Genomic DNA, 57,671 nt, shown 5'->3' with positions numbered 1-57,671 from the left:
GAAAGGATTGCTGCAATGAATCCCATTCCAATCGTTCCAGCAAACATCCCTTTATCAGCAAATATTTGGATAAGATCTGCCAGGACAGTTGTTAAACCTGCATTCTTTAGTCCATATACAACGACATACATTCCTATCGAGAAAAAGACAATTGACCATGGGGCGCCTTTTAATACTTCCTTTGTAGCAACAACCGGGCTTCTTTTTGCCATTAATAAAAAGAAGATGGCAATAATTCCTGCAATGATGGAAACTGGAATGCTAAAGAGTTCGCTAATGAAGTAACCTAAAAGCAGGACAGCAAGGACGATCCATGAAAGGTGAAACATTTTTTGATCACGGATAGCAGTGCCCGGCTCTTTAATATTGGAAATATCATAATGCTTAGGAATACTTTTTCTAAAAAACAGATATAACACCAAAATGCTCGCGGCCAGCGAGAAAAAATTCGGCACGATCATTTTAACGGCATATTCAATAAATCCTATTTTAAAGAAGTCAGCTGATACAATATTTACTAGATTGCTGACAACAAGAGGCAGAGAAGTTGTGTCAGCAATAAACCCGCTGGCAATAATAAATGGAAACACCCATTTTTCATCAAACTTTAGATTTCTGACCATCGCAAGGACAATAGGAGTCAAAATCAATGCTGCTCCGTCATTTGCAAAAAAGGCTGAAACAACAGCTCCCAGAATACTGACGTAAACAAACATCCTGACGCCGTTTCCTTTTGCGGATCTCGCCATATGCAGAGCAGACCATTCAAAGAATCCAATTTCATCCAAAATTAAAGAAATAATAATAATAGCTATAAATGTTAATGTGGCATTCCAAACAATGCCTGTTACTTCTAATACATCCTGAAATTTAACTACCCCAGCAATCAGAGCAAAGATTGCCCCCCCGCATGCTGACCAGCCGATCGATAGATTTCTCGGCTGCCAAATAATAAGGACGAGAGTGAGGATAAAAATAATGGATGCTAAAATGACTGAAATCAAAGCAGTTCCTCCATTATTCACAAATTATTCTGAGACCCTGATTTTCAAGGTCTTTGATCTTCTGATCCTGCTCTGGGATATAGGCAAGCAGGCTTTGAATAAACTCATAAGCTTCACTTTCCTCATTTAATGAATAAAAAATCCACTGCCCTTTCCGGTTTTCCTTCACAAGGCCAGCATCTTTCAGTTTTCTGACATGCTGGCTGATTGCAGGCTGGCTAGCCTGAAACACGGCGGTAAATTCGCAAACACAGCATTCATTTTTTTGAAGCATTTTTATCATCGTAAGCCGGGTTTTATCACCCAGCAATTTCATAATACTGCTTGCTTTATCGAGATTACTAGTCGAATTCTTGTTTGTCATATGTAATGGGCACCTCCGTTTCTATCATATAACGATTTACTTATATAAGCAATTACTTATATTTCGAACAAAAAATTTCCTGGCCAAAAGCCAGGGTTTCCAGTTTAGATATACTTCCGATGTACAGCCTTCCCATCATAGGTAAACAGCACTTCTTTCCCGTCAAGCACAGATTCCATGTGAACAGGTCTGCCCCAAAGCTGATATATATATGGAAGAACCTTTTCCAAGTACTTCATATCAAGCTCAATATCTTCATACCAGTGCTTCAAATAAAGCTCATTGTTCTTTTGATAGTCTCCATCATTGACCGTTAGATAAGGAAATCCTCCGTTTACCCTGCTGCTGACAAGCTGGTCGCGAACGGTTTCCCATTCCTTATCTATAATTTTATATTCACGGCCCTGTTTTTGAAAAAGATACATATCTTCCTGGAAAACGAGATCCTTTGTTAAATAGTTTCGGATAAAGGAAATATCCGATTCGATTTCACGCACTTCAAACATTTTTTCACGGCCTGAACCTGGCTGCACACCTAATTCCTTCATTTCTTTTGTCGGGTCATCATAGCGCTTTTCAATGTCTTCAAAAATTTTCAATCCCAGATAATAAGGGTTGATGCTCGTTTTGGACGGCTGTACGACTCCTGCATTGAGCTTCGCATATTCTACTGCCTCATTTGAGTCAAGCGAAAGCTCCCTCATAATCCGCTGATGCCAGTAGGAGGCCCAGCCTTCGTTCATGATCTTCGTCTCCATCTGCGGCCAGAAGTAAAGCATCTCTTCCCGCATCATCGTCAGGATATCACGCTGCCATTCCTCAAGCTCTCTGCTGTATTGTTCAATAAAGAGGAGAATGTCCTTTTCCGGAGCAGGCGGCAGCTTCTTTTTCTTCTTTTTCGCTGGCTGTGCTTCTTTCTTATTCTCAAGATTCCAAAGATCGTCATAGGGAGTTTGTTTTTTTATTTCTTCTTCTTCCTCATCCTCCATTGTCCAGGAAAGCTTCGGACGGACAAGCGAGGGATCAATGTGCTCCTGAATGGACAGGACTGCATCAAGAAATGTCTCTACTTCCTCTCTGCCATGGAGAACCTCATAATGCTTCACCCGCTCGGCTGTTGCAGCCATGCTCTCAACCATATCCCGCTTCGTATTTTGGAATCGGGAATTATTTTTAAAAAAATCGCAGTGGGCCAGAACGTGGGCAACAATCAGCTTGTTTTGAACAAGGGAATTGGAATCAAGCAAGAAGGCGTAGCAAGGATCCGAGTTAATCACGAGCTCATAAATTTTGCTGAGTCCAAGATCATAATGCAGCTTCATTTTATGAAATTGCTTCCCGAAGCTCCAATGGGAAAAACGAGTCGGCATCCCGTATGCGCCGAAGGTATAAATAATATCTGCCGGACAAATCTCATATCTCATCGGATAGTAATCGAGGCCGAAACCGTCGGCCACCTCCGTAATTTCCTCAATGGCATATTGCAGTGTTTTATGGTTTTTTTCGTTCAATGGTTCTCCCCCCCATGTCGGTCTTATGACAATGTATGAAGGAAATTATTAAAAGATGAAGAGGAATGGCTTGTGAAAGATTTAATTTGAAACCTAACCAGGTTTCAGCTTAACATACATAATTTAACTTTTATCTGCGTCAGAATAAAGAATGAAATGGAATAAAAATGGGACTATATGCAACACTAGGAGTCCTTGCAGGGTACATTTTATTATCATTGATTTTTCTTCCTTTTCAATATTCTTATATCAAACAATTAAAAGAAATGGAGAAGAAGTGCAGGGAACAAGGTTTATCCCAGGATGAAATGTACGATAAAATGAGCTTTGAATATCAGGAGCTTCATATTAATGCACAAGGAAATTTCCTTTTAATTGGAGAAAACCTCATGCCTTCCCTTTTTATAGGCTGAATTACAACAAGGCTTAATAAAAAATAAAGTTGTCAGAAAAATCTTTTTACTATATAATATTATTAATTATTGAAAGGAGGTGGAGAAGAGATGAAACATTCTGCGATTGCATTGGCTGAAAGACTGACGTTTCTTTATTTATGCCGTGCAATTTTTCATCCTGCAGCTGCCAACGGGACACGTCTGTCCTTTTTCGCAACTGCATAGTGAACGTAGAATGTTAAGAAGAATCTCTTATCTGCCTTTATAAGGTTTGCGATCTGGGAGAGCTTGTTAGCTCTCCCTTTTTGTGTCCTTTCTTAGGCCGGGATGGGCGAAGTCTGCTTATCCCGGCTTTTTTGTGTGTGCGATAGGAGTTCCTTGAAAAAAACACTTTCTATATAAAAGGAGCCATTTATATGATGATCTGTTCTGCACAAAATTTATCGAAGACCTACGGCGGTCACACCCTTTTTAAAGATTTATCATTTGAGGTATATGAGGATGACCGTATCGGTCTGGTTGGAAGAAATGGAACAGGAAAGACCACTATTTTCAAATTGCTGACAGGGCTGGAATCTCCTGACGAAGGAGTGATTTCCATTCAAAGGAATGCGGCGACCGGATATTTGGATCAGATTCCAGCGTCTCAAGATGGCGAAACGGCGGAAGATGTTCTCCAAAAAGCTTTTTCAGAATTACGTTCTATTCAAAGACGGATGACTTCTTTGGAAGCTGAAATGGCCTCTTATGATCAGGCTGTCCTTGAAAGAACCCTTGTCCAGTACGGAAGTTTACAGGAGCAGTTCGAGCGGCTTGGCGGATATGAAATGGAAGCGAAGCTGAACAAAGTAGCTCACGGACTACATATAACAAATCTTCTAAATCAGCCGTTTAGCTCTTTAAGCGGCGGAGAAAAAACCAAAGTTGGACTAGGACTTATTCTGCTGCAGGAGCCTGATCTCTTGCTTTTAGATGAACCCACAAACCATTTGGATATTCATGCGGTGGAATGGCTGGAGGAATTTTTAAAGGAATACAAAGGCACCGTCGTCCTTATATCACATGATCGCCATTTCCTGGATCAGGTGACAACAAAAATATTGGATCTCGATGATGGCGAGATTTCAGTATACAAAGGGAATTACACAAGCTTTACACAAGAAAAACAAAACCGGCTGCTGCTTGAATTTCAGGCATACCAGGAGCAGCAGAAGAAAATCAAAAAAATGAAGGAAGCCATTAAACGGCTAAGAGAGTGGGCCAATCAAGCCAATCCGCCCAATGAAGGCCTTCACAAACGGGCGCGCAATATGGAGAGGGCTCTAGAGCGTATAGAAAAGCTCAAACGTCCAATTCTTGAACACCGTAAAATGGATTTACAGTTTGAAGGCACTGACCGGAGCGGCAAACGAGCGATCATTGTGGATAGCTTAACAAAAAAGTTCGGAGAGAAATTTCTTTTTTCAAATATCTGCCTGGAGCTGTTTTACAGGGAACGGCTTGCCATTGTCGGAGAGAACGGCTCAGGCAAATCGACACTTATACGGATGATTTTAGGAGAAGAAATCCCTGATCATGGTTCTGCGAGACTAGGCAGCAGTGTCAAAATCGGCTATCTTGCCCAGCAGCCTATATCTTCTGATGATGAAAAGATCACCATCATACAATACTTTAGGCAGGATATTAGCATGACAGAAGAAAATGCAAGGCATGTTTTGGCCAAATTCCTCTTTTACGGGGCCTCCGTTTTTAAAAAGATGGGCAGCACAAGCGGAGGTGAAAGAATGAGGATTCAGCTCGCGAAGCTTATGCAGCAGGATATCAATCTTTTAATCCTGGATGAACCGACTAATCATCTCGATATTGACTCACGAGAGGTGCTGGAAGACGCCATTGATCAATTTGACGGCACGGTGCTTGCTGTCTCCCATGACCGTTATTTCTTAGAAAAACTGTTTTCAAAAACCGCGTGGATCTATAATCGCAGCCTGCACATTTTTGGCGGCAGCTACCTCTATGCCAGAGAGAAAATGGACAGTGTCATTACAGAAACTGATATGAAAACGAAAGAAAAGCCGGCTGCTCCCGTAAAAATGAAAAGTGCAGACGATATCGAAGAAGAACTCATTTTGCTTGAGGAAAAGCTGTCCCGCCTGCAGCAGGACGGGGTGCAATCAAAAGAATATGAAAGGCTGGAGCAAAAAAGAGAAGAATTATATCAGCAGCTTTCTTTATTGCTGTAAGCCTATTGCAAGAACCCGATATTGGGTTCTTTTTTTAGCTGCAAAGAATTTTCTAATCAATTCAGCAGCTTTTTAAAGGAATTCCAATCTGCTTCTCCCCCTCTTTTCATTATGAAGCCTCCAGCAGGACAAATTTAGGAAGGTTTTATTTAAACGTAGTGTTCATTTAATCTTGGCATGGGTTCTTTTAATCTTTTGGTGATACGATAGGAATGCTATTTTCAGGGACATTGTCCGTTTTGTCTTGAAATAGTGCTGTCCATTGCAAAGCGTCATCCAGAGGAGGAATATGATTTGTGCGGTTTTGTCGGTTTTGCAAGCAATCAAATCATTAAAGGAACAGAAGAGGAAATCAATCAATTTAACAAGATGACAAGCATTATCTCTCACCGCGGGCCAGATGATGCAGGTTACTATCTTGATGATTCTGTCTATTTGGGGTTTAGAAGATTAAGCATCATTGACCTTGAAGGTGGAAAACAGCCATTAAGCTATGAATATGACCGATACTGGATTACCTTTAACGGTGAAATATATAACTACCTCGAACTTAAAGAAAGACTTGAAGCGAGAGGTTTTACTTTTAAGACAAGCTCAGACACAGAAGTAATCCTGGCTCTATTCAGTCTTAAACGCGAAAAGGCGGTTGAAGAGCTTCGAGGGATGTTTAGTTTTCTCATTTGGGATAAATACAAACAGGAATTGTTTGGTGCAAGAGATCCCTTTGGCATAAAACCTTTTTTTTACTGTGAAACAGAAGAAGGGTTATATTGTGCTTCTGAGATGAAGAGCATCCTGTATGCTTTACATGAAGAAAGCTTGAATGAAGAAACTCTTCACCATTATTTGACTTATCAGTATGGCCCTGAACCCGATACCTTTTTCTCGCGAATCAAGAAGCTTGAACCAGGGCATTTCTTTATTAGAAAACAAGGAAAACCTCTAATGATTAAATCCTATTTCAAGCCAGCCTTTCATCCTGTAAATAGACCAATACAGGACGGTGTTGAAGCCATTCAAAACTGCTTGAGAGATACTGTAAAAATGCATTTAAGAAGTGATGTCCCAGTGGGGGCCTTTTTATCAGGTGGAATTGACTCTTCCTGTATTGCCGCTTTAGCGAAAGAAATTCATCCAGACGTTAAAACGTTTACGGTTGGTTTTGAACGGGATGGATACAGTGAGATCGACCTTGCCAAGGAGATGGCTGAAGAAATCGGGGCTGAAAACATCCATTACATTGTCAAGCCTAAAGAGTTTATTGAACAATTGCCAAGGATAGTGTGGCATTTGGATGAGCCTGTGGCAGATCCTGCCCTCATTCCTCTTTATTTTCTGGCTAGAGAAGCAAGAAAGCATGTGAAGGTGGTTCTTTCTGGTGAAGGAGCAGATGAGCTTTTCGGAGGATACAATATCTACCGTGAACCGAATTCCTTGAAGCCTTTTCTTTTTATGCCTGAAATGGTAAAAGAGGGTTTAAAAGCTGCAGTAAGGCTCCTCCCAGACGGAACACAGGGTAAGAGCTATATCGAAAGAGGTACAACAAGTATTGAAGAACGGTATGTCGGAAATGCAAAGATTTTTTTCGAAGAGGAAAAAGCAAAGGTTTTAAAGCATTACCATGGTGAATGGGGCTATCAAAAGGTAACGAAGAAATTGTATCAAAAAGTTCAGCATCTGCATGATGTTCAGAAAATGCAATATATTGACTTGCATACATGGCTGCGAGGGGATATTTTGGTAAAAGCAGACAAGATGACCATGGCCAATTCTTTAGAGCTCCGTGTTCCATTTTTGGATAAAGAAGTGTTCAAAGTCGCTTCTAGGATTGACCCTTCTCAGACAATTTCAGGTAAAACAACAAAATATATTTTTAGAAAAGCAATGGAAGGTATTGTCCCTGAAGCTGTCCAGCATAGGAAAAAACTAGGGTTCCCTGTTCCCATCCGGCATTGGCTGAAAAACGAATTAGTTGATTGGGCATACCAATTAATCAAGGAAAGCCAAACAGAAGATCTTTTCCGTAAGCCTTATTTGCTGGCTCTACTTGATGAGCATCAAAAAGGTAAAAAAGACAATAGCCGCAAGCTTTGGACTGTGTTGATCTTTATGGTCTGGCATCAGGTTTATATTGAAAAGAAATATTCATTTTAAAAGGATACTGAAAAAGCAGGAAGGGTATTAGAGGCAGGTTTATTCAGCCATTCCTTCTAACACTTTCTCCTGCTCTTCTATTAAACCAGAAGTTTTATTCCAAAATACTTCCTTAATTCTCAAAAAATCCTTTAACTCCTTTTTGATTGTAGATACTCTTCAGCTCTTTCTCACCTGATATTTTCCCTAAAGGTTTGCCATACCATTTCTCCAATTTTTCTTTGGTAATAGTATATTTTTGAATTTCAAAATCAAACGTTATCCAATTTGCGTTTTTAATTAAGGCAAATATAAATGCAGCATTATATAAGGCCGTTTCCTCCATATTCTTTTCTGACATACTTCTTGACTCTTTGTAATCAACGACCATACCATATGGTTTATTCTTCGTTTCTAATGAGAGCTTCTCGAATTGCTCATTGCTTCGTAATTGCTTAATAATCCCTGCCACTGCAGAGGTATCTCCAATATAGGAATCCTTATATTGAAAAATAGTTTCGCTTGCGTTCCCCTTTAAACTGCAGCCGCTCATAAACAGCATAGCCCCTATCATAACCATTCAACATATATTCTGTATTTCTGCATGGTGCCCCCTTTTTTGACAGTAACGTCATTTCACATTTACCTTAAATGATCCTCACTCAACTTCTTTTAATAAGATTTCGATATTCGTAAGTCTTCTGTTTAATTCCTGAATGGCTTCCGTCTGCTGTTTTTGGAAAGCTGAGTTTTCCTTTTCGATCAACAAGCGCTGTTCAGCACGGTTTTCCATGCGTCTTGTGAGGCGCGTGGCAAATAGGACGACAAAAACGAGGACAGCAATAAAAAGCAAAATCGGTGCAATCGTAGTTAAAAAAGCAAAAATAAACATTGGATTTACCATTTCCTTTCCCCCATATTCCTTAAATAGTTCTTTCATTCCTTTCGTTTTTTTGTAGTAATCGTGTCTGCTGTTTCTGCAATAAGTTTTTCACTTAAGTGGATAGTAAATGGAATCAGTTCATAGTATTTCATCGCTTTTCCATCCACAGAAATTTCGTGGCTTCCTATAATCAGATTCGCTTCCTCAAGCTTCTGCAAATGCAAATACAGTAGAGGCCGGCTGATTCCAAGCTCTCTTGCCAGCTGGCTTACATATTGCTTTTCTCTGTAAAGGGCACCAATGATTTTTAAGCGGTATGGATTGGATAATGAATCTAAAACCTTAACGAGTTCATCACCTGAAAAATTATCTTTCATATGTAATAATTTTATTACAGGTCAATCTCTTTTACAACAATATTTTCCATTTATGGTAAGAATTTATTTCTTTTTTCCCTAATTAGGGGAAGAAACGGCGGCATTCGGCTTGCTAAACAGCCTGAGGACATAAAATTGGACAGGTTGTCAGGAAAACAGAAGACGATATTAATTTGGTGGAATGCTTTACCTTTTAAATAATAACTGTGTGATACTCCTGTCTGCGGATTGCGGCACATTTTAGACAAAGCCCTCCAATCCTATTTGCACGTTCTTGATCAATATTCACTGGCTGATCTTGTCAAAAATCAGGGGACATTGAGAGAAATTTTTGGCAGTGCTTAGAGGATTCTATATGAAATTGTTGAATAAAGCTTGCTGACAGCTCCTTTTTTTAGAGCTTATCTGCAAGCTTTTTTAATGTGAAAAATAAAGGAGGAAGGAACATGAATCCATTTGATTTGCTCACCCGTGAATTACGAAATACCTATGAGAATGAAGATTGGTATGCTCCCCTGAAACCTGCTCTAGAAGGGTTATCAGCTGAACAGGCGAACTGGAAACCAGACGGAGAATCATGTAATACCATCTGGGAGACAGTCAGTCACCTGCTTTATTACAAGGAAAGGCTGCTTCTTCATTTAAAGGGAGAGGATCATTCAAATCCTGTAAACTCTAATGAGGCTACGTTTTCTGTCTTTGCCGGTGATGACGAGAATGCTTGGAAAGAAACGATTTCAAGATTGGAAAAGGTGCAACAGGAGCTTATGGAATTCGTTTCATTGAAAAACGAAGAAGATTTTGACACGATAATTGCCCAGAAATACCCTGCGGGAAACTATATCTCAAGCATTATTATGCATGATGCCTACCATACAGGCCAAATTGTTCTGCTTCGAAAACTGCAAGGTTCATGGCCTTCTGCCAGATAGGAGAAAAAGGTCCTGAAAAAAATTCAGGACCTTTTCATTAATATTGTTTTGATTTATGCAGTGCCCCGCTTTTATATGACTGTCTTTGCCAGAGGATCGTAATAAATAATGTAAGGACGAGCAAAACAAAGCCCATCATGAAAGGAATCAGGATTTGTACATCATACAAAATGCCTGCAAGTGTCGGTCCAAGGATGTTTCCAATGCTCATATACGAATTGTTCAAGCCCATGGCAAAACCTTGTTCGTTTCCAGCAAGCTTTGAAATCAATGTATTCAACACAGGCCGGAGAATAGAAGAGGCTAGAAAAATCAGCAGGGTAATGCCAAAGAAAAGAACGTAATCTTTTGCAAAAACAGATAACAGAAATCCGATTGCCGCGACGAAAAGGAAAACGTTTAAAACGGCTTTTTCTCCGAATTTATGAACTATCCGATCGACGATAAACAACTGGACAATAACACTGATAATCCCTGTGGAAGTGATCATTAATGCGATCTGCTGGGTGTTGGCTCCAAACTGATTCGCTATAAACAAACCGAGAACCGATTCATAAGCCATCAAACCGAAGCTCATGACAAGTGTGATGATTAGCGGTATAAAATAAGGCATGTTTACAGACAGAGTCAGTTTTTTCAGCATTGACTCTGCTTTCCCCTGGCTTTGGGCTGCTTGTGACGCTTCTTTTGATTGGCTTTCTTTTAAAACAGCGACTGAGAATATAACCGAAACCAATGAAACAAGCGCAGAAACGAGGAAAGGCATTTTCAGCCCGTAATCAGCCAGAAAGCCTCCCACTCCAGGACCAACAACAATGCCGAGTGACATGGCAGCTGAGATATAGCTGTTTCCTTTCGCACGCTGGTCCAGAGTGGTGATATCTGCTATATAAGCAAAAATGGCTGGTACGAGAAGGGCTGCTCCAATACCTCCGATAACGCGGGATGCATACAGCCACCAGATCGAATCAAAGGCGTAGAAGATAAACATGGAAAGGGTTAATCCGGCAAGCCCGTATACGATCATTTTTTTCCTTCCATATTGATCAGCCCATCGTCCGGCTACAGGTGAGAATATGAGCTGAAAACCAGCGAAAATGGCAATCATCAATCCTGCTGCTACTCCTCCCTGGTGAATGGACTTTAAATAAGCTGGCAGGATCGGAATGATAATACCGAAGCTTCCAATGGCAATAAACATATTAATCATTAAAATAATCATTTGCTTTTGCTGATTTGCTGTCATACCGTTACCTCCTTTTTTCATTTTAAAAAACAAAAAACTGCTACCTTTATTCTGGATAGCAGCTGCACATAGACAAAAAGACCGTATTTCCCCGATCGGGATGACCTTTTGTTTATCGTAATGCGCGCACTAATTCTATCCAGAAAAAATTCGTTTTCTATACGAATGTTTTTTAAGATAGAATTAGTTCATCATGACGATGCGGTCACCCTTCCATTTTTTGTAGCTTTAATGTTACCTTATCATTCAATTATATTCAATAAAAAAATAGGCTACCCTGAAAATAACTTCTTGAAAAAGATCCAGCACGCTAATTATATAATAAATTGGTATTTTTTTCTTTTTTAAAAGGATAAAAAGCTGTCTTATCGAATGTTTGAAATGTGCTTTCTTCTGTTTTGCATCAATTAATAAAGGGAAGAGAGTATTTAGCAAATTTACTTAATTATAATTATTTTAAAAAGATATTGACTATCAAGAGAACACATTTATAATTATCTGTGAATGGAAAGGAAAAAGGGAGGAATGGAAGTGACTGAAGAAAACCGCAATAAATTAACTACGAATCAAGGCACCCCTGCAGGAGATAACCAAAATTCAAGAACAGCAGGCCAAAGAGGGCCTACCCTTTTAGAGGATTATCATCTCCTTGAAAAGCTTGCGAACTTTGACCGCGAGCGTATACCTGAACGTGTTGTTCACGCCAGAGGAGCCGGTGCATACGGTACCTTCAAAGTAGAAAACAGCATGAAGCCTTTTACAAAAGCAGCATTTTTACAAGAAGAAGGCAAAGAGACCTCTGTTTTTGTCCGTTTCTCAACGGTTATTCATCCGAAGGGATCACCAGAAACATTACGGGATCCGCGCGGTTTTTCCGTCAAATTCTATACGGAAGAAGGAAACTATGATCTTGTAGGAAACAATCTTCCTGTCTTTTTTATTCGTGATGCAATGAAATTCCCGGATTTAGTGCATTCCTTTAAGCCGGCACCTGATACAAATGTTCAGGATCCTGACCGCCTATGGGATTTCGTATCCTTATCACCCGAAGCAACCCATATGGTTACCTGGCTGTTCTCTGACTGGGGAACTCCAGCAAGCTACCGTCAAATGGAAGGATCAAGTGTTCACGCATTTAAATGGGTCAACGATCAAGGAAAAGTGGTCTACGTTAAATATCACTGGAAGCCGCAAATGGGCATGCGCAATCTAACAGAGGAAGAAGCAGCTGAAATTCAAAAAGAAGATTTCAACCATGCGACTTCTGATTTGTTTAACGCCATCAAAGAAGGCAATTTCCCTAAATGGGATCTTCATGTGCAAATCATGCCGATTGAAGAGTATGACACCTTGGACTTCGATCCTTGCGATCCAACGAAAAGATGGCCGGAAGATGATTACCCTCTTCAAAAAGTCGGAACAATGACATTGAATAAAAATCCTGAGAACTTCTTCTCAGATGTGGAACAGGCTGCTTTCTCACCAAGTGCTCTTGTGCCTGGTATTGAAGCTTCTGAAGATAAACTTCTTCAAGGGCGTTTGTTCTCATACCCTGACACGCAGCGCCACCGCCTTGGAGGCAACTACCTTCAAATTCCGGTTAACTGTCCTTTTGCTAAAGTGAATAACTATCAGCAGGACGGATTTATGCAAATGAACAAACAAAGCTCAACAATTAACTATGAACCAAATCGTCACATGGAAACACCTGTGGAATCACCTGAATACAAAGACAGTGTTCAGCCTCTTCCTCAAGGCTACATTTCTCGTGAAAAAATTGAAAAACCAAACGATTTCAAACAGGCAGGCGAACGGTACCGCTCCTTCTCCAAAGAAGAGCAGGATAGCCTAATCAAAAACCTGAAAGGAAATCTTGCTGAAGTGAATGAAAGAACAAAGATGCTTGCGATCTGCAATTTCTATCGTGCAGACGCTGAGTACGGACAGCGTGTAGCTGATGCCCTTGGTGTAGATATCAGCCCGTACGTAGGCCAGTTAAATAATATGTAATTGTTAAAAAGACCAGGTATCCCCTGGTCTTTTTTGTATTACGATAGAAAAAAAGGGAAAACAGATGACCTTTATTAGAGGTTGCTGATTTTTCCATCGTTCAAAAAGAGACCTGGCCAACGGCCAGATCTCCTATCCAAAATACCGCTGATACGTACTTTTTGCTTCGGCCGGATTTTTTGTTCCATGAACAAGAACCCTTCCATCTTTAAAGGCCACAAGCCTCAGATGACCGACATGAAAAGAAAGCAAAAATGGATTATGAAACAGTTCCTGTACTTTTCCATTGAGCTGGGATGCTTTCTCAGGAACATTTAATGGCCTGTCCTCAGGCGGCCTGATTTGCACCGTATCTCTTCCGCAGAGGACGGCCGTTCTTGAGGTTTTTTCAGCCTGCAAGTACGGGTACACACGATGAGTACCGCATGTCGGACAGCTTTCTTTTTTCATTTTTGAAACTTTTATGCTTGTGTACTGATTGTTCCATAAGTCAAAAGAGACTAATTCTCTTTTCAGTTTATCTGCGTTTCCTGATAAAATCTTCAGAGCATCTGTCACTTGATAAGATACAACCATCATAACGGCCGGTGAAATGATACCTGCTGTATCACATGTGTCTCCACCCATCGGCATGGTTTTCATTAAACATGTCAGACATGGGGTTTCATCCGGCATAATCGTATAACTAATGCCATAGCTTCCTACACATGCTCCGTAAATCCATGGAATACCATGTTTCACAGCGAGATCGTTCATCATATATCTCGTTTCGAAATTATCCGTCCCATCCATGATCAAATCAGTATCTTGAAGCAGCGGCTCCAAAAAGCCAGGATCCGCATCTCTTGCAAAAGCGTCAATCCTTACCTCTTTGTTAATCAGCTGAAGCCGACGTTTTGCAGCTTCTGCTTTTGGCATCTGATCCTTAACATCTTCTTCATTATAAAGCTGCTGGCGCTGCAGATTGGTTTCGTCAACATAATCCCTGTCAATAATTGTCAATGAACCAACTCCTGCTCTCACAAGAGATTCTGCTATCCCGCTGCCAAGCGCTCCCGCTCCGATTAAGAGGACTTTTTTTGAAGCAATATGATTCTGTCCCTTTTCTCCTATAGGAGAAAAAAGAATTTGTCTTGAATATCGATTAGTCGACAACATTCATTCCTTCTTTCAGGCTGCTTGCAGAGGCTGAATTTTTCCGAGGAATTCTTCCAGCTTTGTAACCAATTCGCCCTGCTTGAATCGCAAGCTTCATTGCCTCTGCCATTAAAACAGGATTTTCTGCTCCTGAAACAGCTGTATTCAGTAATACGCCACTACACATCTCCATGGCAAGAGCGGCATCTGACGGACTGCCAATTCCAGCATATACAATAACTGGTACCGATGCCTGCTTGATGATATAGCTCAAATTCAATGGATTAATGATGCCCTGACCTGAGCCAATTGGCGATGCACCTGGCATAATGGCATGGAGATTATGCAGCCATTTCGCGAGCACCTCATCATCTGAAGTATAAGGCAAAACAATAAAACCTTCATCTAAATCTGTTCACTCGCTTTTAACGTTTCAATAGAATCTGGAAGCAGTGTCTCATCATCACCGATGACTTCTACTTTAATCATTGTACAAAGCCCTGAAGCCTTTGCCAACTGTGCAATCCTGACGGCTTCCTCCGCGGCTTCCGCTGTGTTTTGGAAGAAGAGAAAATCTTGCTGTCTCCCCTAGCAAATATTGGATATGAAGGTAACTTTTTCATCAGTATATTACTGTTACTTGAATTTTCAATCTTTTCTCACAAAACGGCAAGTATTCAGTTTTACCTTCAAATACAGTCATCCTTATTCACCACATAAACTTCCAGCCAGCAAAAGCCTTCCGTCCAAGTTTTGCAAAGTAACTCCGCAGCTTTTAACGCACAAAATATAGATGACTCCTGGGGGAGGAATGAAAAATGGAAACAGTTGATTACGACAAGGCCCTTTATTATACGCACCGTTCCCAATGGGATAACCTGCTGATCTTAATGGTCCGAACAAAAGACGATTTATTATCAAAACGCATTGAGCAATTTCTTCACGCTTATAACTTCGAACACGATTATATGACGATTGAGCAAAGCCTATATACACTGCTCCGCTACATTGATCACGCCATCGTCACAACCCATGAACAAGAAGCGGAACCTGTTTATACTTGAATAGCCTGCTTCTTTTTATATAAATAATGCCTGACCTTTGTCAGGCATTATTGGTTTTATTTTCTAAATATAGGTGAATGGATTTGTTACTTAGGAACTGATTTTTGAGCGGCTTTTCTCCATTTATGCGCAGCTCTCCCACCTTCCACTCTGGTTCATCCATGTATGTACGTCACTTCCCCAACTTACGCCCAGGTTCCCGCACTTCTCCCGACATTTAGTTCCTTCTCATGAGAAATATTCATTATCTTTTCTTAATTCCTATTTTGTTTGATTCTTTTTTCCTTTCGGCTATTTAAGTAAACTTCAGCCAGCAGCAGCAAAATCAAAAAAATCAAGAAACCTACCTCTGAAATATCCATGGAAATAAAAGGCTGAGATGCATTAATTAGGATTTCCCTATAATCGTCAAACCCATTTAAGAGGTCAATGCCTATAGAAAAAAGGATTAAACTCATCAAGACCAATAATCCAACCAGTAAAATTTTCATTTCCTTATCGCCCCGACTTTCTATAATGCTGTTTTTGCAAAAATTGTTGTTTTTCGTACAAGCTTGGATCTCACTAATAAACTGTGTTCAAGGCATCTTTCTTGTTATTAGCAACAAATTCTAAGAAAAGAGCCTTCTCTAGAGAATTGGGGATTGCGAAACAGCTGCTCGAATAATTTTCCCCTTTTTTGGGAGAATATGAAAAAATCGAGAAAGGTATTTGCCATATGCCGTCATTCTTCAAGCAAAAAAACGCCAGCCATTCCAATGAGAAGCCAAACGATCAACAACAATGTGAATTAACTTCAACCTTGTTATCCAACTTAAAATGCATCCAGGAAAAGACGGGTAACAGTTCTGACATCGTTACCCAAAGGTTTGAGTTTGGTCCAGTCAAAAGAGAGGCTGCCCTTGTATATGTCGAGGGTATTGTAAAAAGCCAATCTATTCATCAATTTTTCAGTGATCTTCTCAAACGGGAACACAGTGAAAGGGAAAAAGAGCAAAGCGACCTGGAATTTATCAGAGAATTTGCAGCAGTTCTTGGAAGAGTGACAACAGTATATACATGGAAAGATGCATTTCGAGCTCTAATGTCAGGTTCAGCACTTTTCTTAGTTGACGGATTTTCTGAAATCATCACAGCAAGTGCGAAGGGCGGAGAAAAGAGGGCTATTGAGGAACCAACCACCCAGCAATCGGTTCGGGGACAAAGATCCGGTTTTACTGAGTCCATCCGAACGAATACTGCCCTTGTCAGAAGACTGATCAAAAATCCGGACTTGTGGGTTGAATCACTTCAAATCGGAAATGTAACAAAAACAGATGTCTCCATTATGTATATTAATGGATTAGCCAAAGAAAAAATTGTTGAGGAGGTAAGAAAAAGACTCAAAAAAATAGATATCGACAGTATATTAGAGTCAGGCTATATTGAACAGCTTATTGAGGATGAAACCATTACTACTTTTCCTACCATTTATCATACGGAAAGACCCGATATTGTAGCAGGAAACCTGCTTGAAGGAAGAATTGCCATTTTTGTAGATGGTACACCGTTTGTCCTTCTTGCTCCTGCTGTCTTTATACAATTTTTCCAGGCTGTCGAGGACTATTATTCGAGGTTTGATATTGCGACCGCTTTGCGGTTTTTACGTGTGTTAATTTTCTTGATTTCCCTCGTTGCACCGGCTATATTTATCGCTGGGGTGACCTTTCATCAGGAAATGATTCCTACGAGTTTATTGATTACGATTGCAGCCCAGCGAGAGGCCGTTCCTTTTCCCGCATTTGTTGAAGCCCTAATAATGGAGATTGCTTTTGAAATTCTCCGGGAGGCTGGAATACGGCTGCCAAGAACAATTGGTTCAGCTGTTTCAATCGTAGGAGCGGTTGTTATTGGCCAGGCAGCTGTCCAGGCAGGGATTGTGTCTCCTGCAATGGTTATTATTGTTGCCTTTACAGCTATCGCCAGCTTTGCCACACCTTCATTTGCAATCGCTATTTCAGTGCGCCTTCTTCGGTTTATCTTAATGGTTTTGTCAGCGATGTTTGGTATGTATGGAATAATACTTGGACTAATTGTTATCATCGTCCATTTATGCAGCCTCCGCAGCTTTGGGGTTCCTTACATGTCACCGCTTGCTCCGCTGGTTCCGGGAAATGCCGGCGATACAATTGTCAGAATGCCTTGGTGGTCCCTCCGCCAGCGCCCAAGACTTATGGGAAGCAGAAACACCACCCGTCAGGGCAGCAGGAAGAGACCTCTGCCCCCTGCTAGCCGAAACATGACTTCAGATCAAGGAAAAAATGGTGATCAAAATGAAGGCTAAATTTCCAATATATGGAATAATCCTTCTTCTATTACCCCTATTGCTGTCAGGCTGCTGGGGCAAGAAGGAACTGACTGATTTGGCATTTGTATCTGCATTAGGTTTTGACGTGAATGAAAACGGCGGATATACAGGCACTTTTCAAATATTTAACCCAGGGAATGTTTCCATGAGTTCGGGCGGAGGGGAGAAAGGCCCTGCTGTCTCTGTTTATACGGCAGAGGGCAAGAATATTGTTGAATTAAGCAGGCGTGCATCAAGCAAAGTTTCGAGAAAGCTTTACTATGCCCATGCAAATCTCGTGGTTATTAGTGAAGAACTCGCCAAAAAAAAGGGTATAATTCAACTTTTTGATGCTCTCGACCGTGATCCTGAGTTCCGTATTACGGCGTCTGTTGTGATTGCTCAGGGATCATCTGCTGCTGACATAGTAAAAACATTAACGCCAATCGATAAAAATCCCGCTGAAAAAGTCATTAATAATCTTAAATACACTTCCGAGAGATGGGGTGAAGATATTAAAGTGAACATAAAAGAAGTGATTCATTCGCTTATTTCCACTGGAAAAGATCCTGCAATCGGTGGGTTTAAGATAAACGGAGATAGCACAATAGGGAAAAAAGCAGATAATATCCAGGCTTCAGAGCCTGCCACAACCCTTTCAGCTGATGGAATTGCTGTTTTTAAACAAGGAAAGCTTATTGACTGGTTTCATGACAAGACAGCACGAGGAGCCGTATGGGGATTGAACCTTTTAAAAGCGACTGATATCAATATAGACTGGGATGGACAAAAAGAATCGATTGCTTATGAGGTAATGCGCCAGAAAACAAAAATATCTGCAGATACTAAGGACAAGCTGCCTTCTATATCAATCGATGTTTCTGCTGAAGGAGATATTGGAGAAGCAACAGTTCCTGTTAATCTGCAGGACAGGAAAGTCCTCTCAAAGCTTCAGCATGCCTTCAGCAAAGAAATAAAAGAAGAAATAGAAACTGCCATAGAAAGAGCAAAGGAAAACAAGTCAGATATATTCGGCTTCGGTGAAGCTATTCACCGCAAAGATCCAAAGCTTTGGAAAGAAATAAGCAAAGATTGGAAAGAGAGCTGGCTGCCTAAGCTAAAGGTGAAAGTGAGAGTTGAATCTTTTATTCGGAGGACGGGACTCCGTAATAAGCCTTATATAAATAATGAGTAAATGATCATTCGAGAAGGGAGAATTTTCTATGGAGAAGGCCAAAATCAGCAAATACCAATTCTTTGTCCTAATGATGCTGTTTGAGCTTGGCAGTTCTTTATTAGTGCCTCTTGCCATTCAGGCCCATCAGGATGCATGGTTTCCAATACTTTTAGGAACAGGAGGGGGGATCCTCCTCTTTCTCGTTTTTTATAAGCTCTACCGGTATTATCCGGATCTCCTCCTAACTTCCTATATTCCAAAAATCATCGGCAGCATTCCTGGCAATATTCTCTCCTATATTTATATTCTGTATTTTGCCTATTTAGCTGCAAGGGTGCTAAGGGACTTCGGTGAAATGCTGCTGACCTTCGCCTATCCAGAAACCCCCATATTCATTGCCAATGCCCTGCTAATGCTTTCTATCATTTACACAGTACGGAAAGGAATAGAGGTGGTTGCCAGGACCGGAGAACTGCTGCTGGCCTTAATGTACTTTCTTGCAATTATCGGCTTTATCTTAATTGTCTTTTCCGGCTTAATTGATGTGAATAATTTAAAACCTGTTATGGAAAATGGGTTCAGCAAAGTTTTTGAAGTATTTTTAAAAGAAACGCTTTATATTCCATTCGGAGAGGCTATTGCTTTTACGATGATCCTTCCATATATCAATGAGCCAAAACACGCTAAGTGGGCCGGCATTATTGGAATAGGCCTAAGTGGTTTCAACCTGGCTATTGTTATGGCAGTCAACGTAGCAGTACTGGGGGCAAACCTCACAGAGCGATCCATGTTTCCTCTGCTCAGTACCATTCAAATGATCCAAGTTGCAGAATTTCTGGAACGTTTGGATATTTTCTTTATGATTGCCTTAATCATTGGCGGATTCTTTAAAATAGGCATCTATTTATACGCCGCAGTTATAGGAACATCAAGTCTATTTAAAATAAAGACGCCCTCAAGTATGGCATTTCCGGTCGGATTAGCTGCATTGATCCTTTCTATTTCTATTGCAAGCAGTTTCCCCGAACACCTTGAAGAAGGATTGAAAATTGTTCCGATCTACCTTCACCTCCCTTTGCAGGTCTTCATACCTGTTTTGCTTTTAATTATTGCCTTTTTTAAAAATCGAAAGAAAACTAAGGCGAGTTAGAACCAGTTTGCCCGTTCAAAAAGAATAGACACTGTTTAACGGTGCCACATTTCCCTATGCTGCTCATTTACCGGTAAGGCACTCGGCGAACGTCATGGCAGCCTTCACAAACAAATAGCTTGAACCCATTTGCAGGATTTCCGCAGCCACGGAATTTTTCGACTTTCTTTAAAACAATGGGATGAATTTTTCCTCGGTGTTTTTGAACGAATTGATCCCAATGACGTTGTTCATCAAAAAAGATACGTTTTAAAATATTTATCTCCATAAATTGAAAATACCACAGTACCAAGTCCTGTAGAACGACGTAAATTTTATACTTTCTTATCTTTTAAAAAAACCTGACAACCGTCAGGCATTTTCCGTTCTTATTTGATTGGTTACTTTCGTATATAGTGTCAGTTCATCCATCAGCTGTTTCACAAGAGCTGCCGGTTCATCAAATAGTTTGCCTTCTTCTTTGTTGAAGCAATGCGGATCTAGGACGAGCTGCTTTGGAATAGCGTTCGCATAGAGGGCTCTCATAATCACACGAAGCTGATTCAATGTATTAATTCCGCCTTTGCCTCCGCCTGCAACTGTTAATAGGGCAACAGATTTCTGGGCAAAATATTCACTGTTCAGGAAATCGAGTGCGTTTTTTAATGCACCACTCATCCCGCCATGATATTCGGGTGAAAGCAGGACAATCCCTTCCGCGGCTCTTACTTTTTCCTGAAGTTCTTTGACTGCTTTATTTTCATACTGGCTTTCTTCACCTGTAAACACAGGCAAGATGAGCTCGCTCAAGTCAACCAGCTCTGTGTTGAACTTTTCTGCAATATAGTTAGCTGCAATTTTCGTGCGGCCAGTTTTTCGCGGTCCTCCGCTTAGAACAGTGATCTTCATCGTCCGATTTCCTCCTTGTAACCAATGCCAGAAAAAATATCTGGCAGGTTTCCCGCATGATGATATAGAAATTTGTCTTTCAATGATTAATTTTGCACTACGCAAAAGATTCAGTCAACTAAATGAGACTCCTCCAACTTTACTTCCCCCACAAATATTCCCCTTATCATAAAGTTTTATATTTGACCTAAAAAGTTGCCTTAGGTAAAATTAAATAACAGGAAGCAAGAAACATTTTTGTTCATAGTGAATATTAAGAAATAGAGAGATACTTTAAACAGAGGAGAACGTCTATGAGTGAGTCTGAATTTACCAAAGAAAAAAAAACTTCCTCTGGCTGGAAACAAGAAAAAGGAGAACCAAGCCTCAGGGAAGTTCACAAAACAATGGCTGTTCCGAAAAACGGATCCTTCTTTCGCAAGCTCCTGGCTTTTATGGGACCAGGTTATTTAGTGGCAGTCGGATATATGGACCCTGGGAACTGGGCAACTTCGCTTGCCGGAGGTTCTGCCTATAACTATTCGCTATTGTACGTTATCTTAATTTCTAATTTTATGGCTATATTGCTTCAAGGTCTTGCCTCTAAGCTTGGTATAGTAACTGGCAGAGATTTGGCTCAGGCTTGCAGAGATTCCTTTAGCAAACCTGTCTCATTTGTTCTCTGGATCCTATGTGAGCTTGCCATTGCTGCCTGTGACCTCGCAGAAGTAATTGGAGCAGCCATTGCGCTTAATTTATTGTTCCACATTCCATTGGTATGGGGTGTATGCATTACAGCGTTTGATATTTTACTTATTTTATTCCTTCAGAGTAAAGGCTTCAGGTACATCGAAGTCATCGTCATTGTCTTAATATCTACAATCACCATCTGTTTCGGAGCCGAGCTTATTATGTCACAGCCTGATATGAAAGAGATGGTAAAAGGATTCGTACCAGACGGAGAAATTGTCAAGAATCCGCAAATGCTCTTTATCGCACTTGGTATTTTAGGTGCTACCGTAATGCCGCATAACCTGTATTTGCACTCATCCATCGTTCAAACCCGGCAATACGAAGATTCACCTGCAGGAAAAAAAGAAGCGATCCGATTTTCCTTCATCGACTCCACCATTGCTCTGATGCTTGCTTTATTCGTTAATGCAGGGATACTGATCCTCGCTGCATCAGCTTTTTACCAGCATGGTCATACACAAGTTGCTGAAATCGAGGATGCTTACAAGCTTCTGGGTCCGGTGCTTGGTACCGGAATTGCAAGCATTCTCTTTGGAGTAGCACTGCTTGCGTCAGGACAGAATTCCACCTTAACAGGAACGCTTGCAGGTCAAATTGTGATGGAAGGTTTCCTGAATCTCAGGTTAAAACCTTGGGTCAGAAGGCTTGTGACCCGGTTTATCGCGATCGTTCCCGCTGTTATTGTGACACTTCTATACGGGGAAAAGGGAACCTCTGATCTTCTGATTCTTAGTCAGGTTATTCTATCACTGCAGCTATCCTTTGCGGTCATCCCGCTCGTAATGTTTACGAGTGATAAAAGGAAAATGGGCGAATTTGCGAATTCCGCTTTTGTGAAAATTCTGGCATGGGCAGTTGCTGGTGTGATTGCTGTATTGAATGCTTATCTTCTATTTACGACACTTTTCTAAAGGCTGTTTTCTCAGAGATTGCTGCTATTCGCACTATCTTAGAACACGTTATAGAGACTTACTCGTGGCATCTTTTTTTAAAATTCGCAGCTATATATTGGTCAGCGATACTCTAATACAGATTAGAAAGCAACAATGTTTAAAATAAGCCTGTCTAAAAATGAAGCAGGGACTTCCAAAAACGAAGTCCCTGTCTTTATTCTCACTCATGTCTTCCATTTTCCAGATCAACATCCTTCAGCGGAATCCATTTCGTTTTTTTAATAAATTTGTATCCAAGCCAGATAATTACAAACGCAGGAATACTAACATAAGAAACAAGAATTTCCTGCCAGTCAATGTGTGCAGAGAAAAAGGCTTTATAATTCTGGCCAAAGATAATGAACAAACACAGACCTGCAGCTAGAAGCGGTCCTAGCGGGAACCATTTTGCTTTATAGACGAGCTTGTCCACATCTTTTCCTTGAGCCATGTAGGCTTTTCTAAAACGATAATGAGAGATCGCAATCCCAAACCAAGCGATGAAACCTGTCAGGCCTGAAATATTTAAAAGCCACAAAAAGACTTTTCCTTCACCGAAAAATGAGCTTAAAAAGGCTGCAAATCCAACCGCCATGGTTGTTAATAAGGCATATACCGGAACACCGTTTTTGCTTACTTTTGCTAAAGATTTTGGTGCTTGCTTTTCTTTTGCCATAACCCATAGCATCCTTGTTGCTGCATAAACTCCTGAATTTCCTGCCGATAAGACAGAGGTTAAAATCACGGCGTTCATTACAGAGGCTGCAACGGCGATACCTGCCCGTTCAAAAACTAAAGTAAATGGGCTCATTGCGATCTTGCCAACATCTTCATTTAACAATCTGCTATCTGTAAAGGGAATGATCATGCCGATAATCAGGATGGTCAGCAAATAAAACAAAAGGATTCTCCAGAAAACTTGTCTGATGGCCTTCGGTACATTCTTTTTCGGATTGTCGCTTTCTCCTGCAACGATTCCCACAATCTCAGTTCCCTGAAAAGAGAATCCCGCTACCATGAAAATTCCGATAACAGCAAGAAACCCGCCATGAAACGGCGCATCTTTTGTTGTAAATGTGCTAAAGCCGGCACTATGTCCGCTCATAATTCCGAAAATCATGAGAAAACCAACCACAATAAAAACTAAAATAGCAATCACTTTTACCATGGAAAACCAGTACTCGGCTTCACCATAGTTCTTAACAGACATCAAATTAAGTCCAAGAATAATAGCAAGAAACAGAGCGTTCCAAACAAATGAAGGAACATCCGGCAGCCAATATTTCATCACAAGGGCTGCAGCAGAGGTTTCAACAGCGAGTGTTACTGCCCAGCTGAACCAGTAATTCCAGCCAAGAGCAAAACCAAGAGCCGGATCGGCAAATCTGGATGCATAAGTGCTGAATGAGCCTGTTACAGGCATATAGGTAGCCATTTCTCCGAGGCTTGTCATTAAAAGGTAAACCATAAAGCCAATGATCGCGTATGCAGCTAATGCCCCTCCTGGACCAGCACCCGCAATGGAGGCCCCGCTTGCTACGAAAAGTCCTGTTCCAATGGAACCGCCAATTGCAATCATTGATATTTGTCTTGAACCAAGACCTCTTTTTAATTCACCGGTTTTGGCTTTTGTTTTTTTCGTTTTCAGGATTGTGCCATTTTTTGAGACTGCCGCTTCTTTCATGTATAGTTTCTCCCTTTTCTTTTGAGTTTTTAACTAAATGGGGTAAAAAATACACATTATTTATCTTTCTCTGATTGCATAATAAACCCTCCCAAAACGCTTACGAGGTTAGCTGTCGGATTCGGGCTAAGAGGTGCCCTATTCTTTTAAAGAAATTCACCCCAGCAGCGGCTGCTGCAAAGTGGTTCCCCCGTTCAACTTTTGATTCAGCGTTTACTATCGTCATATAATTTAGATAGTACCCAATTCAGCTATAGCTCGAAACCTGGCTTCATCAATTCCCTGACCTGATCAGCGACGACCAGTACATCAAGATGGCGTGTCATGCGGAGCAGCTTTGAAACGACAGAACCCTTTTGCCATTCGGCAAACCTTGATTTTGTGGACTGCCCAGACTGACAGTAAAGGGAGCTGAATGAGCTTGCTGGACGTTATAGCGAAGCACTCATAAAATTTCAAAGAGAATTAATCTGACGGGGACCGCAGGAAGCCAGAACCTATATCGTTGGCGATATGGTGATTACTCGTTTCAAAGGGGTTTTTACAGTTGAAGAAAAACATCTGGTCAGGAATGATAACGGCAGGAAGCTTGTGAAACGGATGCGACAGCTTCTGAGAGAAATGTACAGCACGCAATTTGAAGAGATTGTGGAAAAATATACAGAATGCAGAGTGCTTTCAAGCCATAGCGATATCAGCACAAAAACAGGAGAACGAATTGAAGTTTTTATTATGGATGGGGGATCTTGAAAAGAAGCTGGAAGGCTGCCAGAAAAATTAATTTGGTACTTAAATAGAATGAGTCAGCTGCAAATTTTAAGAGAAGGTGCCAATTGCTAATTTTCTCTCAAAACGGCTAAAATAGGAAAACAGCACGCTTTAGGGCGTGCTGTTGTTTTGCATTTCTTATTTTGTCGGCTGCTGAATGATTTCATCCACAATCGCCATTACTGCTTCATTCAAATGTTTCAAACGGAGCTCGCTGTCCTCAAGTGAAGTGCCTTTTACAGCAAAGTAGAACTTCACTTTAGGCTCTGTTCCTGAAGGACGCAGGCAGAACCATGAGCCATCCTCCAGATAGTATTTCAAAACATTGGAAGCTGGCAGGTCAATGGTTTCTTTTTCGCCTGCTTTAATAAGCATGCGTTCAGCCGTTTTGTAATCTTCAATAACAGTGACTTGTTTGCCTGCAATCTCTTTAGGCGGATTAGAGCGGAATGCGGAAAGGATTTCCTGAATCTGCTCTGCTCCTTCTTTTCCTTTAAGAGTAAGGGATTTAAGCCCTTCACGGAAGTATCCGTAGTCAGCAAAAATGTTTAGAAGACCTTCATAAACCGTCATGCCTTTTTTCTTGTAATAAGAGCATACTTCTACAGCAAGCAGAGCCGCTTGAACCGCATCTTTGTCGCGCGCAAAGTCGCCGATTAGATAGCCGTAGCTTTCCTCATATCCGAATTGGAATGTATACTCGCCTGTTTGCTCGAATTCCTTGATTTTTTCACCGATGAATTTGAAACCAGTTAATGTATCAAGCGTTGCCAAATTAAAAGAAGAGGCAATTTCTCGTCCTAGCTCGGATGTCACAATGGTTTTCAGCACAATGCCGTTTTCCGGCAGAATGCCTTTTTCTTTTTTCTCAGAAAGAAGGTAATGCAAAAGAAGGGCTCCGGTCTGATTACCAGTCAGAACAACATACTCGCCCGCTTCATTTTTCACTGCGATGCCAAGTCTGTCAGCATCGGGATCCGTTGCAATCAGAATATCAGCATCAATCTTCTTGCCTTCCTGAATCGCCAGTTCAAACGCTGCATGCTCTTCAGGATTCGGTGATTTGACTGTTGAGAAGTTCGGATCAGGCTTTTCCTGCTCTTTTACAACGGTTACATTCTGATAGCCAAATGCTTCAAGACCGCGGCGGACAGGAATGTTCGCTGTTCCGTGAAGCGGAGTGAATACGACCTTGACATCTGTATTCGGAGAAATCTCTTGATTGACAGAAATCGTCAATAGTTTTTTCGTATATTCCGCATCGATTTCGTCACCGATCATTTTGATGAGTCCTGCTTCTTTCAGTCTGCTTTCATCTTTTACCTCAATGGAAAGCTCGTCTTCAATTTCATTTACTCTTGCGATCACTTCATCTGCAGCAGCCGGAGGCAGCTGTCCGCCGTCATTACCGTAAACTTTATAGCCATTATATTCCGGCGGGTTGTGGCTCGCTGTAACGACAATTCCTGAGAAAGCATTCAAATAGCGTACAGCAAATGAAAGCTCAGGTGTCGGGCGCAGCTCATTAAATACGTATGTTTGAATGCCGTGCGTTGCAAGGGTCTTTGCTGCTTCCATGGCGAATTCAGGCGATTTGTGGCGAGAGTCATAAGCGATCGCAACTCCGCGTTTTTTCGCCTCTTCTCCGTGGGATTCTATGTATCTTGCAAGGCCTTCAGAAGCCTTCCGCACAGTATAGAGGTTCATCCGGTTAATGCCGGGTCCAATTTCACCGCGCATGCCGCCTGTTCCAAATTCCAGGTTTTTATAAAATAATTCTTCTAAGAACTTATCATCGTGCTCATGTTCAGCAAGCAGGCCAAGCAATTCGGAATCAATGTCTTTTTTGTTCTTCCAGCGTTCGTAGTTCGTTTTCCAGCTCATCCTTTACCTCCCGATTATGCGAAGATTTATTGATTCATCCATTTCTCTTAATTCTTCATAATTAGGTAAAATTCCTTCAAAATGAATGAGATCCATGTATTATTTTAGCATAAAAAAGTATTGCTTATATCTCTTTTATTTCCCTCTGCCATTAAGAAAAGCGCAATCGCCTTGAACAGCCTAAGGCAAGCGCTGGAGAAAAATCACGAAAAGTCCGGTTTTGACTGTTGGGGATTTTTCGAAGCGACTCGAGGGGCTAGGCGCTTGTGCTGGACAACGAAAAGCGCGTACCTTGTTCAGCCTAAGGCAAGCATAAAACGGTCAGCCGGAAAAAGGCGTTCCACATTCTCAGGATGAACGGCTTATGACCTAAAGACTCGGGCTAGGCTGCTTTCGCTGGACGACTCAGCTTATTCAACCTGTTTATAATTTAATGGAAATTTATTCTTATTGGTGAGGGGCAGAAAATAGAGGGCTATCGCCCTCAATTTTTCCTCTTAATGATGCTCTTCTTCTGTCTTTTCAAGCGGCACCTGAGCGTCGTGAATCAGAACATCCAGTTCTCTTGTATAGGTTTCTTTCTGATCCTCAGACCATTTCAGCCTGTCCGCCATATAGCTGATAACCGGTTCTTTGTATTTTTTGGCCCAGTTGATATCAAAGTAGACAGAGCCCGTGCGTCTGACAAAAAAATCAGCCGGTGTGGCCGTCATTTCTTCTGTAATGGCATATTCTGCTTCTGCTGCTACATAATCAGGCATTTTAAACCGCTCAGCATGCTTTCTTACTTCCGGAAGAATTTCATATAGGCGGTCAATATTGGAACCGTATCTTCTTGCCATAACAGTGGCCTGTTTTTCAGTCAGGCCAAGCTGAATGCCTTCTCTTGTTTTTGTTTCATGGAAATGGACGAATCCGGCAGAACCTCCGACATGCCCTCCTGATACAGGCATGTTTTTCGTTTTGCACGTTCCAAAGGTTTTCCCATACTCTTCTTTTAGTCTTTGGGCTACAATATTCACAATGTGCTCACCCATTTTGCGATATCCAGTGAGCTTTCCGCCTGCAATCGTGATTAAACCTGATTTGCTTGTCCAGATTTCATCCTTCCGGGAGATTTCAGAAGGATCCTTGCCTTCTTCATGAATCAGCGGACGCAATCCTGCCCAGCTTGATTCCACATCATCGACCGTAATGGTAAGATCGGGGAACATATAATTAATCGCATCTACCACATAATCCCGATCTGCCACTGTCATTCTTGGATGTTTGATATCTTCTTTGTACACTGTATCTGTTGTACCGACATACGTTTTGCCTTCACGCGGAATGGCAAAGACCATCCGTTTATCTGGAGTATCAAAGTAAACGGCCTGTTTTAACGGAAAGACAGACTGATCGAATACAAGGTGGATCCCTTTAGTCAGCTGTAGGTGCTTGCCTTCTTTCGAATGATCCTTTTCACGCAGTGTATCTACCCATGGCCCTGTTGCATTCACGATTTTATCGGCAAACACCTCATATGTTTTACCAGTCAGTACATCCACTAAATTTACGCCGATGACTTTACCCTTTTCATAAAGGAAGCTCTCGACCTTCGCATAGTTTGCAGGAAGTGCTCCGTATCTTACGGCTTCTTTCATAACTTCTATAGTTAAACGGGCATCATCTGTCCGATATTCAACGTAATAGCCGCCGCCTTTCAGCCCTTTATGCTTTACAAGCGGTTCCTTTGCCAATGTTTCCTTTACATTCAGCATTTTACGGCGTTCTCTGCGCTTAACCGCAGCAAGCGTGTCATATACTTTAAGACCGATCGAAGTCGAGAATTTGCCGAATGTGCCGCCTTTATGCATCGGTAATAGCATCCACTCTGGAGTTGTTACGTGAGGTCCGTTCTCGTACACAATCGCGCGCTCTCTACCTACCTCAGCTACCATTTTTACTTCAAACTGTTTTAAATACCGAAGTCCCCCATGGACGAGTTTCGTTGAGCGGCTGGAAGTTCCTGCAGCAAAGTCCTGCATTTCGGCAAGAGCTACTTTCATTCCGCGGGAAGCTGAATCAAGAGCAATCCCTGCACCTGTAATACCTCCGCCTATAACAAATAAATCATATTTTTCCCTTGTCATTTCTGTAAAAAACTCATCACGCTGCAAACTGGAAAAATGTTGAACCATTTAACCTTCGCCTCCTATAAAATGCCCGGTGAAAAAAACAAAAAGAGACCACAACAATCTAAAGCAAATATTTCATTTTGCTCTAGTGCTGCGGTCTCTCCTTCTCTCCAACCGTTCTTCTATTAACTTGTTCTCATCATAACATATTTATTCATTATTTAAAAGCTTGAGCTGCTTTAACTGCTCTTTTCCAGCCATCATACAGATCTTCTCGCTCTTTATCCTCCATATCCGGCTCAAATTTCTTGTCGCTGTTCCACAGCTCAGCAATTTCATTCGTGTCTTTCCAGTAGCCGACTGCAAGACCGGCAAGATAGGCAGCGCCGAGCGCAGTCGTTTCATTAATCACAGGTCTTTCAACCGGAACATTAAGCAGGTTGCTTTGGAATTCCATCAGGAAGTTATTTTTAACAACGCCTCCGTCTACACGGAGCATTTTAACCGGTATACCTGAATCTGCTTCCATAGCATCTAAAACATCCTTTGTTTGATAAGCGAGAGATTCCAGTGTAGCACGGATAAAATGCTCCTTAGAAGTCCCTCTTGTCAGTCCGAAAACAGCTCCTCTTACTTTGCTGTCCCAATAAGGCGTTCCAAGGCCAACAAATGCCGGTACAACATATACTCCTTCTGTAGAAGTGACTCTTGTAGCATAAGCTTCGCTGTCTTTTGAATTTTTCAGCATCCGCATGCCGTCTCGAAGCCACTGAATAGCAGATCCTGCAACGAAAATACTTCCTTCAAGAGCATATTCGACCTTTCCGTTCACGCCCCATGCAATCGTAGTCAATAGACCATGTTTGGAGGTAATCGCTTTTTCCCCTGTATTCATCAGCATAAAGCAGCCAGTACCATACGTATTTTTGGCCATTCCTTCTTTATAGCATGCCTGGCCGAACAAAGCTGCCTGCTGATCTCCTGCAGCCCCGGCAATCGGCACTTCTAGGTTAAAGAAATGATAATTGACTGTATTGGCATAAACCTCGGATGATCCCTTAACCTCAGGAAGCATGGATTTAGGAATATCCAGCATTTCAAGCAGCTCGTCGTCCCACTTTAATTCATGGATATTATACATCATTGTTCTTGACGCATTGGTGTAGTCTGTCACATGTGCTTTTCCGCCGGAAAGCTTCCAGATCAGCCAAGTATCGATTGTTCCGAAAATCAAGTCGCCTTTATCAGCGCTCGCTCTGGCTCCTTCCACATTATCAAGAATCCATTTCACTTTAGTACCGGAAAAATAAGCATCAATTAATAATCCTGTTTTTTCTCTGATTTTGTCCCCATAGCCTTTTTCATCAAGCTCTTCACAAATCGGATCTGTTTGTCTCGACTGCCAGACGATGGCGTTGTATACAGGCTTCCCGGTATTCTTATCCCATACAACCGTTGTTTCCCGCTGATTGGTAATTCCAATGCCGGCAATTTGTTTAGCATCTATTCCCGATTCTGACAAACAAGTTGCGATTACGGCTAAAATAGATCCCCAGATTTCACTTGCATTATGCTCAACCCAGCCTGGCTTCGGAAAATATTGCTTAAATTCCTTTTGAGCCGAATGGACGATCTCACCTTTTTTGTTGAATAAAATGGCTCTTGAACTTGTAGTACCTTGATCAAGGGATAAAATAAACTTTTCCATAAAACAAACCCTCCCGCAGTTTTCGTTAATTTTTTTCTTTTAGCACTGTTATTAAACTCGACTGCTGATTTCCGCTGCAGGCGGTCCGGGAGTCTCCTCTCAGTCTTGAGGGGTCTCACTTGACTCGTTTTTCTAAGCAGGAGTCTCACGCCTTCTGCACCAATCAACAGGATGCCAAAATCAACATTTAGTTTTAACTGATCCTTACTTTTAGTAAGATGGTGATTTCATATGTGAAGCGCTGCTTCGTTTTCCTGCAAAAAATACCGCAATAAGCAAAACAACTAGAATAGCGCTTACAATCCAGAATGAAGAATTTACAATGCCCTTAAAAGCAGCGTTATAAAAGACAGCTGCAAAGGCCCCTCCTGCTAAAGGCCCTGCAACAGGAATCCAAGCGTAGCCCCAGTTGGATGTTCCCTTTCCGGCGATCGGCAAAACAAAGTGGGCAATTCTTGGGCCTAAATCCCTTGCCGGATTAATCGCATAGCCAGTTGTTCCCCCAAGGGATAATCCGATAGCGACAACAAGGAAACCAACAATCAGAGGATTTAAGCCATCTGTAAATTTATTCCCTCCGAATGATAAAATTCCTGTAATTAAAATGAAAGTACCTATTACTTCACTAAGAAAGTTCGCAAATATATTTGGAATAGCCGGTCCTGTTGAGAAAACCCCAAGCTTTACTCCAGGATCTTCTGTCTCCTTCCAATGAGGAAGGTAATGAAGATAAACGATACATGCTCCAAGAAAAGCTCCAATCATCTGAGCGAGGAGATACATCGGTACGCTCGCCCAAGGGAAATCACCTGTTATAGCGAGAGCTAGGGTTACTGCTGGATTAAAGTGCCCTCCGCTGATTTGTCCGGTAGCATATACGGCCATTGCTACCCCAAGTCCCCATCCAAACGTAATAACAATCCATCCTGAATTTTCAGCAAAGGATTTTTTTAAATTGACGCCTGCACAAACTCCTCCGCCAAGCACAATCAACACCATTGTGCCGATCACTTCAGCCCAAAATGTGGACATGACTATCCCTCCATGTTATGTCAAATTCTGTGATGGAAAAAGGACCTTATTGTCCATGATAACTTCAGTATCCCTAACTTATGAATAAAAAAATCCACAATTAGCCCTACGAAATGTAAGGCATCATTGTGGATCTCCAATTCTCCGTCACAGTTATTAACTTGCTACAATGGTAACGCTATCTGAAAACGTTGTCAACCATTTAGACTGGCTTCTTCGAATACTCCTCCCACAAGTCTGTACAGGAAGAAGTTACCGCGACAGCACCAGCTGTTAAAGCCTGTTCTGCCTCTTCCAGCGTCTTCACAAAACCTCCTGCAAGAACAGGAATAGACGTATGCTGAATGACTTCTTGTATAAGACTTGGGACCAATCCAGGAAGCACTTCAATATAATCAGGCTGGGTCTTTAAAATCAGCTCAAGGCTCTTTTTCATCGCACTCGTATCCAGCAAGAAAAGCCTTTGTACAGCATAAATGCCCCTCTGCTTTGCTTTTTTTATCACAACTGACCTCGTTGAAATAATGCCTGCAGGCTTTATTTCCTGATAAATATATTCTGCTGCATACTCATCATTTTTTAATCCATGAATCAAATCAATATGAATCAGCATCTTTTTGCCTGCAGCGTTCGATGCCCGGATGATCCCTTTCAATTGGCCAATATTCGTATCAAGCAGCACGCCATATTCAAAGGGACTATCAAGAAACCGCTCAAATTGCTTCATGTTCCTTATAGCAGGAAGGACGCGCTGATCACTAAAACACATCTGCAACACACCTTTTATTTACGCATCGGCAGCGCCAACATCGTTTTTTTGCTAATCTTCTATCTTATTGTTTTACCCTTTTTCTCTAAAAGCAAGCAATTTTTCAGACATAAAAATAAACACATTCCGAGTGGTGTATGGCAAAAATGATTCCGGAGGTTCAAGTGTTTCTTGAATCCTTTCCATACTCGGATCCTTTTCTGTTTTTTCTTCTCCAGGGTACGAATTAATAATGAGAATGTCTTTGTTATACATTGTAAAACTTGCCGTATTCATTTCTGATGTATTCTTTTCAAATTCATCTGCAGCAAGCACCGGTTCAAGATGGATAAACATAAATGTAATATTTATTCTTACCGTCAATATAAACCTCGGGAAGGGCTCCCTCTAAAGTCTGATAAAAAATGGATGTTTCTCGGCCGCGGGTCTGTGTTAATTCTGTTCCCTCTTCTTTAAAGGCATTCCGCACGTCTTTCATTGTACGCAGATTAGTATCTGTACTTGCATTTGTTAAACTGCATCCGGAAAGCAAGAAGAACGTCAAAGGAAAAAATATTTTTTTCATACTGCTCTCCCCTTGGACAATTCTTCTCTAAATTTTCAATTTGTTTAAAATGAATATATCATAAACTAGGAAAAGAGATAGAAATTTAAAAAAGCCTGACCGCATCTGCAGCCAGGCGATCCTATTATTTCCTAACATCATTGTAATTGATGTAATACAAGTCTCTTCTCCTGTCCCTCAATTGACGGACAGTTCCTGATTGACGCTGGCGGCGCAGAATTTCAAGATCCACATCCCCAATGACAACCATTTCGATATTCGGGTTGCATTCTCCTACAATACCATCTCTCGCGTACTCAAAGTCTGATGGAGAAAAAATAGCAGATTGGGCATATTGAATATCCATGTTTTCTGTTTGCGGCAAGTTTCCAACTGTTCCGGAAATAACGGTGTACACCTGGTTTTCCACCGCGCGGGCCTGAGCACAATAACGGACGCGCAGGTAGCCTTGTCTGTCTTCTGTACAGAATGGAGTGAAAATAATTTTCGCCCCTTTATCAGTCGCTATGCGGGCAAGCTCCGGAAACTCAATGTCATAGCAGATTTGAATGGCAATTTTACCGCAATCGGTATCAAACACCTGTACTTCATCTCCAGGGCTGATTCCCCACCATTTTCGCTCATTCGGTGTAATATGAATTTTATATTGTTTTTCAATTGTACCATCTCTTCTGAAAAGGTAAGCAATGTTATAAATATCGCCGTCTTCCTCCTCAACGACATGCGAACCGCCAATAATATTAATGTTGTACTTTACTGCAAGCTCTGTAAACAAATTAATATAGTCTTCCGTAAACTCAGTCAGTCTTCTGATCGAAAGGCTCGGTGTTTTCTCGTGAGCAAACGACATCAGCTGCGTTGTAAACAGTTCAGGAAAAACAGCGAAATCCGCAGCTGCATCTGAAGCTACATCTGTATAATATTCCACCTGTGTCGCAAATTCCTCAAAGGAATTGATCAGCTTCATTTGATACTGAACAACACATATTCTTACTGGGAAAGACGTCTTAAAATAACGCTTTGAATTAGGATGATAATCTACATTATTCCATTCCATCAAAGTTGCATATTTATTTGATGCGAGATCATCCTCCAAATAATTCGGATTAATCCTCATCAGGGTAAATTCATTCATCAGCTGGAAAGACAGCACAGGATCATATATTTTATGGTGAATAACTTCTTCTACATATTCCCGTGGTGTATACTCATCGGCATATTTATGGTAATTCGGAATTCTTCCTCCGATAATGATGCTTTTTAAGTTCAGAAGCCTTGCCAGCTCCTTGCGCGCCTCATAAAGGCGGTAACCGATTTTCATTCTCCGGTAATCCGGGTGAACCATAACTTCAATCCCGTACATGTTGTACCCATCCGGATTATGATTCGTAATGTAGCCATTATCCGTTATATCATCCCATGAGTGCCTGTCATCATATTCGTCAAAATTCACAAGCAAGCTTGAACAAGTACCAATAATCTTCCCTTCAAATTCAGCACAAAACTGGCCTTCTGGAAATTGCTCCAAATGGCTCTCTAAATGCTCCCTTTTCCACGGAACCATCCCGGGAAAGCATTTTTCCTGCAATCTGATAATATCATCAATATCCTTGTGTTCGATGTTTCGAATCATCATCTTTTTTTCAAATTTTTTTAAATCCAATTCCTCAGACATCAGGTGCCACTCCTTTATAAAAGGCTGTTTTTCCTGAGAAAAAAGCCATAAAACCTTTTATTAAATTGATTTATACCATGAATTTTTTTACCCTGATTTACGTAAAATTAATCCTTTTTCCCGCTAATTGTATCCAAGAGCGCTGCCAGTTCAATCTCAGCCATCGATTCCAGTCTATGATCAAAATCCTTAAACTCAAGCTCCTTTGTTACACTATTCGGCACAATTACACAGGCCATTCCTGCTTTTTTGGCAGCCATAGAGCCGTTAACCGAATCCTCAAATGCTAGACACTCTTCAGGCTTCACATTCAAACACTTTGCGGCCTCAAGATAAAGAGCCGGATCCGGCTTTACTTTTTCTACATCATCAGAAGTTTTAATGCATTCAAAATGTTCGAAAAGGCCAATGTTCTTTAAATGTCTTGAAACCCACTCGTAACGGCTGCTTGAAGCAAGACCAATTTTCAGTCCCAGCTCCTTAGCTGCTAAAAGATAACCTTCTACACCCGGCAGAGGCTTTTCCTCTGAAATACTCTTCTCAAAACGGGTACTCCAGTCTTTTCTCAAGCGTTCTTGATCAAGCTTTTTTTCGATCTGTTCTTCTAAATATGTAAACGGATCAAAACCGGAATGTGTTCCGATTCCCTTCCCCCATACAGATAGAGGAAGATCTGATTCATGCTCCTTAAAAATCTCCTGAAGCGCCTCGTACTCCCGGCTTTCTGTGTCCAAAATAAGACCATCAAAATCAAAAATAATCGCCTTTATCATACAATCAGCTCCTTTTTGTCATCTCCTTCTATTATGCGGGAATGATCAATGAAAAGAAAAGCACTTGCCTAAAGCAAGTGCCTCCATTTGTTAGCGTGTTTCGTTTTTCTCAGAAATGTTGGAAAGGGCACTTCCTGCTGATTCATTGGAAGCCTGGCTTGTTGCAAGGTCTCCTAACGCTACCATCCCAACAAGGTTATTGTTATCCACTACAGGAAGACGGCGAATCTGTTTCGTTGCCATAAGCTGAGAAGCCTCTTCCATGCTCATTCCAGGATTTCCTGAAACAATATCAGAAGACATGACCTGAGAAACAGGTGTTTGGCTTGCTTCACCTTGAGCTGTCGAACGCAATGTTATATCGCGGTCTGTAATGATACCTTGAAGAGCGCCATTATCGACAACAGGAAGAGCACCAATGTTGTGCTGGCTCATTAAAGAAGCTGCTTCCTGGATAGACTGATTAGAAGAAATTGAAATAACATTTTTCGACATCACATTGTTTAATGTATTCAAAATAAACCTCCCCTTTCAAAAGATAGTATGATCCAAAAAAAGCTTAAGGTTACTTAGTAAAAAATCTCTTGATAGGGATTTTTTTACGAAATCAATTTTGAAATTAATCAATTGAATTATTTCATTATTTTATTTACTATAAACGTGAGGTGACAATATGAACGGTTTCGAACGGCGAAGGCAGCTCAAAATGACTCAAATTAAAAAAGCGGCTTTTACGCTTTTCTCCCAATACGGTGTTCAAAAGGTCAACATACACGACATCGCCAAAAAAGCAAACGTCTCCCAAGTGACCATCTATAACTACTTCGGAAGCAAAGAAGCTCTCCTTCTGGATGTCTTAAAAACGTTTTTTGAAGAACAAATGCATTTTTATAACGAATTACTCGAAAAAAATATCTCTTTTAAAGAGAAAATTGAACACCTGATGAAAAATAAGATAGAAGTGGCAAACAGCCTCAACGATAATCTCTATGACTACATCCTTCATGATGAAGGCGAAATCAAAAACCTGGTAATTCAATATGAAAGTAAGCACAGCATTCCTTTTTTCCAGAAATTTATTGAACTCGGCAAGAAGGAAGGAGTGATCCACAAGGATCTCTCACTTGAAACAGTTATGTTCTTCATCAACTCGTTTACAAATGAAGCATATAAACACCCTGAATTTATTATGAATTACGATACCCGGAATCAGGTGACGAAAGAGCTGCTGCAGATGTTTTTTTATGGATTGGCTGGAGAGAGTGGTGGGTGAATGGGGTTTTTGCGGGGTTTGGGTGTTGTATTTATCGGGCAGGTCCTCTTAATCAACTTGCTCCTGTCCCCTATTCCTTTAAAGCAACAGGGGACACCCTCTATACTGGTCAATCCCATATGAAACAACGCTTTGCTTCATCGGGGACATGTCTTTCACTCACTAATGTAATGAGGGACAAGTGCTTAAAGTATAGCCCCTGTCCCCTAGCTCGCTAATAAAATAAAGGACAGGGGTAATGCTCCCCTCAAGCCTTTAATATCAAAACTTTTTTAAAACAGGGACACATCTTTAATGTATTAAAGCACTGGGGGACAGGAACCGAATTTTAAAGCAACCTGACCCCATCGCGTTAATGCGTTAAAACAAAAAGACAGCTTGGACCGCTGTCTTTTTCAATGGGTTATTTTTCAGTTATAGTCTTATTGTTTTTCAGCCATGCAGACTTTTCGACAAAGCGCTGATACCCAATCTCACGTGGCTCTTTGAAATGTGATAGCAGTGTTGTTTTCTTAATATGCGGATTTTGTTGTTTTAAAATGATGGAACGGTAGCTGCTCCATAGGTAATCGGCTGCAGATCCGACAATTTTGGCTTGAACCGGATTTAAATGAATATAAGCACTAACATCAAGTAATTGGCGATTGTCTTTTATCAGTAAAGATTTGTAGCGGCCTTCAAATAAATGCCCTGTGTAGTTGTACTTTGTATTAAAGTAAATGGCATAACTAGAATGAAAGGCTTGAAAAATATTTCCCAAAGGATCTTCTATGGTTTCAATGAGCAGATGAATGTGGTTGTTCATGAGGCAATATGCGTGGAGATAGAAGGGATATTTTTTGCGAACTTTTTCAAGCAGGTCAAGGTATTTCTTCCAATCTGACGGGTGTAAAAAAAGTGGGGCTTTTCTGTTTCCTCTTGCAATAATGTGTTAAGTTGTTCCTGGTTTCCACTGTCTTGGTTTCCGTGACATATAACGACCCTTTCTCAAATTATTTTTTCGAAAGAGTATATTTCGTCAAGTTCAGTCTGAATTCCTTTCGCAATCTAAAGATTGTTTTTTTGGAGGTTATTTGAAAGTTTTGTATAGGATTTTTTTACTTTCGTCCTATTCTTAGCTAATTAACGTATTAACCCAAGTGGGGTCAGGCACCTTTCAAAAGTGATTCCTGTCCCCCATTGCTTTAATAGCTGTGGGGACAGAGGCAACTAATAAAATCCTCTTGTTTTTCATGGTATTGCTCTATACAGGGACAGAGCTTTAGTATTTTAACAAAGATAGGGACAGGTGACTCTTAAATGGTTCCTGTCCCTTTTCGCTTTAAAGCATGAAGGGACATAGAATTGTTCTTCACCTCCCTTCTCTCTCAAGGGGTGAAAGGTATAGGGGACATAGTTTTAGCGCTTTAACTTAGTTAGGGACTGGCCCCTGGAAAAACCTCGAAAGTTTTCATTCGATTATTGAAAAAATTATAACGATCATTCTAAAGCTTTCACCAATAGGTGTTTTTGCCTTAATTTGTTCAGTTATTGCTACACAAGGGTTTGGATTGGTTCAAAAATTGATTTTTTATATTGCCGGCCTTATTTTTGTTGTTATGGTGCTTGTTTATTTCCTTATCTTAGGTGTGCTGAAAATTTCTCCAAAGCGATTTTGGAAAAGCTTTTCTCCTTCATTCGGTATTGCATTTGGTACCGCGAGTTCGAATGCTGCTCTTCCGGTTGCTATTGAAAATGCACGGAGTGAGTTTAGGATGAGAGATGAAATAGCGAGCTTTGCGATTCCGATGGGGACTGCGTTAAAGAGGGATGGCGCAGTTATTTTGCAAGGCTTTACTGCCTTGTTTGTGGCCCAGTTATACAATGTGCCGCTAACACCTTCTATAATTTTCACGATTATGGTCACCGCCATGATTGTTTCGTTCAGTACTGCAGGGGTCCCTGGGGCAGGTATTATTATGATGACCACTGTTCTTACTGCTGCAGGGCTTCCTCTTGAAGCATTGCTCTTGTTGCAGGGATTGACCGGCTAACAGATGGATTCCGCACCTTGTTGAATGTATTGGGAAATACGGCAAATGCAGCTGTGTTAAACAGATGGGAAAAAGATGAAAAAACGCCTGATTAAGGGCGTTTTTCATCTTTAGGCTTTACATTTATAAACTCTGGCTTCCCAAGGTTTAAGCTCGAATTCTTCAGGAGTTCCATCATCTGTTTCATAATTACTGATCAGCAGTTCAAAAGTGCCTTCGATTTTTTCTGGCAGTTTGAAGTCCGGATTATTTCCCGAGAAATTTGTCACTGTAAGAAGCTTTTCGTCACCAAGAGTCCTTATATAGGCGAAAATTTCAGGATGATCCGGATGCAGCAGCTCGAAGCTTCCGTATACGATAATTTCATGATCTTTCCGTAATTGGATCAGCTTTTTGTAATAGTGGAATACAGACCGTGGATCCTCGATTGCATTTTTGGCATTGATTTCAGGGTAATTCGGATTAACACCAAGCCATGGAGTTCCTTCGGTAAAACCGGCATTTTCAGATTCGTCCCATTGAACTGGAGTTCTTGCATTATCGCGGCCTTTGCGATAGATGGACGCCATAATTTCTTCTGGTGCTTCTTTTGTGTCATTTACCCGCTCATTATACATGTTCAATGTTTCGATATCTTTGTAGAAGCTGATGTCGCCAAATTGAACATTAGTCATCCCGATTTCTTCTCCTTGATAAATGTAAGGAGTGCCCTGCATCATATGAAGACATGTGGCCAGCATTTTTGATGACTCAACCCGGTATACCTTGTCATCGCCAAACCTTGAAACGATACGCGGCTGATCATGGTTGTTCCAGTAAAGACTGTTCCAGCCTTTCCCTTCAAGGCCTGTCTGCCATTTTGCCATGGTTGCCTTTAAGTCTCTTAAATCAAGCTGTTTGTAATACCATTTATTTTTGCCTTCTTCTGTATCAAGGTCCATATGTTCAAATTGAAAAACCATATTCAGTTCATTTCGGGAATCATCTGTATATAGAATTCCTTCTTCAGGACTGACACCAGGCATTTCACCGACAGTAATCAGGTCATGTTTGGAAAGGACTTTTCTGTTCATTTCACTCAGGAATTCATGGATGCGGGGTCCGTTCATGAAATAGTCAGAGCCGGAAGCATACTTTTTTCCTTCAACGGTTTCACCGTCCGGAAGGCCTTCTACTTTGGAGATAAAGTTGATCACATCCATTCTGAATCCGTCAACGCCTTTATCGATCCAGAAATTCATCATGTCATAGACTTCTTTTCTGACCTTTTCGTTTTCCCAGTTAAGGTCAGGCTGCTTTTGAGAAAAAATATGGAGAAAATATTCGTTTGTTTGTTCGTCATATTTCCAAGCCGAGCCGTTGAATACCGATTCCCAGTTGTTTGGCTCATGACCGTCTTTACCAGGACGCCAGATATAGTAGTCACGGTATTCGCAGTCTTTGGATTTTTTCGACTCCACAAACCAGGCATGCTCATCTGAAGAGTGGTTTACAACCAGGTCCATCATCAGCTTAATGCCTCTGTTATGCATTTCAGCAAGCATTTCTTCCCAATCCGCCATTGTTCCAAATTCGTCCATTATATCCCTGTAGTCACTAATGTCATAGCCATTATCATCATTAGGGGATTTGTAGACAGGCGAAAGCCAAACCACATCTATCCCTAGTTCTTTTAAATAATCAAGCTTCGAGATGATTCCCCTGATATCTCCAATTCCATCCCCATTGCTGTCCATAAAGCTTCTTGGATAGATTTGATAAACAACCGCTTCTTTCCACCACTTTTTCTCCATTCTATTTCTCCCCCTTATTTTAAATTGATCACTGAATCTCTCTCCATTAAGGAAAAAGGAACATATTTGCTTTCAACAGGTTCATTTTTGATTAATTTGATTAAACTCTCTGCAGCGTCCACGCCCATTTTTTCTATAGGCTGATGAATGGTGGTCAGTGGAGGTGTCGACATTTCGGCTACTTGGGTATCGTCATAGCCGATCACTGATAAATCGGCAGGAATGCTGATTCCTTTTTCATAGCAAAAAGAGAAAATACCAAGTGCCATTTCATCACTCGCAGCAAAGACGGCGGTTAAGTATGGATTTTTTTTGAGCAGTCTGCCCATTGCTTCGTATCCGCTTTTAAATCCAAAATCTCCGTACTCAATTAAATTCGGCTCCGGGAGTATATCGTGCTCTGCCAGTGCTTTTAAAAACCCTTTAACACGCGGTGCTCCTGAAATCGGATCATCCTTTGTGCCGCTGATCATACCTATGCTTTTATGTCCTTTTTGGATGAGATAGTTTGCTGCAGCATAGGCCGCTTCTTCATCATTTACTTTAATAAACGGGATGGTTTCATAATCAGAGTGAGCGTCAACGGCAAGCACTGGAATATCCATAGCGGCAATGGCCTCGTAATAGTCTTCATTCAAATGCTCACTGGCAAAAAGAATACCTTCCACTTGCTTTTCTCTAAGAAGATTTAAATAATCCATTGTTCTTTTTCCATTTGAATCGGTATTGCAAATAATCACACTGTATTGATGTTCCTGAGCGACTTTTTCGATACCGTGAAGGAGCTTGGCTGAAAAGCTGGACGACAGCTGCGGCAAAAGGACGCCAATCGTGTTAGTTTTCCTGTTTACCAGGTTCCGTGCCACAGCATTCGGCTTATAGCCCAGTTCTTGAATAACCTCTGCAACCTTCCTTCTGGTTGCTTCAGAATATCCCGGCAAACCATTTACAATTCTGGAAACTGTTGCAACGGAAACACTTGCTTCTCTTGCAACATCTTTAATCGTCGGTCTCATTTTTTTCATCCTTCTTCACGTAAACGTTTACGTTTCTTTTTTTATTCTACTAGATTATTGAAAACGTTGTCAATTTTAAAGTTAGCTAAGTTCGATTTACATCCTTCTATTCACATACTATAATTCTGGTAGACAATATCTGAGAAAACAAGGAGAAAATATGACGAAACTCAAAAATCCCTCTTTCCTGCTTATCCTTGCCTGGGCCGCTTCATTAATTTCCACAATGGGAAGCTTGTACTTTTCGGAGATATTGGATTTTATGCCTTGCAAGCTTTGCTGGTTTCAAAGAATTTTCATGTATCCACAAGCTGTTCTTCTAGGCCTTGCCATATACAGAAGAGATTACAGCATTGCCTTCTATTCTCTCATTTTATCAGTAATCGGCGCATGCATTTCCATTTATCACTACGGGGTGCAGAAGGTTCCTTTTTTGCATGAAAATGCGAACTCCTGCGGCGTAGTCAACTGCGGCGGAGACTATCTAAATTGGTTTGGCGTTATTACGATCCCTCTATTAGCTTTGATTGGATTTATTATTATTGCGGTTTCAAGTGCTATGATTTTAAAAAGCAGCAGATAAGCAAATAAAAAGCCAATTTTCCAAAAGAGAAATTGGCTTTTTATTTGGCTCTTTTCTTAAACTTTGTTGTTTTTTAATCCATTTAAAGCTAATCTTTATGCGGGTTCTAATCTTATACGAATAGCAGGAAACTTTTCGAAGACTGCCTTTTATATTAGATCATCCAATCATTTGCCGCTTTGCCAAACCGATTGTCTGAAGGTTTTTCTGGAAAATGATGATATGAAAGAGGAAAACTGTACCCGTATTGTTTCAATATTTTTATATTGCGCTCGTACATTTCCCTGTATTTTTCATAATGCTTGCAATCAGGTTTTTCTAAAAGCGCCACTAACGTCTGCAAACTGGACATAATTTGAAAAGCTTCGTCAATTGTGCCATTGTAGTTATGCTGGCTTTGTTCCGGCAGCAGGACGGATAATTCTTTTAATTCGTCAATTTTTTCCTTTGAGAAATATAGCGGGAAAATGTCTTCATAGATTTTACCGATCAGTTCATCAATGTGTTTTTCCTGTTCTTCTGTAGATGCTGTAACAATTCTCAAGTTGTCTCATCCTTTGCTTTCATCTTGATAAGTAAAGAATAGCACATCTATTACATGCCTTTTTAGAGGTAAGTGTTTCCTTGTTTTCTAAGCTTTTAGGATGAATGTGTAATGTTAACAAAGGCTCTTTTCTTAAACTGTGCTGCTATTTCATCTAAATAAAGGATTGCTGAACAAGTATACTTCTGCGAATTTAATGAAAAGAATGCCACGAAGCTAATCTTAAAGCGTGTTTGAAACTCATACGAATAACAGCAATCTTTGCGAAAGCATCCATAACAAAAAATAAAAGAAAATGGTGACAATATGAAAATCAGAGGAGAATGGGTCGAATTTCCTGTATCGCTTTCAGGCGAGTCTTTGCATTTAAATGAATTCCTTCAAAAAGAGATTGGTGCTTCCAAGGCCAATATCAGTGAATGGAGAAATACGCATTCCATTAAAGTGAATGAAGAAGTGATTTCGAATCAAAATCCGCTTGTTACCAATGGAGATTCTGTGCTGCTGCATGTATTCAGAGAAGAGGAAGACGAAATTGTACCTGAATACCGGGAGCTTGCAATTCTTTTCGAGGATGAACATCTCATTGTATTAAACAAGCCTGAAGGAATGTCTACACATCCAAACAAGGCACAGGAGACGGGCACACTTGCCAATGCCCTTGCTTCTCATTACCAGGTTAGCGGCCAAAACAGCAAAGTAAGACAAATTCATCGTTTGGATAAGGATACATCGGGAGCCATTGTTTTTGCAAAGCACGCCTTAGCTCAAACACTTCTTGATAAAGCGCTGCAGGATGATCAGATTAAACGGACTTATGTCGCTGTAGCAGAAGGACGGCTTCATCGAAAGAAAGGGACAATCAAAGAACCAATTGGAAGAGACCGCCATCATGCTGTCAGAAGAAGAGTTTCTGAAAGCGGCCAGCCTGCTGTTACGCATTATCAGGTTCTTCAGTACCTTCGCGAGCAAAGGCTGTCCATTGTGAAGCTGCAGCTTGAAACAGGACGAACCCATCAAATCAGGGTTCACCTCTCAAGCGTCGGTAATCCGATAGCAGGTGATGAGCTTTACGGAGGAAATCCTGAGATCTTCAGCAGACAAGCACTTCATGCTGCAAAAGTTTTCATCAAACACCCTTTAACAGGGGAAGCGTTAAACATAAGGGCTCCTTTTCCGGAAGAATTTAACCGTTTTATGAAATATGTGGACGAAGAAGAAATTTAATGCTTTAGCAATAAAAAAGGGTGTGACGAAGGCGTCACACCCTTTTGGCATTAAGAAGCTTTCTTTATGCTTTTACTGTTCTCTTTTTCGTTTTCCTGTTCAATAAACTGGTTGATCGCATTGACCAGTTTGTCACGATCTTCCTTCGGCATAATCTTATCTGAATAACGTGCAATTTTTTTAGACAGATTTTCAAGTACATCTATTTCGCGCTCTTTGAAAAAGTCATGGTAGCGAGGAATAGATCGGCTTAGGCTCTCATCAAATTCAGCCTTTGCCAGCTGGGCAATGATGTATGCCTTTGTTGACAAGCTCGCTCTTGTCTCCAATACCATTTTGTTCAGTTTTTTGAATGTCATTTTTTCCGCTGGCTGTTCAATAACAACGTTAACGGATTTGGTTTCTTCTGTATTGTTTACCTTGTCTTTTGCACGGTAAGAGATGGTTTGCTCGCCGTTTGCTGTTATTTTGATCGGATCAGAGTACTTCCTCCATTCACCTTCACCGATTTTGTACTCAATAGAACCTACTCCGATTCCCACATCAGCTGCTGATAAGGTAACTGTTGCTTCTTTGGAATAATGTCCATTGCTTAAGTCAGCTTTTGACAATTCAGCTGTTGTAACAGGTGCTGTGTTGTCATCTGAAATGCGGCCTTCTGCATTATAGGAAATCGGACCTTTCAGGCTTTTAACGTAAGCCACTGTTGCTTCGAGATCTTCAGGTCCTTGAACCGGATTTTTACCAAGTTCGCCAATTGGCTTATATTTTCCGCTTGTTGCAGTTGCCATGAAGTTATTTACTGTAACAGTATACGTTTTATTGTTATCAATTTTTTCGCCGCTCGGAAGATAAATGTTTGTTACTTTTGTTGTTGCAGGATCCCAAGTATAAGTGAATCCTCCAATGCTGTAATCAGGACCATATGCTTGAGAGAGCTGTGCATTAATGATGGTATAAAGATCTTCACCTTTAACCTCAAGTTTCACAAGTGTGTTTCCGAATGGCTGGATATTGAAAAGCTCACCCCAAGTGATTGGGCCGGCATTCAGAACATCTCTGATTCCTCCGCCGTTCATCAAGGCAAAATCACTCTTCATATAATATTTCATTCCATCTGCAATCAGGTTTCCAAGTCCATTGTCCCCGATCGTGCCTTTCACACCGTATCCGCCTTTAATTTCAGTAGCTGCTTCGCCTTCCACTTCGTTGATTTTAGAAGAAGCCATGTCCTGGTACTTTTTCAAAATAGCTCCTACCTCAGGATCCGGCTGAATTTTGCTTTGGTCGACCCAAACGATTTCGCCGCTTTTCTTAGTAATGTCACCTGTTTTTCTGTCAATTTCAAGATTTACATCTGAAATGGCTTTCCCGTATTCTGAAGCTTGTACAATCAATTTGTTATCAACTGTACCATTATCAACCATGTGATTGTGTCCAGCATAGATTACATCTACTTCATCATCCACATTTTTCGCAAGATCAGCTGCTGCTCCAGTGATGACATCGCCTTTTTGCTCTGCATCCATATGAGCTAGAACAATGATCGACTTAACGCCTTGTGCTTCCAGTTCTTTTGCTGCATCATTTACTGCTTGAGTTTCATCTGTAAACTTGATATCCTTTATTCCTTCAGGCATAACGATACCGGCAGTACTCTGTGTTACTACTCCAATAAATCCGACTTTTACTCCATCAACTTCTTTAATGGCATAAGGAGGAAGGAAATCACTGCCATCTGATTTATATTTACAGTTCGCGCAAAGTTCCGGGAAGTTCTGGCCGTCATAGCCTTTTGTGCCTTTTCCTTCAGGGTGTTCCCCGCCATTTAAAATACGTTTTAATTCTGTTGTGCCTTCGTCAAACTCATGATTTCCGACTACACCTACATCAAAGCCGATGTTTTCCATCATTTCAACGGTTGGCTCATCCTGGAAGAGTGCAGAAACCGGTGAGCTTCCGCCGATCATATCGCCGTCATGAACGATTAATGTATTAGGATTTTGTGCTTCCCTCTGCTTCAAATAGGCTGCAGCATAATCCATTCGCCCGAATGTGCCATCCGTTTTGCCGTCGCCATTTGTATCAAGCTGATAAGACTGATCAATTTTACCGTGAAGATCATTCATACTTAGGAGCTGCAAGGAAAGCGTGTCTCCTTTTGGATCTGGTGCGTCAGCTGCTGGTGTGTACCCATTTGCTTTTGCTTCTTCTGCACTTGCAAAGAAAATGCGCTTTTCAACTGGGACGTCACCCCATTTTTCTGGATCAACGTATTTTTTTGTATCTGAGTTCCCCACATACCTTGTGAAGCCTTTCCCTTGGTCTCTGGCACGGAAAGCAAATGGGAGCTCCATTAAAGGATTAGCGGCATCCCAGATTCCAAGATGCTGATCCTTCGCTTCTTTAACAGCTGTCTGGAACATATTGTAGTCATTCATATCGCCAACAGGCCAGATGAAATAAGTTGTGGCATAGCCTTTTTTCACCATTTCAAGATTGGTGTTCAGGTTGTCTTTTTTGCGGACGATTTGAGCAAGCAGTCTGCCATAGTCATCCGTAGCTTTTTCTCCTACTTTTACGGTTACTTCATCGCCTGGTTTTAACAGTTCATTCAAATAGGCTTTTGCTTTTTCGCCATAATCTTTTTGATTTTGATCCGCTTCGTTTTTCGGAGTTTGGTACGTTTCAGGTGTATCAATATTTACGAAACGGACTTTATCAGCTCCAAGGACTGGTGTTTGAAGGTGAATCGTATCTCCATCCACTACGCTTTCTACTTTTGATGTGTATTCACCGCTTGATTTCGGTACTTCTGGCTGAGGATCTAATAGTTTCATATCATCTGCTTTTCTTGGCAGCAGCTGGTAAGAATCATATTGGCTTGCAATTGCTGTGAATTCGTACCACTTTCCTTGCTGAATACTCTTGATCGCATTAGTGCCTTCCATAACTCGAAGTGTTGTACTGTTGTATTCGCTGTCTAAAATAGAAACATTGTAGCCGCCTCCAGCTGCTGTTTCAGGTACAGACTGGACATAGCCTTTTACTTTTACAAGCTGGCCTTCTAAAGGTTCTGCCTTAGCATCGTCCTGAAGGTCTTTCAGAGTTGTATCTTTTGCAGCAGGAATGGGTTTTGCCTGGTTCAACATCTCAATCCCATCTGCCTCAGGCTCAATTTCGGTGAGCTTTTTGTATTCTTTGATTGTTCCTTTTACCTTGATTTCCTGGCCTTCCTTTAATTCAGGATATTTAGAAGCATCTAATGCAAAAACATTGATGCCGCCTGTCTCATCCTGGATATAAGTAGACAGCTTTCCTCCGCCGATCGCGGAATTGTCAGCCGTCACAACACCAGTTACCGTTGTTTGCTGACCGATTTGTTTTTTTGCATCGCTAATCGTTGAATTGCCAGGAGTTCCGCCAGGATCCTGACCTGGATCTGTGGAAGTACCCATTTTTTCCATGGCTGAAGCATCCTTCAGGCCTGGAACTGTGAAGTAAGTAGTCAAATTTCCAGTTACACGAACCTTTTGACCGATGAGTGCAGGATTTGCTTTAAGTCCAAATTGGCTTCTGAATGAGGATGGAATCTGTACTGGAAGCAGTTTCGCAGGGTCTTTTTCAGTTGGAGAATCAGCCAATGCAAAATTGGTATCGCTACCAAATGGAGCCTGGAAATTGTAGCTTTTATTTCCTGTAGTATGAGCTACAATATAGCCCTCGACCGTGCCTGTCCCTGTATTGTTCGCAATCGCTTCAGCCACTGTCTTGACAGCGGTGTCAGCATGCGCCTGGCTTGCGAAATTTGCAAGCAGCCCAGGAAAGACCAGCATAAAAATGAACCAGACAAGTATGCCTTTTTTCACAGAATTGTGCTTCATAAATTGCCTCCTCTTTTTTATTTGATACATCATCAAAAATAAAGGAGGAATGTTTAGAATCTATTAAAATATTGTAAAATTACGTTAATAAAAGGAAATAATAGCAAAAATGTGTCGATATAACTAAGTTACCAAGCAGAAATTCTTTCTGTTGTTGTCGGATTTCAATCTTTTTTCCTATTGAATTTATCATGCGAATGACCTAACGATCACATTGCTCTTCTAGTATTTAAGGTGGAGGAAGTTAGTTGGGGGAGATGACTGGAAAAAACGGTTAGTCCCAGTTTTTTTGGAAGTGAATGCTGCTTAGCATTAAAATAACTGCATCACAGGATTTACTGACCAGGACATAGATCCAAGACAGATGAAAATTTAATTTTTGCCTTGCAAAACTCATTTTCGCATGCTGACATAGAATGGTTCACAACCATATTATCCAAAACTGCTCTCATATTATCGAAACCTAGCAATAAATTATCCAAACTAGCCGATATTTTATCTAAACCTATCCACATTTTATCCGAATCTCCCTATTTATTATCCAAACTGCTTACTACTCAAACCCTCCCATAAAAAGAAAAAACCCGCCCGCAGCAAGCAGGCAGGTTCTCCTAATTAAAAATCAAAGTTATCCGGATCTGGACCAATTCTTTCGTCTTTGTTAAGTGAATCGATCTTTTCCATGTCTTCACGGGAAAGTTCGAAATCGAATACTTCAGCGTTTTCTTTGATTCTGTGTTCTTTTACGGATTTTGGTATGGTCACTACACCGTTTTGAAGATCCCACCTTAAAATCACGTGAGCAGTAGATTTGCCGTGTTTATCAGCAATTTCCTGCAGCACAGGGTTGTCCAATAGTTTCCCTTGCATGAGCGGAGACCAGGCTTCAAGCTGGATTTGGTTGTCCTTGCAGAACTGAAGCAGGTCTTTTTGAGCCAATTGCGGATGGTATTCCACTTGATTAACCATTGGCACCACTTCCGCTCCTTCCATCAAATCTCTTAAGTGATGGACATGGAAGTTGCAGACGCCGATGGCTTTTACTTTTCCGTCCTTGTAAAGTTTTTCGAGCGCTCTCCAAGTATCTTTGTATTTGCCTTCTACAGGCCAGTGAATAAGATACAGGTCAAGGTATTCAAGATCAAGCTTATTCATGCTCTCTTCAAATGCAGCCAATGTTGTCTCATAGCCTTGATCAGCATTCCATACTTTTGTTGTAATAAACAGGTCTTCGCGTTTGGCACCGCTTTCTTTAATACCGCGGCCCACACCATCTTCATTTTTATAAGCTGCTGCTGTGTCAATGCTTAAGTAGCCGTTTTGAATTGCAGTTTTAACAGCATTTGTTACTTCTTCTCCATTTTCAGCTTTCCATACCCCTAGTCCAAACCATGGCATTTCAACGCCATTATGAAGAGTTGCTTTGTCTTGTAAACTGTTAACCATTTTTCATACCCCTTTCCTGATGAATATCTCTATTATCTTTTATAGAAAAGGAAAATACAAAAAAGGTGCCTAAAATCGGCACCTTTTTCAATTCATCTATTAAAAGAAGAGGGCATCAAGTGAATATTGGCCGGCTCCAATAAGAGCAACTCCAAGAGCAACAACGATTAGCACCAGGTTGAATTCATACCCGTTCTGTGTTACCCAGAATCCGTTTGCTCCATGCACCTTCACAATGGCAATTAGCATTGTAACAATAATAGCAAGCGCGCCAAGCGGAGTCAGGAATCCAAGAGCAAACAAAAGACCTCCGACAAGTTCAGATAATCCTGCCATCAGCGCCATTGTTTTGCCCGGTTTTATGCCGATGGATTCAAAAAACCCTCCAGTTCCTTCAATACCATGGCCTCCAAATGATCCAAACAGTTTTTGTGAGCCGTGCCCAACGAATGAAAGCCCAATGACTAAACGAATAAGCAATAATCCCAATCCTGCTAACATATTTTATTCCTCCTGAAAAATAGTTTGAAATCGAGATATATCTTTAAAAAAATAGATATAAATGCTTTCCTAATGTTTCGATTTAATATATCTCAACTTCAAGATTTATTATATGTACTTTTGCTTCAAACGTCAATCCCTTTTTTTAGATTGGGTTTTTTCGTCATTAAACACTGCTATTTAGTACGGTCTTTAATTAGACTGTATAGACAGATTGGGTCTTCCATGCAGTAGCCCATCAGCGATCCAGCTGTAAAGCAGGATGAGAATGTTTGGCGATGGACTAATGGGCGCTCCAGTTGTAAAAGAAGGCCAAACTTCCTGAAACGTCTACTTTCCAAAAGGAAAAAACTGGGCTGATTACTGAACTGGCAAAGAATATAAAGGCGGACAAATGATCCATGTGGATGCTGCTCTAGATCAAATGCAATTGTTCGTGAAAAAAGATTCAATCGTTCCAAACCGCGATGTTCAGCAATATATTGGTGAAAAACCATTGACAAACCTTGTACTTGACACGTATCTTGATAAGAAAGCCCAGATTTCTTTCTATAAAGATGACACGAAATCCAAGAACTACCAAAAGGTTTCTTCACTGTTAAGAAACATGGCAAAGGTGTTACTTTCAAACAGAACAAGCTTGTAAGCATTTATGATTCTAAGATTCAGCAGTATACATTGAAGCTTCATCATGCAGCACAGCCGAAAATGGTTTTTGCAGCATTCAATAAATACAAAGCTGTTGAATCTATGGATACGCTCCTATTCTTTGATAAAGATGCTAAAAAACTTTATGCAACATCCCTGTTAATAGAAAATGAGACGTCGTTATTCGTTAATTAAAAATACGGGGTCAAGCTGTTTTAGCAGCCGGCCCCTGTTTTATTTTAAGGAGGCTTATAAAGCCAATGAAATATCCATTTCGCACATTTGCTATTTTGACTCTGATTCTCGCAATATTAAGCATGTTTCTCTTTTACTTTACCTTTCAGCCAGATGAAAGTCCGAAACCATCGCCTCAAAAGGCTGACAAGGTTTCGATGACAATTGATAAGGCACGGTACACTCCTGGTGAGACCGTGTCTTTTTCTTTGCATTCAGAAAAATTAAACAATCAAGAACTGGCTGACATTACCTATTACCATCTGAATCACATAATTAAGAAAGAAGAAGTTCCTGTTAAAAACAATAAGGCCAATTGGAAATGGTCCCCTCCTGAAATGACTTTCAAGGCTACCTCGCCGTCACAAAAATTGGAGGCATGCAAGCTTCGATCGGAATAGATGTCTCCAGTACATGGTCCAAATATCCAAGATACGGCTTTCTATCTGACTTCTCCAAAAAGACTCCTTCAGAAATGACAGCTGTTATTGATGAACTCAACAGATTTCACATTAACCGCTCGCGATTGAAATTGACACATTGCAAAACATTGGGAAGATGTTGCAAACAGACCCGTAAAGTTCAATACCTTAAGCCACTACTTATCCTTAGCAAAACGAAAAGAAATGAAGACGATGGCCTATAATCTTCTTTATGGAGCGTTTGAAAATGAAGAATATGCAGGTGTCAAAAAGGATTGGCAGCTTTATAAGGATCCTGAGAAGAAACAGCCGGATATCCATCCTCTTCCTGAAAACTGGAAAAGCTCCATTCAGGTCATGAAATCAAATATCCTGAAACACTGTATCGTTTACATTGCCACCTATGATGTACTGGAATATGGCGGTTTTAGAGACACTTTGATCAATACCCTTTGCTGCAACTTTTCGCAGTTAAGAATACTTAACTTATACTAAAACAAAAGGAGATGGAAGAAACCATCTCCTTTTATCCTGCTTCACCGGTTACTTCTACTCCATTTGGATCCTTCCCTATAGATGATCCTTCTATCACAGCTTTTGTTAAGGTAACTTCCTCAGACAGATAAGAACAAATGCCGCTGTTTATACTGCCAAGCAATTTTTCCAAATCGCTTTCTAGCCCGCTTTTCTTAAGGGCAAGCACCAATTCATTTATTCTCGGAAAAGCCTCTCTCTCTACGGCATCCTGATTAAGCTGCAACTCGATTCTGAACCCGTAAGGAGAGTTGATAAAGGTTCGCCTTTCGTTCATATTCAGCTCCCACCCGAGCTCTTTGGCACTGCTGCATATGAGGTGATGCTCTTCTTTTGAAACCAAATATCCTATATGGTCAAACATCACTTTTTTCCCATATCCAAATGTAATGTTCACCTTGCCTTTTCGTGCTTCTATAATTCGAAAAAGTATCTTTTTCTCTCGAAAGTCGTCCCAAGTAAGCGGAGGATTAAAGGTCTGAAATTCTCCGTCCAGCTTTCCAGTCCGAAGTGTTATCCGGAATCCTTTTTCTGTATAAAATTTCTCTGTTTCTTCTAAAAATGGCGTCCAAAAATGATAGTGAAAAAGCAAGTCTTTCACCCTTCTTTCTGTATAATTATGGAACAATTATACCAAAAAAGCCTGCGTATGCAGGCTTCTAAAAGATTACGCTTCTATTAATCTCAGTCATTATCAGCAGGTGATGGTGCTTTACTTGCAGGCTGGTCAGCTGTTTCTTCAGGTGTCAGCACCTTTTGGTCTCCCGGATAAGGCTGATTATATCCTTTTGTTGCATACCATACAGCATGGTTCAACATGTTGGCATTTACTTCATCAGGTGATGCCGTTTTGCCGCTGAACAGATACTCATTTTTATTGGACCAATCTGCCCACTGTTTCACTAGCTGCTTCACAGCAGGTTTTTCTTCAGCACTTGTTTTCTTCTCGCCATTCATTGTGTCGAGAGGAATTTGGTTTTGAACAACATCATATGGAGTAAAGTCTGGCTTGTTGGTGAAAATTTCATTCATCGGCTGTGCAGCTGCATCATTTTGGTTCATCGGAGGCAGTCCCAATATTTGTTCAATGCTTCGTACCATATTAATGACAGTCCAATAGTGGCTGTCTATAGCCCCCCGTTTTACCCATGGGCTAATGACTTGAACAGGCTCTCGATGGCCGTCAACGTGATCTACGCCATTCTGTGCATCATCTTCTGTAACAAATATCACTGAGTTTTTCCAGTAAGGACTATGTGAAATCAATGAAACGATTTTCCCGACTGCCAAATCATTGTCTGCTACCATCGCTTGAGGCGTTGGAGATCCAGATGATGATCCTGAAGTATGATCATCCGTAACCCACATTGTGTTCAGCTGCGGCAAATCCTTATTTTTCACATGCTTTTCAAACTGCTGTTTGAATATTTCATAACGGTATTGATCAGGAATGTTCATATCAAATGTCGGATAAGGCTTGTACGTAATTGGCCCGAGTGATGGAATATCTGTTTCTGCTGAATAGTTGCCTACTGGAACATGCAGTTTCCCATCCTTCTGTCCGGATAAAATCAAAGAATCGTTATACCAGTCAGACCATGTACCGAATGGTGCGCTTCCTTTAAATCCGGTTGTATCCTCACCGAAATTTTCAACAGATAGGTTTTGTTTAATCGCTGAATCCCATAAATGGCCTGTTGGGGCATAAGCCATTGCATCTCCCGCTCCGCCTGGATAGCTTCTCACGTTTCCTGAGTCCGTTTCTTTATCTTCATAATCGGTATTGGTTCCCTGCATCACCCATTGATGACCGCTTGCTGACTGAATGCCTGATGTGTAGAAATTATCCAGCAGAGGAAACGTATTTGCGAGCTTATGCGTGTTTGGTGTAACCTCTTTGCCGAATTGTGTAAGAGCAGGCTCGCCATTTCCTTTGCCTAGATCGCCTAGCACCTGATCATACGTCCTGTTTTCCTTGATAATGTAAAACACATGCTTAATCACTGAAGGTTCGCCAATCCGTTCCGGCATGGCCTGTTGCTTCTTATTTTCTCTTGGCTTTGCATTAAGATCCTTTAGTCCAAACCAATCGTTATCAGCGTATACCTCTGCTGTTCCCTTAACCAGATCCTTTAGAGATGGATAAGGAATAAGAGAAACAGATCCTTTTTGAGCATAAGAGGTATGGCCTGTAACGGTTTTTCCTTGAATAGTTAAAGGACGCTCAGGTCCGAGGGAACCAACACCGTCTCCGTTAGCAACCAAAAGCCTGTTATGCTTTGAATCGATTGCAAGATCAACAGGGAACCATGCAGTTGGAAGAAGACCTTTTAATTGCGGCTGCTTTTTCGTACCTTTCCAGTCATACACGGCAATCGCATTATCACGTCCTAGGCTGACCAGTAATTTGTTTTTGCCAAGCATCTTTACAGCGTTTGGTGCAGATCCTTGAGGAGCTTTTGGATAGGGTTTGATCGGTATAGTTTGTTCAACCTTGTTGTTCTTTGAGTTAATGACTGAGATAGAGTCGCTGTTTGTATTCGTCACAAAAATATAGCTGCCAGATTGGGTCATTCTCTCAGGCTGAACTCCTACTTTAATTGTTTTAATGACTTTGTTTGTATTTAAATCTACCACTGAAACAGTTCCGGTAGAAGTCGCACCTGTTTTAGGGTTAACCACAACCGGTGTACCTGATGAATCAACCGTTGTATCTCCAGGTTTTGCTGCTCTGCCTCCCTGGTTCGTCACATAGGCGGTGTGACCGTTCACCAAGACACTTGAAGGCGCGTTACCTACTGAAACTTTTGCCGTTAATTTGCCTGTATCAGGATCGACAACACCCAGGCTGTTATCTCGGTTAAGAGCAATGAGCAGCTTTCCTTCTGGTCCTACTGCCAGATCCAGCGGGTTAATATTAGCATTATCTCCTGCAGCGGCCTTCGGGAGGCTGAATGTGTTTTGTATTTTAGGAATGCCGTCTTCCCCGACAGACATCACAACAAGCTTGCCTTCCGTTCCTTCTGAGCCAGTAGCGTAAAGCTTGCTTCCGTCCTTTGAATAAACGAGTCCCCACATATGAGAAAGCTTTAAAGCAAAATCAGTGCCGATTAACTTACCGGTTTTAAGATTAATAATGTTAAGTCCATTTCCGCCATAATCTGTCCGTCCATTTAATACAACAGCTGTTTTCCCATCAGGACGAATAGCTGCAGAAATAGGATTCCCTCCAAATTCCAGCTGTTTCCCTGCTGGTGTGACTAATTGGTTTACTGGTGTTAAGACCGAATGATCTTTCTGACGGCCGACTTGCTTTGAATCAAAAGCATGTCCTGTCATAGCGTAAGCACTGGCTGATCCAACAAGAACTGTACAAACAGCAATTCCGGAAAGTAGTTTCTTCTTATTACGCAATCTCTTCACTTCACTCATCCCAATCTGGTCATTTTTTTGCTAGTCCTAGCATATGTTAGAATACTCTTAATTTTTTAGAGAACGATTACCTAACTGTTAAACCACTGTGAATGTTTATTACGGGGATGAAAATAAGGTCTTCTGGCATTTATTCTAATAGGTAAATGGATAGGTTATTTAACAGAAATCTATTCGAGGGAGTATTTTACCAAGTCTATTAGAGGGTTATTAAAAGGAAAAAAATATTACAAAACTATCATTTAGGATCTGACGAGGCCATTTAATAAGGCAATAGCAATAAGTAAATTAATTTAGAGTAGAAATAGAGAGATAAGACGCATGTAGTTTTTGATGCCGGATAATTTTCAAAAAATAGATAATAATTCCTATAATACTATACGGTAATTAAACAAGAATACATAGAATGCATATCGGAAAAGGAAGAAAGATTTCATGCTCTACAAAAAACGGCTGGCCGTTATTGGTGTAATGTTCGCTTGAATAGAAGTATTCCAGAAGAAGTAAAAGAGATTGATAGTCACTCAGCTTTTGGTAATATCCGCGGGGCAGTCAAGGAAACAAATTATATCCGTTTTATTACAGATTTCGGTAATCGTGTAACAGAAATTTTAAAAATGTATGTACTCACCTCAAATATTACTTTTAGCGCAGGAACAGATTTTGCAAAGATTATTAAAGCATTTGGAAAGCTTGTTGGTGAACCTTCAGAAAACAATGCTTCCTATGGAGGAAATATTCATCAGTTTGGTTTTATTAAGGCTCTTTTCTTAAACTTTCACGACCCTATATATAGTCCTCGAAACCATTGGAATGGCAAAAACTTTAAGAAAAGAAGCCCTAGGCTGGACTTATTGCGTGATAAGTGCTTGTACAAAAAGCAACAATCTTTGCGAAAACAGCCTTTCTTAAACTTTGCTGCTCATGACCCTATATATAGTCCTCGAAACCATTGGAATAGCAAAAACTTTAAGAAAAGATGTCCCTAAGCTGGACTTATTGCGTGATAAGTGCTTGTACAAAAAGCAACAATCTTTGCGAAAACAGCCTTTGTTAAATTATTGAGACACTCTGCTAAATAATCTGAATAATGTCTTTTACTTCTCCAAGCATAATTTCCCGGGCTTTCTTATCCACATAAGGAACAGAGTAGAAAAATTTATGGGTGAGTGTCTCCATTCCAGTAAACCTGAAAATCCCCAAATCTGTTGTATCATACATGGCAGAGACAAGCTGCTTGGTTGCAATAAATTCTTGAGAATGGCCAGTTGTTTGAAAAACATGAGCTTTTTTACCTTCCAGCAGCCCTTCTGTTTTGTCATTCACAAAACGAAAGGCAAACCCATTCGTAAAGACTCTGTCAATATAGCCTTTCAGAATGGCCGGCATACTGTTCCACCAAGTGGGATAAATAAAGATAATATGCTCTGCCCAGGCAAGATACTCTTGTTCTGCAGCGATATCTTCCGGCAGCTTGTTTTGGTAAAACTGCAAATAATTATCTTCATACAGGACAGGCTGAAATTGCAAAGCATACAAATCGCGAATATAAAAGTCATACTTTCGCTCTCTTAACACCTGAATGACAGACTCCTTTATCGCAGCACAAAAGCTTCTTTCGTTAGGATGGGCATAAATAATGAGCGTTTTCGGCATCTCGATCCCCTTTTTCGAATGGTTCTGTTAAGCGTAGTATATAACTTCCTGTCCAGGTTATACCAAATGGGTGAGTGTTTTCATGTATGGTAACTGTAATCCCTTATATAAATATTTTGATCCGCTTTTTCACATAAGACTGTTTTCGCAGAGATTGTTGCTGTTCGTAAATGCTTTTATCACGCATTTTAACTTGCTTCGGGGCTTCTTTTCTTATAGTTCTGCAAAACAAGGGTCCTGCAGCTGAAATTTAGAGTGAGAAGAAACAATGTTTAAGAAAAGAGCCTAACATAAAAAAGAGGCCTCCTTTGAGACCCCTTTATGTTATACAGCCGAACTGCACGAAAAACAAAGCTTCATCTGATATTATCCACGATCGATATAAAGAAAAGAACTGTTCTACCCTTCTGAAGCAAAATGGCGGCTCAAAGCTGTGAAAGATTTCAGGCAAGCTCTTACCGGCGTAATGGTAAACAAAGGATTTTTCATAAAATAAGATCAAAGCTTTCCGCTTGTCTCGAGTGGAAGGCTTTTCCTTTTTATCGGCTCATTAAAGGATTTCATTAAGGAGAATAGAACATTTTGTTTACCTTCATTCATGAAAGCAACATCCGCTTGAATTTCTTCCTTCTCCTTCTTTCTATTGTAAGAAGTGATTTCATCTTTTCCCTTGTATAAACTAAATTCAAGCTGAAATATTGCAGCAAATTTTATATAATGAGTCCCTTTATAACAGTCCTTTTTTCCTTTATGAGAGCAAATTGCTATTTCTTCCCCGAAGGGCTGGTGCAATGAGCATCGTATCCACCTTGCCTTTTAAACCTTATCTTTATTGTATCTGAATGGATGATTGGTAGGTGCAGGGAATCGTGAGTTTATTGGGCTCTGTCCCCTATATTGATGGGGCACCTGGCCCCTGATGCGTTAATTGGCTGAGGGACAGGTATCACACTCTTTAAACCCTTG

General features: G+C 40.8%; 49 protein-coding genes, 6 pseudogenes and 1 riboswitch (1 of these 56 only partly in view). Of the genes and pseudogenes, 22 read left to right on the top strand and 33 right to left on the bottom strand.

From position 1 onward, the window contains the following. The 3 genes from ACOT8F_RS03355 to ACOT8F_RS03345 form a co-directional block, all read right to left on the bottom strand. On the bottom strand, positions 1 to 1,004 hold the 5' portion of the coding sequence (locus tag ACOT8F_RS03355; RefSeq protein WP_421650137.1) for an arsenic transporter. 292 nt of this gene lie to the left of the window's left edge; 1,004 of the gene's 1,296 nt are visible here — the first part of the coding sequence; it begins with the start codon at positions 1,002 to 1,004; its stop codon lies beyond the left edge, outside the window. Between the two features lie 13 nt (positions 1,005 to 1,017). Then, entirely contained in the window at positions 1,018 to 1,368 is a 351-nt protein-coding gene (locus ACOT8F_RS03350) for an ArsR/SmtB family transcription factor (RefSeq protein WP_421650136.1), read from the bottom strand. A 104-nt stretch (positions 1,369 to 1,472) separates the two neighbouring features. Then, positions 1,473 to 2,879 carry a SpoVR family protein gene (locus tag ACOT8F_RS03345; RefSeq protein ID WP_421650135.1) on the bottom strand — a complete coding sequence of 469 codons (1,407 nt, stop codon included), beginning with the start codon at positions 2,877 to 2,879 and terminating at the stop codon, positions 1,473 to 1,475. 167 nt (positions 2,880 to 3,046) lie between these two features. Between ACOT8F_RS03345 and ACOT8F_RS03340 the strand changes: the two genes are divergently transcribed. The 4 genes from ACOT8F_RS03340 (at position 3,047) to asnB (ending at position 7,671) form a co-directional block, all read left to right on the top strand. Further along, positions 3,047 to 3,292 carry a DUF3949 domain-containing protein gene (locus ACOT8F_RS03340; RefSeq protein ID WP_421650134.1) on the top strand — a complete coding sequence of 82 codons (246 nt, stop codon included), beginning with the start codon at positions 3,047 to 3,049 and terminating at the stop codon, positions 3,290 to 3,292. 90 nt (positions 3,293 to 3,382) lie between these two features. Beyond that, complete coding sequence (locus tag ACOT8F_RS03335; protein WP_421650133.1) at positions 3,383 to 3,499, top strand: RAxF-45 family protein; 117 nt, start codon at positions 3,383 to 3,385, stop codon at positions 3,497 to 3,499. A 191-nt stretch (positions 3,500 to 3,690) separates the two neighbouring features. After that, on the top strand, positions 3,691 to 5,517 hold the full coding sequence (gene abc-f, locus ACOT8F_RS03330; protein WP_421650132.1) for a ribosomal protection-like ABC-F family protein: 1,827 nt from the start codon (positions 3,691 to 3,693) through the stop codon (positions 5,515 to 5,517). Between the two features lie 294 nt (positions 5,518 to 5,811). Beyond that, a complete protein-coding gene (gene asnB, locus ACOT8F_RS03325; protein ID WP_421650131.1) occupies positions 5,812 to 7,671 on the top strand; it encodes an asparagine synthase (glutamine-hydrolyzing) in 1,860 nt (619 codons plus the stop codon). Between the two features lie 112 nt (positions 7,672 to 7,783). Here the strand turns inward: asnB and ACOT8F_RS03320 are convergent, their stop codons facing one another. The 3 genes from ACOT8F_RS03320 to ACOT8F_RS03310 form a co-directional block, all read right to left on the bottom strand. Next, a complete protein-coding gene (locus ACOT8F_RS03320) occupies positions 7,784 to 8,203 on the bottom strand; it encodes a DUF4825 domain-containing protein (RefSeq protein WP_421650130.1) in 420 nt (139 codons plus the stop codon). A 105-nt stretch (positions 8,204 to 8,308) separates the two neighbouring features. Next, positions 8,309 to 8,554 (bottom strand): hypothetical protein, encoded by a 246-nt coding sequence (locus tag ACOT8F_RS03315; RefSeq protein WP_421650129.1) that lies wholly within the window; start codon positions 8,552 to 8,554, stop codon positions 8,309 to 8,311. Positions 8,555 to 8,586: 32 nt separating this feature from the next. Then, positions 8,587 to 8,910, bottom strand: a complete 324-nt coding sequence (locus ACOT8F_RS03310) for an ArsR/SmtB family transcription factor (protein ID WP_421650128.1) — start codon at positions 8,908 to 8,910, stop codon at positions 8,587 to 8,589. A gap of 81 nt (positions 8,911 to 8,991) precedes the next feature. Between ACOT8F_RS03310 and ACOT8F_RS03305 the strand changes: the two are divergent. Both ACOT8F_RS03305 and ACOT8F_RS03300 read left to right on the top strand, forming a co-directional pair. Further along, a pseudogene (locus ACOT8F_RS03305) lies at positions 8,992 to 9,255 on the top strand (RrF2 family transcriptional regulator); the annotation flags it as partial. Positions 9,256 to 9,356: 101 nt separating this feature from the next. Beyond that, positions 9,357 to 9,842, top strand: a complete 486-nt coding sequence (locus ACOT8F_RS03300) for a DinB family protein (protein ID WP_421650127.1) — start codon at positions 9,357 to 9,359, stop codon at positions 9,840 to 9,842. Positions 9,843 to 9,879: 37 nt separating this feature from the next. Here ACOT8F_RS03300 and ACOT8F_RS03295 read toward each other — a convergent pair whose 3' ends face one another. Next, positions 9,880 to 11,088, bottom strand: coding sequence for an MFS transporter (locus tag ACOT8F_RS03295; protein WP_421650126.1), 1,209 nt, complete (start codon positions 11,086 to 11,088; stop codon positions 9,880 to 9,882). Between the two features lie 531 nt (positions 11,089 to 11,619). Between ACOT8F_RS03295 and ACOT8F_RS03290 the strand changes: the two genes are divergently transcribed. After that, positions 11,620 to 13,098, top strand: coding sequence for a catalase (locus ACOT8F_RS03290; RefSeq protein WP_421650125.1), 1,479 nt, complete (start codon positions 11,620 to 11,622; stop codon positions 13,096 to 13,098). A gap of 132 nt (positions 13,099 to 13,230) precedes the next feature. Here ACOT8F_RS03290 and ACOT8F_RS03285 read toward each other — a convergent pair whose 3' ends face one another. Continuing rightward, the gene (locus tag ACOT8F_RS03285) at positions 13,231 to 14,256 is read right to left on the bottom strand and encodes a ThiF family adenylyltransferase (RefSeq protein WP_421650124.1); all 1,026 of its coding nucleotides are present in this window, start codon (positions 14,254 to 14,256) and stop codon (positions 13,231 to 13,233) included. Next, a pseudogene (locus ACOT8F_RS03280) lies at positions 14,243 to 14,796 on the bottom strand (thiazole synthase); the annotation flags it as partial. The pseudogene ACOT8F_RS03280 and the gene ACOT8F_RS03285, both read right to left, overlap by 14 nt. Positions 14,797 to 15,053: 257 nt before the next feature. Here ACOT8F_RS03280 and ACOT8F_RS03275 point away from each other — a divergent pair. After that, complete coding sequence (locus ACOT8F_RS03275; RefSeq protein WP_421650123.1) at positions 15,054 to 15,299, top strand: YhdB family protein; 246 nt, start codon at positions 15,054 to 15,056, stop codon at positions 15,297 to 15,299. Positions 15,300 to 15,553: 254 nt separating this feature from the next. Here ACOT8F_RS03275 and ACOT8F_RS03270 read toward each other — a convergent pair whose 3' ends face one another. After that, positions 15,554 to 15,790, bottom strand: coding sequence for a YczF family membrane protein (locus ACOT8F_RS03270; RefSeq protein WP_421650122.1), 237 nt, complete (start codon positions 15,788 to 15,790; stop codon positions 15,554 to 15,556). 227 nt (positions 15,791 to 16,017) lie between these two features. Between ACOT8F_RS03270 and ACOT8F_RS03265 the strand changes: the two genes are divergently transcribed. From ACOT8F_RS03265 to ACOT8F_RS03255, 3 genes are read left to right on the top strand one after another with little or no spacing between them, the layout of a single operon-like run. Further along, on the top strand, positions 16,018 to 17,622 hold the full coding sequence (locus tag ACOT8F_RS03265; protein WP_421650121.1) for a spore germination protein: 1,605 nt from the start codon (positions 16,018 to 16,020) through the stop codon (positions 17,620 to 17,622). After that, positions 17,612 to 18,820 (top strand): Ger(x)C family spore germination protein, encoded by a 1,209-nt coding sequence (locus ACOT8F_RS03260; RefSeq protein WP_421650120.1) that lies wholly within the window; start codon positions 17,612 to 17,614, stop codon positions 18,818 to 18,820. The genes ACOT8F_RS03265 and ACOT8F_RS03260 overlap by 11 nt, the downstream gene beginning before the upstream one ends. Positions 18,821 to 18,848: 28 nt before the next feature. After that, complete coding sequence (locus tag ACOT8F_RS03255; RefSeq protein ID WP_421650119.1) at positions 18,849 to 19,952, top strand: GerAB/ArcD/ProY family transporter; 1,104 nt, start codon at positions 18,849 to 18,851, stop codon at positions 19,950 to 19,952. Between the two features lie 70 nt (positions 19,953 to 20,022). Here the strand turns inward: ACOT8F_RS03255 and ACOT8F_RS03250 are convergent. Then, positions 20,023 to 20,220 (bottom strand): annotated as a pseudogene (locus ACOT8F_RS03250) (transposase zinc-binding domain-containing protein); the annotation flags it as partial. Positions 20,221 to 20,303: 83 nt separating this feature from the next. Then, positions 20,304 to 20,840, bottom strand: coding sequence for an NADPH-dependent FMN reductase (locus tag ACOT8F_RS03245; RefSeq protein WP_421650118.1), 537 nt, complete (start codon positions 20,838 to 20,840; stop codon positions 20,304 to 20,306). Positions 20,841 to 21,133: 293 nt separating this feature from the next. Between ACOT8F_RS03245 and ACOT8F_RS03240 the strand changes: the two genes are divergently transcribed. Continuing rightward, positions 21,134 to 22,483 (top strand): Nramp family divalent metal transporter, encoded by a 1,350-nt coding sequence (locus ACOT8F_RS03240; RefSeq protein ID WP_421650117.1) that lies wholly within the window; start codon positions 21,134 to 21,136, stop codon positions 22,481 to 22,483. A gap of 202 nt (positions 22,484 to 22,685) precedes the next feature. Here the strand turns inward: ACOT8F_RS03240 and ACOT8F_RS03235 are convergent, their stop codons facing one another. After that, positions 22,686 to 24,188: an amino acid permease gene (locus tag ACOT8F_RS03235; protein WP_421650116.1), complete on the bottom strand. Its 1,503-nt coding sequence runs from the start codon at positions 24,186 to 24,188 to the stop codon at positions 22,686 to 22,688. 82 nt (positions 24,189 to 24,270) lie between these two features. Next, positions 24,271 to 24,410, bottom strand: a riboswitch (cyclic di-AMP (ydaO/yuaA leader). 189 nt (positions 24,411 to 24,599) lie between these two features. Here ACOT8F_RS03235 and ACOT8F_RS03230 point away from each other — a divergent pair. After that, positions 24,600 to 24,969, top strand: a pseudogene (locus tag ACOT8F_RS03230) (Na-translocating system protein MpsC family protein). Positions 24,970 to 25,094: 125 nt separating this feature from the next. Here ACOT8F_RS03230 and ACOT8F_RS03225 read toward each other — a convergent pair. The 10 genes from ACOT8F_RS03225 to ACOT8F_RS03180 all read right to left on the bottom strand — a co-directional run bounded on the left by ACOT8F_RS03225 (position 25,095) and on the right by ACOT8F_RS03180 (position 35,974). Next, positions 25,095 to 26,840: a phospho-sugar mutase gene (locus tag ACOT8F_RS03225; RefSeq protein ID WP_421650115.1), complete on the bottom strand. Its 1,746-nt coding sequence runs from the start codon at positions 26,838 to 26,840 to the stop codon at positions 25,095 to 25,097. Positions 26,841 to 27,337: 497 nt separating this feature from the next. Next, positions 27,338 to 29,020 (bottom strand): glycerol-3-phosphate dehydrogenase/oxidase, encoded by a 1,683-nt coding sequence (locus ACOT8F_RS03220; protein ID WP_421650114.1) that lies wholly within the window; start codon positions 29,018 to 29,020, stop codon positions 27,338 to 27,340. Positions 29,021 to 29,174: 154 nt separating this feature from the next. Beyond that, positions 29,175 to 30,665, bottom strand: a complete 1,491-nt coding sequence (gene glpK, locus ACOT8F_RS03215) for a glycerol kinase GlpK (protein WP_421650113.1) — start codon at positions 30,663 to 30,665, stop codon at positions 29,175 to 29,177. A gap of 210 nt (positions 30,666 to 30,875) precedes the next feature. After that, positions 30,876 to 31,697 carry an MIP/aquaporin family protein gene (locus ACOT8F_RS03210; protein WP_421650112.1) on the bottom strand — a complete coding sequence of 274 codons (822 nt, stop codon included), beginning with the start codon at positions 31,695 to 31,697 and terminating at the stop codon, positions 30,876 to 30,878. A 202-nt stretch (positions 31,698 to 31,899) separates the two neighbouring features. Continuing rightward, positions 31,900 to 32,466, bottom strand: coding sequence for a glycerol-3-phosphate responsive antiterminator (locus ACOT8F_RS03205; RefSeq protein WP_421650111.1), 567 nt, complete (start codon positions 32,464 to 32,466; stop codon positions 31,900 to 31,902). A gap of 72 nt (positions 32,467 to 32,538) precedes the next feature. Further along, positions 32,539 to 32,829, bottom strand: a complete 291-nt coding sequence (locus ACOT8F_RS03200; protein WP_421650110.1) for a hypothetical protein — start codon at positions 32,827 to 32,829, stop codon at positions 32,539 to 32,541. Next, complete coding sequence (locus ACOT8F_RS03195) at positions 32,786 to 33,031, bottom strand: hypothetical protein (protein WP_421650109.1); 246 nt, start codon at positions 33,029 to 33,031, stop codon at positions 32,786 to 32,788. The genes ACOT8F_RS03200 and ACOT8F_RS03195 overlap by 44 nt, the downstream gene beginning before the upstream one ends. Positions 33,032 to 33,155: 124 nt before the next feature. Continuing rightward, positions 33,156 to 34,706: a GNAT family N-acetyltransferase gene (locus ACOT8F_RS03190; RefSeq protein WP_421650108.1), complete on the bottom strand. Its 1,551-nt coding sequence runs from the start codon at positions 34,704 to 34,706 to the stop codon at positions 33,156 to 33,158. A gap of 107 nt (positions 34,707 to 34,813) precedes the next feature. Beyond that, entirely contained in the window at positions 34,814 to 35,479 is a 666-nt protein-coding gene (locus ACOT8F_RS03185; RefSeq protein WP_421650107.1) for an HAD family hydrolase, read from the bottom strand. Between the two features lie 90 nt (positions 35,480 to 35,569). Continuing rightward, positions 35,570 to 35,974 (bottom strand): CBS domain-containing protein, encoded by a 405-nt coding sequence (locus tag ACOT8F_RS03180; RefSeq protein WP_421650473.1) that lies wholly within the window; start codon positions 35,972 to 35,974, stop codon positions 35,570 to 35,572. 211 nt (positions 35,975 to 36,185) lie between these two features. On the opposite strand from ACOT8F_RS03180, the gene ACOT8F_RS03175 reads away from it, so the two are divergent. Continuing rightward, positions 36,186 to 36,752 carry a TetR/AcrR family transcriptional regulator gene (locus ACOT8F_RS03175; protein WP_421650106.1) on the top strand — a complete coding sequence of 189 codons (567 nt, stop codon included), beginning with the start codon at positions 36,186 to 36,188 and terminating at the stop codon, positions 36,750 to 36,752. Positions 36,753 to 37,155: 403 nt separating this feature from the next. Here ACOT8F_RS03175 and ACOT8F_RS03170 read toward each other — a convergent pair whose 3' ends face one another. Next, positions 37,156 to 37,677, bottom strand: a complete 522-nt coding sequence (locus ACOT8F_RS03170) for a transposase (RefSeq protein ID WP_421650472.1) — start codon at positions 37,675 to 37,677, stop codon at positions 37,156 to 37,158. 526 nt (positions 37,678 to 38,203) lie between these two features. On the opposite strand from ACOT8F_RS03170, the pseudogene ACOT8F_RS03165 reads away from it, so the two are divergent. After that, positions 38,204 to 38,785 (top strand): annotated as a pseudogene (locus tag ACOT8F_RS03165) (dicarboxylate/amino acid:cation symporter); the annotation flags it as partial. Between the two features lie 110 nt (positions 38,786 to 38,895). Here ACOT8F_RS03165 and ACOT8F_RS03160 read toward each other — a convergent pair. Next, entirely contained in the window at positions 38,896 to 40,578 is a 1,683-nt protein-coding gene (locus ACOT8F_RS03160) for a glycoside hydrolase family 13 protein (protein WP_421650105.1), read from the bottom strand. 14 nt (positions 40,579 to 40,592) lie between these two features. Continuing rightward, the gene (locus ACOT8F_RS03155; protein ID WP_421650104.1) at positions 40,593 to 41,594 is read right to left on the bottom strand and encodes a LacI family DNA-binding transcriptional regulator; all 1,002 of its coding nucleotides are present in this window, start codon (positions 41,592 to 41,594) and stop codon (positions 40,593 to 40,595) included. A 160-nt stretch (positions 41,595 to 41,754) separates the two neighbouring features. On the opposite strand from ACOT8F_RS03155, the gene ACOT8F_RS03150 reads away from it, so the two are divergent. Beyond that, positions 41,755 to 42,177: a disulfide oxidoreductase gene (locus ACOT8F_RS03150; protein ID WP_421650103.1), complete on the top strand. Its 423-nt coding sequence runs from the start codon at positions 41,755 to 41,757 to the stop codon at positions 42,175 to 42,177. Positions 42,178 to 42,331: 154 nt separating this feature from the next. Here the strand turns inward: ACOT8F_RS03150 and ACOT8F_RS03145 are convergent, their stop codons facing one another. Continuing rightward, a complete protein-coding gene (locus ACOT8F_RS03145; RefSeq protein WP_421650102.1) occupies positions 42,332 to 42,721 on the bottom strand; it encodes a DUF5365 family protein in 390 nt (129 codons plus the stop codon). Between the two features lie 306 nt (positions 42,722 to 43,027). Between ACOT8F_RS03145 and ACOT8F_RS03140 the strand changes: the two genes are divergently transcribed. Beyond that, positions 43,028 to 43,948 carry an RluA family pseudouridine synthase gene (locus ACOT8F_RS03140; RefSeq protein WP_421650101.1) on the top strand — a complete coding sequence of 307 codons (921 nt, stop codon included), beginning with the start codon at positions 43,028 to 43,030 and terminating at the stop codon, positions 43,946 to 43,948. 50 nt (positions 43,949 to 43,998) lie between these two features. Here ACOT8F_RS03140 and ACOT8F_RS03135 read toward each other — a convergent pair whose 3' ends face one another. The 3 genes from ACOT8F_RS03135 to ACOT8F_RS03125 form a co-directional block, all read right to left on the bottom strand. Then, entirely contained in the window at positions 43,999 to 47,832 is a 3,834-nt protein-coding gene (locus ACOT8F_RS03135; protein WP_421650100.1) for a 5'-nucleotidase C-terminal domain-containing protein, read from the bottom strand. 615 nt (positions 47,833 to 48,447) lie between these two features. Further along, the gene (locus ACOT8F_RS03130; RefSeq protein ID WP_421650099.1) at positions 48,448 to 49,278 is read right to left on the bottom strand and encodes an aldo/keto reductase; all 831 of its coding nucleotides are present in this window, start codon (positions 49,276 to 49,278) and stop codon (positions 48,448 to 48,450) included. 99 nt (positions 49,279 to 49,377) lie between these two features. Continuing rightward, entirely contained in the window at positions 49,378 to 49,779 is a 402-nt protein-coding gene (locus ACOT8F_RS03125; protein WP_421650098.1) for a DoxX family protein, read from the bottom strand. A 394-nt stretch (positions 49,780 to 50,173) separates the two neighbouring features. Here ACOT8F_RS03125 and ACOT8F_RS03120 point away from each other — a divergent pair, with 394 nt between their 5' ends. From ACOT8F_RS03120 to ACOT8F_RS03105, 4 genes and pseudogenes are all read left to right on the top strand, one after another. Beyond that, a complete protein-coding gene (locus ACOT8F_RS03120) occupies positions 50,174 to 50,425 on the top strand; it encodes a hypothetical protein (protein WP_421650097.1) in 252 nt (83 codons plus the stop codon). Between the two features lie 32 nt (positions 50,426 to 50,457). After that, a complete protein-coding gene (locus tag ACOT8F_RS03115; RefSeq protein WP_421650096.1) occupies positions 50,458 to 50,622 on the top strand; it encodes a hypothetical protein in 165 nt (54 codons plus the stop codon). A 65-nt stretch (positions 50,623 to 50,687) separates the two neighbouring features. Next, positions 50,688 to 51,307: pseudogene (locus ACOT8F_RS03110) on the top strand (glycoside hydrolase family 66 protein). After that, positions 51,201 to 51,578, top strand: a complete 378-nt coding sequence (locus tag ACOT8F_RS03105; protein WP_421650471.1) for a glycoside hydrolase family 66 protein — start codon at positions 51,201 to 51,203, stop codon at positions 51,576 to 51,578. Before ACOT8F_RS03110 ends, ACOT8F_RS03105 begins: the two are co-directional and overlap by 107 nt. Positions 51,579 to 51,609: 31 nt before the next feature. Here ACOT8F_RS03105 and ACOT8F_RS03100 read toward each other — a convergent pair whose 3' ends face one another. Beyond that, complete coding sequence (locus ACOT8F_RS03100) at positions 51,610 to 52,218, bottom strand: hypothetical protein (RefSeq protein WP_421650095.1); 609 nt, start codon at positions 52,216 to 52,218, stop codon at positions 51,610 to 51,612. 83 nt (positions 52,219 to 52,301) lie between these two features. Then, positions 52,302 to 55,040, bottom strand: coding sequence for a bifunctional YncE family protein/alkaline phosphatase family protein (locus ACOT8F_RS03095; protein ID WP_421650094.1), 2,739 nt, complete (start codon positions 55,038 to 55,040; stop codon positions 52,302 to 52,304). A gap of 488 nt (positions 55,041 to 55,528) precedes the next feature. On the opposite strand from ACOT8F_RS03095, the gene ACOT8F_RS03090 reads away from it, so the two are divergent. After that, entirely contained in the window at positions 55,529 to 56,038 is a 510-nt protein-coding gene (locus ACOT8F_RS03090; protein ID WP_421650093.1) for a hypothetical protein, read from the top strand. A gap of 85 nt (positions 56,039 to 56,123) precedes the next feature. Here the strand turns inward: ACOT8F_RS03090 and ACOT8F_RS03085 are convergent, their stop codons facing one another. After that, positions 56,124 to 56,705, bottom strand: coding sequence for an NAD(P)H-dependent oxidoreductase (locus tag ACOT8F_RS03085; RefSeq protein ID WP_421650092.1), 582 nt, complete (start codon positions 56,703 to 56,705; stop codon positions 56,124 to 56,126). Between the last annotated feature and the right edge of the window lie 966 nt (positions 56,706 to 57,671).

The sequence above is a fragment of the Chryseobacillus diguaensis genome, assembly GCF_049220665.1.
GTDB lineage: Bacteria > Bacillota > Bacilli > Bacillales > Bacillaceae > Metabacillus_B.
The sequence above is the reverse complement of the archived record's forward strand: the minus strand, read 5'-3'. Positions and strand labels throughout refer to the sequence as shown.

Coding starts and splice junctions, on each gene's coding strand:
- ACOT8F_RS03260 (WP_421650120.1), top strand. CDS start 17,612: ATGAAGGCTAAATTTCCAATATATGGAATAATCCTTCTTCTATTACCC.
- ACOT8F_RS03270 (WP_421650122.1), bottom strand. CDS start 15,790: ATGAAAATTTTACTGGTTGGATTATTGGTCTTGATGAGTTTAATCCTT.
- ACOT8F_RS03120 (WP_421650097.1), top strand. CDS start 50,174: ATGATCCATGTGGATGCTGCTCTAGATCAAATGCAATTGTTCGTGAAA.
- ACOT8F_RS03225 (WP_421650115.1), bottom strand. CDS start 26,840: ATGAGCTGGAAAACGAACTACGAACGCTGGAAGAACAAAAAAGACATT.
- ACOT8F_RS03190 (WP_421650108.1), bottom strand. CDS start 34,706: ATGTCTGAGGAATTGGATTTAAAAAAATTTGAAAAAAAGATGATGATT.
- ACOT8F_RS03150 (WP_421650103.1), top strand. CDS start 41,755: ATGACGAAACTCAAAAATCCCTCTTTCCTGCTTATCCTTGCCTGGGCC.
- ACOT8F_RS03295 (WP_421650126.1), bottom strand. CDS start 11,088: ATGACAGCAAATCAGCAAAAGCAAATGATTATTTTAATGATTAATATG.
- ACOT8F_RS03340 (WP_421650134.1), top strand. CDS start 3,047: ATGGGACTATATGCAACACTAGGAGTCCTTGCAGGGTACATTTTATTA.
- glpK (WP_421650113.1), bottom strand. CDS start 30,665: ATGGAAAAGTTTATTTTATCCCTTGATCAAGGTACTACAAGTTCAAGA.
- ACOT8F_RS03195 (WP_421650109.1), bottom strand. CDS start 33,031: ATGAAAAAAATATTTTTTCCTTTGACGTTCTTCTTGCTTTCCGGATGC.
- ACOT8F_RS03135 (WP_421650100.1), bottom strand. CDS start 47,832: ATGAAGCACAATTCTGTGAAAAAAGGCATACTTGTCTGGTTCATTTTT.
- ACOT8F_RS03155 (WP_421650104.1), bottom strand. CDS start 41,594: ATGAGACCGACGATTAAAGATGTTGCAAGAGAAGCAAGTGTTTCCGTT.
- ACOT8F_RS03235 (WP_421650116.1), bottom strand. CDS start 24,188: ATGAAAGAAGCGGCAGTCTCAAAAAATGGCACAATCCTGAAAACGAAA.
- ACOT8F_RS03125 (WP_421650098.1), bottom strand. CDS start 49,779: ATGTTAGCAGGATTGGGATTATTGCTTATTCGTTTAGTCATTGGGCTT.
- ACOT8F_RS03320 (WP_421650130.1), bottom strand. CDS start 8,203: ATGAGCGGCTGCAGTTTAAAGGGGAACGCAAGCGAAACTATTTTTCAA.
- ACOT8F_RS03350 (WP_421650136.1), bottom strand. CDS start 1,368: ATGACAAACAAGAATTCGACTAGTAATCTCGATAAAGCAAGCAGTATT.
- ACOT8F_RS03300 (WP_421650127.1), top strand. CDS start 9,357: ATGAATCCATTTGATTTGCTCACCCGTGAATTACGAAATACCTATGAG.
- ACOT8F_RS03175 (WP_421650106.1), top strand. CDS start 36,186: ATGACTCAAATTAAAAAAGCGGCTTTTACGCTTTTCTCCCAATACGGT.
- ACOT8F_RS03285 (WP_421650124.1), bottom strand. CDS start 14,256: ATGTTGTCGACTAATCGATATTCAAGACAAATTCTTTTTTCTCCTATA.
- ACOT8F_RS03220 (WP_421650114.1), bottom strand. CDS start 29,020: ATGGTTCAACATTTTTCCAGTTTGCAGCGTGATGAGTTTTTTACAGAA.
- ACOT8F_RS03210 (WP_421650112.1), bottom strand. CDS start 31,697: ATGTCCACATTTTGGGCTGAAGTGATCGGCACAATGGTGTTGATTGTG.
- ACOT8F_RS03140 (WP_421650101.1), top strand. CDS start 43,028: ATGAAAATCAGAGGAGAATGGGTCGAATTTCCTGTATCGCTTTCAGGC.
- ACOT8F_RS03275 (WP_421650123.1), top strand. CDS start 15,054: ATGGAAACAGTTGATTACGACAAGGCCCTTTATTATACGCACCGTTCC.
- ACOT8F_RS03185 (WP_421650107.1), bottom strand. CDS start 35,479: ATGATAAAGGCGATTATTTTTGATTTTGATGGTCTTATTTTGGACACA.
- ACOT8F_RS03085 (WP_421650092.1), bottom strand. CDS start 56,705: ATGCCGAAAACGCTCATTATTTATGCCCATCCTAACGAAAGAAGCTTT.
- ACOT8F_RS03255 (WP_421650119.1), top strand. CDS start 18,849: ATGGAGAAGGCCAAAATCAGCAAATACCAATTCTTTGTCCTAATGATG.
- abc-f (WP_421650132.1), top strand. CDS start 3,691: ATGATGATCTGTTCTGCACAAAATTTATCGAAGACCTACGGCGGTCAC.
- ACOT8F_RS03315 (WP_421650129.1), bottom strand. CDS start 8,554: ATGGTAAATCCAATGTTTATTTTTGCTTTTTTAACTACGATTGCACCG.
- ACOT8F_RS03310 (WP_421650128.1), bottom strand. CDS start 8,910: ATGAAAGATAATTTTTCAGGTGATGAACTCGTTAAGGTTTTAGATTCA.
- ACOT8F_RS03335 (WP_421650133.1), top strand. CDS start 3,383: ATGAAACATTCTGCGATTGCATTGGCTGAAAGACTGACGTTTCTTTAT.
- ACOT8F_RS03205 (WP_421650111.1), bottom strand. CDS start 32,466: ATGTGTTTTAGTGATCAGCGCGTCCTTCCTGCTATAAGGAACATGAAG.
- ACOT8F_RS03160 (WP_421650105.1), bottom strand. CDS start 40,578: ATGGAGAAAAAGTGGTGGAAAGAAGCGGTTGTTTATCAAATCTATCCA.
- ACOT8F_RS03245 (WP_421650118.1), bottom strand. CDS start 20,840: ATGAAGATCACTGTTCTAAGCGGAGGACCGCGAAAAACTGGCCGCACG.
- ACOT8F_RS03265 (WP_421650121.1), top strand. CDS start 16,018: ATGCCGTCATTCTTCAAGCAAAAAAACGCCAGCCATTCCAATGAGAAG.
- ACOT8F_RS03180 (WP_421650473.1), bottom strand. CDS start 35,974: ATGTCGAAAAATGTTATTTCAATTTCTTCTAATCAGTCTATCCAGGAA.
- ACOT8F_RS03240 (WP_421650117.1), top strand. CDS start 21,134: ATGAGTGAGTCTGAATTTACCAAAGAAAAAAAAACTTCCTCTGGCTGG.
- ACOT8F_RS03130 (WP_421650099.1), bottom strand. CDS start 49,278: ATGGTTAACAGTTTACAAGACAAAGCAACTCTTCATAATGGCGTTGAA.